This is a genomic window from Pontibacter virosus (assembly GCF_003096355.1).
In the GTDB taxonomy this organism is placed as follows: Bacteria; Bacteroidota; Bacteroidia; order Cytophagales; family Hymenobacteraceae; genus Pontibacter; species Pontibacter virosus.
On record NZ_QEKI01000003.1, the window covers coordinates 57,672 to 114,757 of the forward strand.

A 57,086-nucleotide genomic window follows, 5' to 3' on the forward strand; every position below is an offset into this window, starting at 1 on the left:
TCTGCAGGATCTGAAAGTAAGAGGAGCTGACGTTATACATCACCTCTTCTTCGGTCATGGTCTTGCGCAGGCGGTAAAGGTCTTCGCTGCTCTTGGCTGCTTTCAGGCCTACAAAGTAAGACTGGTTGAACAGCAGCTGCGACAGCTGTATGCCGCCGTTTGCATTGTATTTGGTACCAAACTGCACCGGGATCATCTCGTCTGGCTTGCCCTCGAACACGTTCGGGATCACCTGCACCGGGATGGCCGGATACATATTGAAGTTACCGAAGGCATTCACCTGCGGCAAACCACTGCTTTTCGCCTCTTTCACCATGTATTTGGCGCTCAGTTGGTCATACGAAGCCTTTTGCATGTCCTCATTATGCTCCAGCGCATAGGTAATGGCCTCCTGCAGACTCAGCGTCCGCACGTCAGGCTTTTCCTGCGCCACAACCGGCTTCACGAAAAGCATGGCCAATCCGACTACTAAATATTTGATTTTCACGTTATTGGTTTATTATGTTTAGATATAAGTAGTTAGTTCTGAAAAATATGAACCTGTTGAATAAAAAAATTATGTTTTACTTTTCTCCCACTCGTCAATCAGAGAAGGCATTCTGTTTTTCACGAAATCAAGAAAGCTGATGAAATCGTTCAATTTAGCGTCATAAACAGGATTCTCGCGCTTTCTTACTTCCAGCACACGTTTCAGCAATCCGTTAAGGTGGCTGAGGTCTTCCATTTTCTTGCCAAACAGATCGCGCCAGTTAGAGGACTTGATGCGGAAATAACGCTTACGGTCGCCTGGGAAAGTGGTATACTCGATGTGACCTGTGTTAAGCAGCATATTCAGCGCATTGCTGGTAGCACTTTTGCTGATGTTGAGCGTTTCACTGATCTCATCGAAGGTGAGTTCCGCACGGTCAGAAACCAGCAGCAGCCCCATCACCCGCGCCACAGCAGGCTGAAAGCCGTTGTTCTCCTGATAAATGCCAAATTCCTCGATCAGGCTGAGTTGTTGTTCGCTAAGAGTCATAGTATACCTCCCTTTTAGATCATTAACGTCACAAAGGTAATAGTTGGTTTCATTAGTTCATAATTTACAGAACTAAAATTTTACTATTATCGCCAAATTCGTCTTTAGCGGTTATTGTAGCATGCGCCGCAGGTAATTAATCTGTCCGAGGTGGTAGTTTTAAATGGACGTAGAGATGTATTAGTATTTCCACTAATCAGCCAACGAATGTACTTATTGTCATCCTGTAAGGATCTTGTTAGCTAGCCTTAGAAGCTGTAATTCAAGGATCTGCCTTCAGAAATCGCAGGTATGGATTCTCACTTTTAATCAACTCCATTTTCTTATCGCGGCTCCAGCTCTTTAGCACCTTTTCTCTGTCTATGGCATGCTGTACATAGGTATAGCGCTCATAGTAGAGAAGTTTATAACAGAAGTAGCGACCTGCAAACGTTTCAGGCTTGCCCCTGTTTGCTTTATGCTGTTCGAGCCGATACACCAAGTCATTTGTCATCCCCACATATAGCACCGTCTTGTTTGGGTTCGTAGTGATGTAGACAAAGTAGTTATGGCTTTTCATAGCTGGGGCTTAACCTCCCGGGGGTAGGGGCCCTCTATAGCTACTAAGTTTCTTTCAGAATGACAAAAAGGAGTCATAATTCTATAATACAATAAAATAACTTAAAGTGGAATAGGGATGACTTGAATTCTTATTTAGAAAATGCAAAAATTACAACATATTCAAGAGCCATTTTCCTCACAGCTCCATCCTTCCCTCATAAACCAGCACACTTAACGGAGGCAGTTGCAACGGAGCAGTTGCCTTCGCTTTGTCAGGTATAGACTCAGTGATGTTCTTTTTCCTGACCTGCCACTCGTTTGCTGAAGAATCAAGGACGACTTGCCATGTTTTTGACCAGTCTGGTAGTGAACAGGGTAGGAGATTTTCCGAAAAATTGAACAGGCAGACAAGATGCAGCAGTCCATCCTGGGTTTGACGGTGCAGTAGCAGTCCTTGCGAACCGATCACATGTGCTCTTACGCAGCTTTTGCTGAATTCCTGCAGTACCGGATGGGTGCGGCGCATGCTGATCAGGGTGCGGTGCCATTCCAGCAGCAGGCGGTGCTTGCCTTCCCGCCGCTTTTCCCAGTTAAGCTTCGATTGGGCAAACGTTTCCTCCGCCTGCGGGTCAGGTGGTTCTGCTTCCCACTTGTAATTAGAGAATTCTCTTTTCCGGCCCTCACGCACGGCTTGTATGAGGTCTTTGTCTGAGTGGCTCACGAAATAAAAGAAAGGGCCTTCCTCCCCATATTCCTCCCCCATAAAGAGCAGGGGCACATAAGGCGAAAGCATCAGGGCGGCTGCCGCCAGTTTCAGCCTGTCTGTATTTACCAGCACCGAAAGCCGTTCGCCTTTGGCCCGATTTCCTGCCTGGTCGTGATTGAGGTTAAAGGCAATGAACTGGTCGCCGGGTATACCTGCAGAGGAGGCGCCGTGGCGTCTTTTCCGGAAACTGACATACTCACCGCTGTGCACGAAACCATCATTATAGGCCTTTGCCAATTGTTCCATCTTGCCGAAATCAACGTAGCGCACCTGTCCTTTTTTGTCGAGCAGCACATATAGGGCGTGGTGGAAATCATCGAGCCATTGGGCGTCGAAACCGTAGCCGCCCATTTCCGGACTCTTGACCACACGGGGACTGTTGTAATCGCTCTCCGCCGTCAGGTATAGCCGGCGGCCCAGGCGCTGCTCCAGCTTCTTTACTTTCTGGTGGATTAGCTCCCAGATGTGCACCGCGCCATTGTCGATCACAGCATGGATGGCGTCAAAACGCAGTCCATCCAGGTGATAGTGCTCAAACCAATAGAGCGGATTTTCTGAAATATAATCCCGCACCCCATCGGACCAGGCACCGTCAAAATTAATGGCATCGCCCCAGGGCGACTTGTACTGGTCCGTGAAATAAGGCCCGAACTGTGACAGGTAATTTCCCTCCGGCCCGAGGTGATTGTACACGACATCCAGGAAAACAGCTATACCTCTGGCGTGGCAGGCGTCGACCAACAACTTCAGGCCCTCTGGTCCGCCATAGGAATTTTGCACGGCGTAAGGGTATACGCCGTCATAACCCCAGTTTCGGGTACCGGGAAATTGCGCCACCGGCATCAACTCGATGGCATTTATACCTGTCTCCACCAGTTCCTCCAGACGCGGGATGATGGCTGCGAAAGTGCCCTCGGAGGTAAAGGTGCCAACATGCAGCTCGTAAAGCACGAGCTCCTGAAAGGGGAGGCCGCGCCAGTTGCTGTCCTGCCAGGTATAGGCGGTGTGGTCGATGACCGCCGAGGCTTCGTGCACACCGTCTGGCTGGTGAAACGAGGCCGGGTCGGAGTAGTCCTGTTCGTCGTCCGGCATGAAGAAGTAGCGGGTACCGGGGTATACGGCCTCTACTTCCAGGGTATAGTAACCTTCGCGATCCGGCAGCATATCGAGTTTTCGCTCCTCGGGCTGCACCAGGTGCAGCACCATGCGCTCCTTTTCAGGGGCCCACACCGTAAACCGACACCTGCCTTGGCCCAGATAATAGGCACCCGCTTTTTTCATAGCTCTGTTTATAGGTATAAGATTTCATTGCAAGGCATCTTGCTGTGTGATTTGGTAGGGTGCTATACCTTGTTTAGGATTGCTTCAGGCGGATGATCATCCCTTCATCCCCACTCAGACTAACGTGCTTGCTAACCGTTCCACCTTCACGCTCCGGGAGTGTATCTATCACGATGGTGCCTTCGAAATTGAAGTGCTCCGGCGCAAAATGACAGGGCTTGTGGCTCAGGTTGAGCAAAATCAGGAAGCGTTCATCCGGGGTATAGCGTAGGTAGGCCAGGAGCGGACCGCTGGCTACCACCGGCCGGTAATCCCCGACGTGCAGGGCAGGCTCATCCTGACGCAGTTTGATCAGCCTTTTGTAAAGCGCGTAGATCGAGAATTCATCTTCCAACTGTGCCTTTACATTCACGCGGCGGTAGTCTTCTGGCAGTCGCAGCCAGGGTTTGCTTTTGCTGAAACCGGCGTTCTCGCTGTTGTCCCACTGCATCGGGGTGCGCTGCGGGTCGCGGCTCAGGTTGAGCCCGGGCATGTTGAGCCCCTGCGGATCCTGCACCTCGTCTGGCGGAATGGGCACGTCGCGCATTCCGATCTCATCACCATAATAGATGGTAGGCGTTCCGCGCAGCGTGAGCAAAAGCATGGCCGCCACCCGGGCCTGCGCCTTGCCCACCCGGCTCGTGATGCGGGGCTGATCGTGGTTGCCCAGCACCCAGTTTGGCCAGCCCCCGTCGGGCAAGGCACCTTCGTATTGGTTGATGTTAGAGGAGATTTCCGTGGCATCCCAGTCGATGGAGAGCAGCAGGAAATTGAAAGGCAGGTGCGCCCCGTTCTTATCGGTGCCGTAATAGGTCATCAGTTTATGGATAGGCAGGTAGATCTCACCGATCATCATGCGCTCATCGTAACCATCTAGCACCTTACGCATCTTGTGCACAATGTCGTGCACTTCGGGCTGGTCGGTGGAATAGGCTGGAATCAGTTTTTCGTAGGTGGCCTGGTGCGCCTTGTAGTTCGGATTCACGGGATTATCGCGCAGCTGATCATCCTTGATCATATGCCACATCACATCCACCCGGAAGCCGTCCACGCCCTTGTCGAGCCAGAAGCGCATCACATCCATCATGGCCTCCTGCACCTCGGGGTTACGCCAGTTCAGGTCGGGCTGCTCTTTCAGAAAAGCGTGGTAATAGTATTGCCCGGTGTGCTCGTCCCATTCCCAGGCGCTGCCGCCGAACACGCTGAGCCAGTTGTTCGGTTCGGAGCCGTCTTCGTTGGCATCTTTCCAGATATACCAGTCGCGCTTCGGGTTGTCCTTGGAAGAGCGCGATTCTTTGAACCAGGGGTGTTCGTCGGAGGTATGGTTGGGCACCAGGTCGAGGATCAGCTTCATGCCCCGGTCATGGACGGCCTGCAGAAGTTCATCAAAGTCGTCCATGGTGCCGAACAGCGGGTGAATGCCACAGTAGTCAGAAATATCGTAGCCAAAATCGGCCATGGGAGAGGAGAAGATAGGGGAGATCCAGATGGCTTTGATACCCAGTGACTGGATGTGGTCGAGCCGGTGGATGATGCCCTGCAGGTCGCCTACGCCATCTCCATCACTGTCTTGATAGGAGCGTGGGTAGATCTGGTAAATGACTCCTTCCTGCCACCACAGGTGTTTTTGCTGCGTGTCTTTCATAGTATTTGGTTTGCGAATTGGCCTCAGGCCGGTGCTACATGAAATTAATGTCTCATGTACGGGAAACGCAATGGAAGGTATGGTGAGTTGGGTAACTGATGAGTGATATGATCCTATCCCGATGCGCAAGAATCGCGCAGGTTTTACCTTCGCTGGGAGCGTTGTTGGCCCTGCTCAAGGCATGGCCGGTGGGCCAACTTATCTGCCTGGTGCTACGGTGCAGTGAGCTGATAATTAGTTATAGCTTATCCTTTTAATTAATCTTTTTTAATTCATAAATTTAAATATTTAATATGTATAATTGTTCTAAGTTATTCAACTTAAAAGAGTATACCCATTACTGTTCATGACATAATGAAATAAAATTATTCGTATTAGGAGCCATCCTTTGCTTTTTTGTCAGTAGGGACAAAAAGGTGATGGCGCAACGTATGCAACCTGAAAGGAGAAAAGCTAATGCTGAGCGTTTATTTAAACGTTATGATAAGTTTTCGTTGCTTGCAGTGACTTGATCGTGATGAACAGTGCTTTCATTTAATTGGACATTAAATAGATTTTACCAATTTATCCCAAAACCTGCATGAAGATTACCATTATTGCTGGAGCCCGGCCTAACTTTATGAAGATTGCACCAATAATTGAGGCTATTGAAGTAGCGTCAGCAAAAGGAGCAGCTATATCTTATCGGCTTGTGCATACAGGTCAGCATTATGATAAAAAGATGAGTCATGATTTTTTCATGCAGCTAGGTATACCTGAACCTCACGCCAACCTGGAGGCAGGTGGCGGCACGCAAGCAGAACAGACTGCTGTTATAATGGTCCGCTTTGAAAAGGAGTTGTTGGAAAATCCAGCTGATCTGGTTTTAGTAGTAGGTGACGTTACCTCTACAATGGCTTGTGCTATAGTTGCTAAGAAATTACATACCAAAGTAGCTCATGTTGAGGCGGGCATACGCTCTGGTGATCTTACTATGCCGGAAGAAATCAACAGGCTTGTAACAGACTCGATTACAGATTACTTCTTTACAACTTCTGATATAGCAAACAAAAATCTACTGGATAGTGGGGTTACTGATGATCGAATATTTTTTGTTGGCAACACGATGATAGATACGCTGCTGAAACAAATGCCTCGTTTCCAAAAGCCTGAAATTTGGAACGATGCTAATCTGGTACCACAACAGTATTTCGTTTTAACATTGCACCGACCAGCTAATGTAGATCAAGAGCAAGGTTTGCAAGCGTTGCTTGATAAGATAATAACTTTAAGTCAGAGTCTGCCAATCGTTTTTCCAGTGCATCCAAGAACAGCCAAAATGCTCCAGAAAATTGGAAGCAATGCACCGAATCTGCACTTAATAGATCCGCTTAGTTATTTAGAGTTTAACTTTCTAGTTAAAAATGCCAAAGCAGTAATTACTGATTCAGGTGGTATCACAGAAGAAACAACTGTGATGGGAGTACCATGTATGACTTTAAGAGATAGCACAGAAAGGCCGGAAACCTGTACAATTGGTACAAACGAATTGCTTGGAACTGACCCTAAAGCTTTAGAGCCGGCAATGCAGAAGTTATTTAATGGTGAATGGAAAAAGGGTGGGGTGCCTCCACTATGGGATGGTAAGACCGCCACACGTATAGTCGAGAGCCTTATCGATCTCTCTATTTAATATTTATTCAAATCAGTATTACTTTGAAAATCTTTCAAAAGGGTTTTCCAGATTGTGAGTGTGGTAGTATTTTAACTCCATCTATGCTTCTGCGTTATAAATAGTTACAACTATCATAATGGAGCAGAGCTACACATCCTACTTCACAGGCCTGGGCCTGATCGGCATCCTGACAGGTATGGTGCTGTTGGTTTTTGTCGTGTGGAGTGTGATATGGTCCTACCGAGATGCCCGGCGTCGAGGCAAGTCCCCTTGGTTGGTGGCCCTGATGGTCTTGCTTATGGTGTGGCCGGTTGGCCTGATCATCTGGTTAATGCTCCGGCCCCAAAAAACAGAGCAGCAGGTATAAGCTACTCCCAACGCACGATGTCGTCGTACTCTTTGTGGCGCTTAACATAGGTCTCCACGACAGGGCAGGAAGGCACGATCTGGCATTTGCAGGCCCGGGCATGATCCAGCCCTTCTTTCACCAGTCTGTCTGCTATACCCTGTCCCCGGTGTTGCTCGGGCACATAGGTATGGTCGAAGTCCATATGACCGTTGTTGGTAATGGAATAAGTAAGCTCCGCCTCACCCCCTTCGAGCCTGATATAAAAGCGGGTGTCCTCTTCGTCGTGAATGATTTCCATGGGATTGTAATAAGTGTTTGCAAGAGGTATACGACTGGGAGAGGGATGGTGTTAGTTGAACCCGTTCGGTATCCAGAGATTTTTAATGTAATTTGCAGGCAGATATTTATAACCTGTGACGGTCTGACAGAGTACAATCAGCGGTCCCTCACATTTCACCATCTAAAAAATATGCACCAAAACGCTAACCTGATCGGTCGCATCTCACAGCGGCTTTCTCTTTTCCTGTTCCTGTTCCTGATCACCGTGCTGGTGCAGGCGCAGACCATTACCTCTCCGGACAAAAACCTGTCGATGACCTTTGAGCTGGCCGCCAACGGCGTGCCTACTTACCAGCTGACTTACAAAAAGAAGCCGGTGATCAAGCAAAGCAAGATGGGCTTTGAGATGAAGGACGTGCCTTCAATGATGAACGGTTTTGCAATAGCCAAGACCGAGCAGAACAGTGTGAATGATACCTGGGAGCCGGTTTGGGGTGAGCAGAAAACCATCCGCAACCACTACAACGAGTTGCTGGTGACGCTCAACCAAAAAGAGCACAAGGACCGCCACATCCAGATCCGCTTCCGTCTGTTCAACGATGGCTTGGGCTTCCGCTACGAATTCCCGCAGCAGAATGAGCTGAAGTACTTCATCATCAAAGAAGAGCACACCGAATTCAACCTGACCGGCGACCACAAAATCTTCTGGATTCCTGGCGATTACGACACCAACGAGTATGCCTACACTACCTCGCAGATTTCGCAGATCCCGGGCCTGATGGAGAAGGCGACGATCGATGTGCATGCCCAGTTTCCGATCAAAACGCTGGCGGTGCAAACGCCTTCCATGATGAAATCATCGGACGGACTTTACATCAACATTCACGAAGCGGCCCTGCTCAACTACCCGGCCATGCAACTGAACGTGGATCCGAAAACCTACAAATTCAGTTCGCACCTGGTGCCTGACGCTGTGGGCAACAAGGGCTATATGCAAACGGAAACCCATACGCCCTGGAGAACCATTGTGGTGAGCGACAAAGCCACCGACATCCTGGCCTCTAAACTGATCCTAAACCTGAACGAACCGACCGAATACGAAGACGTGTCCTGGATCAAGCCGGTGAAATACATCGGCATCTGGTGGGAGTACTTCGTGGCAGGCAAGAGCTCATGGGCTTATGGCACCGAAACAAACGTGAAGCTGACCGACGACTTCACGAAACTGACCCCGAACGGCCGCCACGGCGCTACGACGGAGAACGCGAAGAAGCACATCGATTTTGCCGCCGAGCATGGCTTTGATGCGGTGCTGATCGAGGGCTGGAACATTGGCTGGGAAGACTGGTTCGGCAACTGGAAAGAAGAGGTATTCGATTTCGTGACCGCTTATCCTGACTTTGATGTGAAAGAGGTGCAGAAATACGCGGAGTCGAAGGGTGTACGCGTGATGATGCACCATGAAACATCTGCCTCCGCCACGAACTACGAGCGTCGACTGCAGGATGCTTTCCAGTTCATGAAAGACCATGGTTACAACTCAGTGAAAACCGGCTATGTGGGCAAGATCATCCCGCGCGGTGAGCACCACGACGGACAGTGGATGGTGAATCACTACAACCATGTAGCCCGCACGGCGGCCAAGTACAAGATCATGATCAACAGCCACGAGGCGGTGCGACCGACCGGCTTGCACCGTACCTTCCCGAACTGGCTGGCGCAGGAGTCTGCCCGCGGCACTGAGTTTGAAGCGATGGGCGGCCTGGCCCCGGACCACGCCACCATCCTGCCGTTTACCCGCCTGATGGGTGGGCCGATGGATTACACACCGGGTATTTTCCAGACTGACCTGTCGTACTACCACGGCGGTGAGCAGCGCGTGAACACCACCTTGGTGAAGCAGCTGGCCTACTACGTGACCATGTACAGCCCGCTGCAAATGGCCGCAGATATTCCCGACAACTATACCCGCTTCCCGGATGCCTTCCAGTTCATCAAAGACGTAGCGCTTGATTGGGATGACACCTGGGTGCTGGAAGCCGAGCCGGGTGATTATGTAACGATTGCCCGCAAAGCGAAAGGCAAAAACGAGTGGTACATCGGTGGCATCACCGACGAGAACACCCGCACGGCCAACGTGCGTTTCGACTACCTGCCAAAAGGCAAAACCTACATCGCGACCATCTATGCCGATGCGAAAGATGCCAGCTGGAACAAGAATCCGCAGAAGTATCAGATCCGCAAGGTGCTGGTAAATTCGAAGAGCGTACTGAAGCAGCACTTAGCCTCTGGCGGTGGTGTAGCGGTAAGCGTGAAGGAGGGAAGCAAGCAGGAGCAGAAGGGGTTAAAGAAACTATAGAAGCTATACCCAGGCAAAATAAAAAAGCGCCGTGCAGAAATGCACGGCGCTTTTTTTTGCTGCAAACGAATTATTTTAAGGTATTGTTTGTATCTTATTGATATGTAAACTTTTAGCCTTTTACCTATGAACCCAGACGAATTTGAAGAAAATTATACTCAAATCCTTCACACGCTTCTGAAAGCTTTTGCCAATAGCTCCCAAGTCGAACCCGAAAAGTTTTTCAACCTGGCCAGCGTCATAGAAAATCTGCGTGATGCCAGCCCTGCACTTTACGACGTTATCAAATCTTTTGAAGACGAACAACGCGAAGCCGCTTAGTTTTTAAAACAAGCTGATAGTGCTGTATTAAGCTTGTATAAACAAAGCTTCTACAGTACCGTCAGCTTTTTGGTGACCAAACCGCGTTCCGTCTGGATTTGCAGAAAGTATAGACCAGCTTTGGCGGTTGGCAGACTGATCTCCACCGTTTCCGGCCTTGGTCCGGTGATGTGTGTCTGATGTAGCCGCTTACCCAGCGCATCGTATACCTCGATTAACTGCACATCAAAGTCGCCATAGCGCAGGCTTACGGTGAACTGACCATTGTTCGGATTGGGATAAACGCTGATCGCCTCTGTTGGCGCCAGCTCCTCCACCACAAAGTCGGAGCTGCTGCGGGCGATGCCGCCGTAGCCCGTGATAGTCACTTTGCCGGTAGAAGCGCCTCTTGGTACGCGCACCGTATACCTGTTTCCTTCGCTCTCCAGCACCAGCGCTTCCTGCCCGTTAAAATCAATTATGTCCAGCTGTGCCATGATGCCGAAGTGCTCGCCGGTGATCTCCACCACCGTGCCCACCGCGCCCCTGGCCGGCTGCATGGCTGTGAACTTCGGCCCCGGGATCACTTCGAAGGAGGTAGAAGCCGTTGCTTTCCCACCCGGTGTCTCCACAGATATAAAGCCTGTCTCTGCACCTTCCGGCACGCGCACGGTCAGTTGCTTTGCACTGGCTTCCAGCACCTCAGCCGCTGTCTTTCCGAAGCGCACGATGTTGCGCGCTTTGTCCGTGGCGAAGTTCTCACCGGTGATCGTAATGTTTGCGCCCACAATGTCGGTTTCTTTGCTTATGCCTGTAAGAGCAGGGGCATACCACACGGTATAGGTCTTGTTGCTCACCGCCTCGCCGCCTTTGGTGCTGACCTGGAAGGCGTCTGTTGTAGCATCAGTCGGCACCCGCACCGTAATGGTACCTGCTGTGTTGCTTAAGATCTCACAGGCCAACTCACCCAACGTAATGCTTTCGATCAGCTCGGATTGCAGATGTTCGCCTGTAAGCGTCACCGTCTGGCCCACCATGCCCTCCGCAGGACTGAAGGAGCTGATCACTGGCGGCTGGTATACCTGAAACTTATCAGAGGAGGTTATGCCCCCGTCCGGCGTGATGACCTTGAGGTTACCCGTAGTAGTACCTGTCGGCACGAGCACCTTCAGCTCCGTGGCGGTGGCGCTCACGACAGTGGCCACTTTTCCATTCAGGTATACCTTGTTGTCGGCAGCCACTGTAGAAAAGCGCTGTCCGGTGATGGTGACCTCTGTACCGAATCTGCCTGCGGCAGGGGAGAAGCCCGTTATGCCCGGCGTGGCCAGCACGTCCTCCAGGTTCACCCGCACACTCTCGTTGATCACTGGCGGCATGTCGTATATGCGGTTTTGCGTCACGTTGGTGCGAATCGGGGAGTTGAAGTCGAAGAAGATGTCGGCGAAGTTCTCCACGAGGGTCTTCTCCGGCAGGTCTGCCTTGGGCTTGATGCTGAAGAGGATGTAGCCATGGCTGCCGGGTTCGTCTGTGGTAGAGTCGGGTAGCATGATGTTGTCGAAGGTCCAGGTCAGTACGGGTTGCCCCTTGCCCGAAACCGCCACACGGCTTGGGTGGGAGGAGACTCCCAGCTGCAAAGTGCTCAGGTCCAGGTGCTCGGAGAGGGTGTCCACGACCACCACGCGGTAGGCTACGTCGGTGCCCGTGTTCTGGAAGCGGATCTTATAAGTAAGGGCCACGCCTGTTGGCGTGTAGAATTCCTCGGTGCGGCCCACAGGGGTCACGAGCTTGTCGTTCGGGTCGTAGGAGTCGGTGATCATCATGCATTCCACGGATTTCTCGGCCTCCTCGTCATCGGCGGGCAGCAGGTTAACCATTCCCGTGCTCACCGAGCTGACCTCTCCACCCGGGCAACCCTCGATCGTGACGCTGGCCGCGGTGTTGTCGCCGTTGCCGGCAGGCTGGTCGGCCTCCAATCGCCAGGTATAGCCCATAGCCGGCACCCAGAGCACGAGGCTGTCGCCGGCCGCCAGGCGGAACTGCTCCTGCGAGGCCAGCTGTCCGTCAGCGTACTTGCGGAATAAGCCCGGATCGGTCATATCGGCCGTGCCGGTGTTGCGCACCACAAAGCGGATCATCCCCGTCTCGGCGTTGCAGCGGCCGGTGATGGAAACGGTCGGGGTCGGCTCAGCCTGCTTGTTGTTGGAGGGCGTGATCCAGGCGCGTGTGCAGACGGTAAGGCCCCGCACTGACTCGTCGCCGCAGGTCACAATGTCTTCAATGGTGATGGTGCCGCTCTGGCCGGCGGCCAGGTCGCCCACCCTAAACTCGTAGGAGCCGTCCGAGAGGCGGGTATAGGTCTTGTCGGCTGAGAGCAGTTCCACTTCTGTGGGCAGCTGTAGGTATACCTTAGCATCCGGGGCGGTGGCGAAGCCGGAGTTTACGTAACGGACGGTCGTTGTGCTCTCGAAGCAGCGGCGTCTTCGGGTAGAGGAAACGCTCACAGAGAGATAAGGGGAAAGGGAGACGCGGTTGCCGAAGTTGATGGCATCGACGATTTCGCCTGCTCTGGTGATAGATACATTTTTAAGTTGTCCAGGCTGAGGACAAGTAGCGCTTATTTTTCTGCCAATCTGGTATGGTAGGATCGTCTGAAGTGAATAATCACCCGGATCAACTTTAAGTTGGTAGCTTCCATCCGAACCCGTTACCGCATAAACCGGACCTGGCATGGCCTGCACCACGATACCAGCAAGCGTCTGTTCAGACGTATCCAGGGTACAATTGCTGTTTGCGTCATGATACACAAATCCTGTGATAAGGCTTTTAGGTTCCTGATAATCAGAAGATTGATAGATAGTAAAAGTATTGGCATAACGACCTCCCAAAATCAGCCGGGAACCACTTCTGTTAGCCGAAACATAATCCAAGCTTCTTTTCTCCTCATGCTGAAGCTCCCCTTTAGCATTATAAATTTGAAAAAGCCCTGCAATGTTCGAGGCTACGTAGATGTTGCCTTTGCCATCCAGTGCAAGATCACTGTCCACGTCCCATGATATATAGCTGGAACTGTACTTGCCAAACTCACGGATGAATTTACCAGTGGCATCAAATTGCTGAATGCGTGTTCCCTTGTAATCAAGTACATGAATAATTCCAAGCAGGTCGACAGCGACAGCCTGGGGCACCCAAAGTTGGCCTGGACCTGGACCCCTACTGCCAATTTTTGCGATGAATTTTCCCTGGGGGCTTATTTTGCGGACTACTCCGCTGTAATAGTCCGTCACATACATATTCCCTGCAGCGTCATGTGCAAGGTCAGTAAAATAGTTTTCCGAATTTGCATCACCAAAATCAGTGAAGCGCTGCTGAAATTGTCCTTTGCTGTTAAACTTGAAGATGGCATTGCCAGCGTTCCCGTGTTTGTAACTATTGAGGACGTAGATATTTCCAAAGATGTCAACGGAAATGGCACTGGGAGCTGACATGCTCCAACCCGAACCTGCGGATCCAAATTCCATGACAACCTCACCCTCATGATCGAACTTCGTTACCTTACCGGTAGAGTTTATAATGTAAATGTTGTCATCTTCATCCAGTGTAATTTCTCTTGGTGACCATTCTCTTCCCCACGAGTCCAGGTATTGCCCTTTTTTATTATAAAGAAATATTTGACTGTTGCCGATTTGATGGCTTTGATCAACTATCAGGATATTGCCTTCGTGATTAATGGCTATCAAATGACTTGATCCCATTAAGCGTCCGGGCCCAGAGTCCAGAATAGATTTACTTTCAAAGTTTCCGTTCGCGTCAAACACAAGGAAGCCTTTGTAACCATAACCATTTATTAAGTTGTCAAACACATACACTTGCCCCGTTTTCTTGTCTACATCAAGCTGAACCGGACCATTCAGCCTGGTGCCGACATCCTCGTTGTTGCCAAATACCAGTAACTGCTCACCCTGGGGAGAGTACTTGATGATTCTTTTATTTGGAACGTCAAGCGCGAATAAATTGTCGTGTGCATCCAGGCTAATGCTGCCGGTAAGAAGCGGAATTTCCTGCAGGAAATTTCCCTCCTTGTCAAACTTTTGAATTCGGCCATTTCCGCTGTCCGCTACAAAAATTTCTTCCTTGGAATTTACTTTAACATTATTCGGATAGCTGAACTGACCCGGACCTTTCCCCCTTGTTCCGATCTCATAAAGCAGCTTCCCTTCTTTGTTGTATTTAGAAAGTTTTGAGACGGAATAGCTGAGTGCATATAGATTGCCTTTTTCGTCGAAAGCTATTCTATAGCCATTATAACCCCTGAAATCTATGTCGCATAAGGGATCCTTATGAATAACCTTGCCTTCAGGAGTAAACTTTTGCAACTTTTGGTGAGGCAGGTATATGTTTCCCTCGGAGTCAACTGCAATGTCCTCCTCCAGGCCTACCGTTATCCCTACTTTTTGATAGAGATCAAAGTTGGCAATCTGGGCTCGGGAATAGGTAGTGGCGGCAAGTAAAATGACTATCAATAGTAAAGTTGTTCTCATAGGCGCTCGATAACAATTTTTAAATTGGGGTATAAGTCTGTAAGACTAGCATTTAGAATATAAACATAGCGTTATATTGGCTTATTTACCAAAGTAAGTCTTAAAAAAACAACCTGTGTTATACCTGCAAAGATTAACTTTACCATTATAACATCATGCTCACCATTACTCATTAACTATGCCTCATACCTATACCAATAAAGTGATGTGGTCGCACCTGGATGCGAACATGCACATGCGCCACTCCGCCTATGCCGACTTTGCGGCGCAGGCCCGTATCGAAGCCCTTGAAGAATTGGGAATGGATTTGAAAACCTTTCAGCGCCTGCACATCGGGCCGATCCTGTTCAGGGAAGAAACCACTTACCTGCGGGAAGTAGGAATTAACGAGGAGATCACCATCCAGACAGAACTGACGGCCAGTCGCAAAGACGGCTCCCGCTGGGCGCTGCGCCACGAACTTTATAAGGAAAACGGCGTGAAAGCAGCCGTGATCAAAGTGGAAGGTGCCTGGATGGATGTGCTGAAGCGCAAATTAACCCTACTGCCGGAAGAGCTGGCGCAGCATTTTATGGAACTGCCCCATAGCGTCGACTTTGTAGAACTTGAAGGGTAAAGCTATACCTATACCGTGATCTCATAAATGACAAAGGGGTTTTCTGCTCGCGAAGCAGAAAACCCCTTTGTCATTTATCAATAAGTTCAACAATCTTATTTTTCCAGTTCACTCAGCAAATCCTGCAGGTCGAGCGGCTGCGTATACATGGTGATCTTGCCTTCTTCATCGCGGGGCCAGTGCTCCTGTGGTCTGTCCCAGTAGAGTTCCACACCGTTGCCGTCGGGGTCCGACAGGTATAGCGCTTCCGAAACACCATGATCAGAGGCACCGTCGAGGCGGTAGCCGGCATCTCGGATGCGCTTGAGGATGGCGGCCAGGTCTTTGCGGGTAGGGTAGAGGATGGCGGTATGGAAGAGGCCGGTGCTACTTGGTGGGGGCGGCGTGCCTCCCTTGCTGTACCAGGTGTTCAGCCCGATGTGATGGTGGTAGCCTCCTGCCGAAATAAAGGCCGCATCCGGTCCGTACATCATCATGAGTTCAAAGCCCAGCAAATCGCGGTAAAAAGCCAGTGCACGATCCAGGTCGGCTACTTTGAGGTGCACATGCCCGATGCGGGTCTGAGCAGGGACAGTATACTTATCTTTTGCCATGGTGTCTTAACTTTTGCAATCCTACTCATAGCCCATACGCGAGCTGCATCTTTTTGTGTTAAACCAAAGCAAAACCCTTACGCTACAAATCGCTTTGCGCCAGTTCGAGCAGCACATCGTAGTAGGGGCGTCGGAGCATTTTGGCTTTGAGCCAGGCATAGAAACTCATGGCCTGTATGTCGGTCTTCTCAAAGGACTCAAACTCCAGACTCTGCTCCACCTGCTGAAAAAACGCTTCGCTGGCCACAAGCTCCGGTTGGTCTACCATGTGCTTGATCAGTTGCAGGTATTGCATCACGTTGTAGTAAGCCGGCTGCTGCAACAGGTCTTTGAAAGTGCGCTCAAATGCCCGGATCTTGTTCAGCACCAGGTCTTCGTTGCCCAGTTCATACTGCAGAATCAGTTCCCCCATTTTCTTCTTCAGCACCCACTCGCGCCCCATGGTCTGTTCCAGCCATTTGTCTGATCGCTTAATGCCCAGCAACACGCGGTTTGCCTTGCCAAAGGCCCCCTGCGCAAAATAGTTGAAGCTCAAACCCAGCAAGGCAGTCAGCTGGTCGCGCTGACTCAATTGCACCTTGCTTTTGTAGAGCAGTTTCTCCATCAGCCCGATGGCCTCTGCGTTGTTGCGCAGAAAGACCAGGTTGGCCACCATCAGAAAAATGTAGCGCGGATAAAAAGTCGCGTAGTGGTTTTTGCCGTCGCCACTCATACTGCTGTGCAAGGCTGCCAGGTAGTGGATCGACTCTACGAACTTCTTGTTCCGGTAGAGCACGTGCGCGATCATATACAGGAGGCTGAGCTTGTAAAACTGGTGCGCCTTGATGAAGCCGTATTTCTGTTCCGTTTCCTGGTACTGGCTGATGATAAAGGGTTCAAAGGTCAGAAATTCTTTGCGGGCGAGCACGGCGCTACGGGCGATGGACATCAGTTTATAAAGCAACTGGGGGCGCTTGCTCACGGCCTCGGTCAGGTTGTAGCTGCTGAGCACCTCCTGTATGATCCGGTCGAAGTGCAGGTCGCTGCCCTGTCGCCGGACAGCCTGCAGGCGTTGGCTAATGATGCTGCTGGCGATGTTGGCACGCTCCACTTCGTCGGCGGCCAGTTTGTTCAGACTGCGCTTCTCGATGATCCGGTCCAGGTCTCCGGCAAACGCACTGTCTGCCCGCTCGATCTGCAGGTTGTAGATGGTGTTGAGCAGGTCGTACTGTTCGTTGGCTGCAGCGAGCTTTTCGGCCTTGAGCAGGTAGTGCCAGGCCAGTCGCTCTACCTGCGCGTCGAAGAGGTAACGGGAGAGCGAGAGCAAACCCATGATCGTGGAAGCAGAGGTGCTATCCTGCTCCATCCGTTTGAGCATGATGAAGTCGGTGAGGTGGCGGGTCAGCCGCTTACGGAGCGCGTAGTAGGCGACCGGATTCGGGTCCTCAGGGTATAGACGGGCGATCAGTTGTTCCGGCGTATAGTGCTTGTCTTGCAGTAAGAGTTTATACAACGCAAGGTCCTTTCGGCTCTTCTTCTTTTTCTGTCGCTGAATGAAAATGCCAAGCTCGCGACGGTCTTCCTCACCGAGCGTTTCCAGCGTTATCTTGAGATCGTCCATCGTAGTGTAAGGTCGTCTTTTTCTACTCTATTTGTCATCCTGAAAGGATCCTGGTAATGAGAGGTATACACCCCGTTAGTAGTTTTTGCTTAAGCTACTGTTATAAGAGCGTTCTTCTCAGAACATAATTTCGAACAGACTGAGAGCCTGGTCTTATCTTATATAGCTAAAAAACATCTGGCTCAGCATCTTGCTGGTCATAAGCTGAATCAAGGTATAGCGTTTCTGCAACATGACCCCGAGCCAAAAACCAGACTATTGGGTAAAAATATGAGTGTAAAAACAACAGATTTTAAAATTTATAAAGTCTGATAGTGTGAATATAAATGATTGTATGCTAATAATATACGAGCCTATAAATTAAATTTTAAAAGTCCTTGAAATCGATTTGCTGGCTTTCTATACCTGCTGGTGTGTTGTAGGTTTGATCTATTAAAACAGAGAAAAAAAATCATACACCTAAACACACATCGATCATGAAAAATCTATTGCTCACATTTATTGCCTGCCTCCTTTACTTTGCCGGCCAGGCGCAGGACGTCCTCATCAAACGCAACGGCGACGAACTGGAAGTCAAAGTGCTGGAGATCAATCTGGAGGAGGTCAAGTACAAGCGCTTCGACAACCTGGAAGGACCCGTTATTTCTATTGCCAAAAGTGATGTATTTATGATCAAGTATGAGAACGGGACCAAGGTGACCATGAACGAGATGCGCCCTGCCGTGCAACAGCCGGTGTACGCACAACGCACGGGGTATCCGCGGGAGAACCTGAAGCTTGGCGGACCGCGACTGGGTTTCACTGTCCTCAGCCAGAAGTACATCGATCACATCAGCAGTGACTATGATACCAATGTAAATGCCTTTATGACCCAGTTTGGCTGGCAGTTTGAAACGCGGGTGTTTACGCTCGAAAACGGCACCTCCGGGCTGTTTGAATTTGTGCCGCTGATCGGGGGGCTGGAGCAGGGCAAGTTTCTGCCGAGCCTGAGTGCGCTGGTAGGTATAAGAGGGGCAAAGGGGCTCGAGTTTGGACTCGGTCCGAATGTGTCGCTGGGTGGAGCAGGAATCGTGCTGGCCGTTGGTACCAATTTCCAGAGTCAGGGAGTTAATTTTCCGGTCAATTTTGCTGTGGCACCTTCTAAGGACGGTGCTCGCTTCAGTCTGCTCTTTGGCTTTAACTCACGCAAATACTAAGCTGTCATGTCATGAAAAAGTTTCTACTGCTTATCGTGTTCTTGGGAATGCAGCAGGTGCTGCTGGCACAGGATATCATCGTGAAAGTTTCGGGAGAGGAGCTAGCTGCCCGTGTATTGGAAATAACCCTGCACGAGGTCCTTTACCAACACCCGGACTCGCTGTCAGGTATAACGCGGCGGATGCCAAAAGCCGAAGTGTTTATGGTGAAGTTTGAGAACGGAACGAAAGAGGTTTTTGAGCAGCATGTAGCAGATACCCTCGGCGTGTTGACAGAAGGTATGACGCCCGAGCAACTGCATGCGCTGGGTGTAGCGGATGCAAAGCAGTACTACAAAGGCAATGGCGCCATGTGGGGATCAGCTGCCAGTTCGATGGTGATGTTCCCGATCGGCTTAGCCGGCAGTCTGGTCATTGGAGCCACTCCACCCAAAGTAAAGGCAGACCGCGTGTCTGATATCCGTATGCTGGAAGACCAGGCCTACCTGAACGGGTATAAAGAGCAGGCCGCCCGCAAGAAGAGGGGAAAGGCCCTGGCGGGAGTGGGCATCGGCGCCGGCATACAACTAGGCCTGATCATCCTGATCATGTCCACGCTGTCAGCCGCCCCCTGACGGATGCCCTGCTAAAACCAGACGGGAGTAGCCAGCTGCATAGGTTGGCTACTCCCGTCTGGTTTTTATAGTCATAGGTGCCTAGCAGCAACCGCTACCCGGTGCACAGGCCAGGTTTTCGATCGGCTTGCTGCCGTATACCGTGATGCTGTAGATGCCGGTGCTGCTCTCTCTGAAAGCCTTTATACCTGCGGCATCGAGGTAGTCCTGCAGGATCTCGTCCGGCACATGGATCGCTTTCTCTTTCTGCACGGTGATGTTCTCAAAACCCACTTCCCGGATGATCTGCAGGTATTCGTCTTTCTGAATCGCACCTGATACGCAGCCGGCGTACATCTCGCTGGCCTGCACGATGCCCTCCGGCAGATCACCCACCAGCACCACATCCGAAATGCTGAAGTGACCGCCTGGCTTCAGTACGCGGAAAGTCTCGGCAAAGGCCTTGCGCTTGTCCGGCACCAGGTTGAGCACGCAGTTGCTGATCACCACATCGGCACGGTTCGCCGCAATCGGCAGCGCTTCGATCTCGCCCTGTCTAAACTCCACGTTGTTGAATCCCAGCTTGTCGGCATTTTCACGGGCCTTGGCGATCATGGCCTCGGTCATATCCACGCCAATCACCTTCCCGCCTTCGCCTACCAGGGCGCGGGACACAAAGCAGTCGTTGCCGGCGCCTGAGCCCAGGTCAACGACCGTATCACCTTTCCTGATCTGCGCAAACTCGGTAGGTACGCCGCAGCCAAGGCCGAGGTCCGCATCCGGATTGTAGCCTTCCAACTCGGTATAATTATCAGCAAAAATAGCGTAGTCCACGGTGCCGCAGCCAGTGGCCCCGCAGCAGGAGGCTTCGTTCTGCTCTTTGCTTTGCAGCGCGATCTCGCTGTACTTGTCGCGCACTATTTTTTTTAGTTCTTCTGCCTTGTTCATAGTTTTTAACTTTTATTTATCGGTAAATTACGATCAATTAAATTAAATTTTTTTAGCAGCAACTGGTGTCGCTAGCCGTGTAGCTTTGGAACAAAATACCCAGTGTCTCCTGGGCCTGCTTCCATACCTGCTCGTTGATGCAGTAGCATACCTTTTTGCCGTCAATGTCTCCCTGAATCAGACCCGCTTCCTTCAGCTCTTTCAAATGCTGCGATACAGTGGACTGCGATAGCGGCAGTTCATCCACGATGTCGCCACAGATGCAAGCCTTGCGCTCGAGCAGCACACGCAAAATGGCAATACGAGCCGGATGGCCCAATGCTTTGGCAAAGCGGGCGATCAGAATCTCTTCGTCTGTAAATTGTTCTGTCTTGGAAAGTCCCATGTGTTCGTTTTATAATCGTAAAATTACGATTAATGTAAGTCAATTCAAAAAAAAATGACAAATTTTTTTGATGCCATACCTATACCGGATCAGCACGGTAGATGTCTTTCCAGCTCCAGCCATCCTGGTACAGCAAATAGGTGAGGGTCTCGCGCCGTTCCTTGAAGGTTTCTGCCGAGTGGAAGGCACCCAGGCGTTCTGTTTTCAGAGGAATTCCCGCTTCGATCAGGGCATCCCAGTTCATTTCCGGAAAAGTATAGGGCTCCTGCTCTTCGTTTTTGTGGTGTCGCTCCAGTATGTGCAGGTAGAAATCCTGCGCCCCCCTGATGGTCAGCAATTCAGCATCAGAAGGTCTGGCCTCGTCCTGCACCCCAAACTTAAGAAAGTTAATGGCTTCGTCGAATATAGCGAGGTTGAGGATGACGGACTGCCGCTGCTCGATGCTGTGAAAGTAGTGGATGATGGGGTAGGCCTTGTGGTTCTGGCTGTGTTGTGTGATCATGTCTGCCAGGTCGGCATCGTGCCTGAGCAGCCGGTCAAAGTTTTTCCCGTTCCAACTGTTCAGCAGCATCTGCTGGGGCGAGTTGCCCAGGCTGTTGAGGAACACACTCAGTTTCACCTGCAGGATAACCGCTGACAGCACCGGCATGATGTAGGTGATGGAAACCGTGATGAAGGCAAGTCCGCTAAAGGCCAGCAAGTTGGCCACAATGTCCCACAGCGTGCTGCCCGGCTTGTAGTCGCCATTGCCCATGGTGGACAGGGTATAGCCGGCAAAGTAGAGCTTCTCGGAGGCTGTGGTAATCGCATCGGTCGTACTGTTCAGGACCGAGCCCGGGTCGGAGAGGAGCAGCAGAAAAGATCCCAGCCACATACCGGCCACCCACGACGTAATGATGAGGATCAGCAGCATGTGGCCCACCCGCTCCAGCATTTTCTTTTTGCCGTCGTTTCCAGCCAGTTTCAGGCACAGACGCCAGGTGTTTTCCGCAATAAAATTCGTCAAATGCCCGCCTCCCTGAAACGAGAGGGTAGTCGTGATCAGGTCTTTGAACACAAAAAAGATGAGGGCTATACCTGCAATCGCATAGAGTATCTGCATAAACAGTGAGTGGGGGTGCGCAATCAGTACCTGTTTTACTTTTTAAGACAACACGGGGTTCTGAAAAATGTTGTCGTGGCAGGCAGGCGCTAACGGTTCATCCCCCGGCGCATCCGGTTCATGTGGGTGCTATCGATCATACCCTGCTGCTGCATGCGCTGCATCATACTGCCCATCATACCCTGGTGCTGGAGCATCAGGCGGGCCATCTCGTTGCAGGCAACCGTGTCGGAGTCACACAGGGTCATCATCTGTTTCATGTGCTGCTGCACTTGCTGGCGGTGCAGGTTAACCATACCGGTCGTGTCGCCTATCATACCTCCCTGCATCATACCGCCGCGCATCATACCCGCCCCCATGTTCTGGTCCCGCATTTGCGCCATCAGTTCGTTTCGCATCTGCTCATCTCCCAGTATGGTGGTGTATACCTGTTGGCGTTCCTCTTCGTCGCGCAGCATGTCCTGCACATTGTCTGACTGTTGGCAGCCACTCATGCAGAGCAGCACAAGCGATAGGAGGGGGAGTAAGGTTTTCTTCATGGTTTTATTTCCTTTGTTTAAAATAAGCACGTCAACTTCTGCTACTTGATCTGCCGTCGCAGCAATTGTGCGTTGATGGCCACGATCACCGTGCTCAGACTCATCAGCGCCGCACCTACGGCAGGCGACACCATGATGCCCTGGTTGTAGAGTACACCGGCGGCCAGTGGCAGTGCGATGACGTTATACCCGGTTGCCCAGATCAGGTTCTGAATCATTTTGCGGTAGGTGGCCTTCCCGAAGAGGATGAGCGAGGCAATGTCCTGCGGATTGCTGTTGACCAGGATGATGTCTGCGGTTTCGGCGGCTACGTCTGTTCCGGAGCCAACGGCTATCCCTACATCGGCCTGCGCCAGGGCAGGGGCATCGTTCACACCGTCACCCGTCATGGCCACAAACTCGCCTTTGGCCTGCAGCTCTTTCACTTTCTCCTGCTTCTGGTGCGGGAGCACGTTGGCCAGGAAGCCGTCCATCTGCAATTTGTCGCTCACGCTTTTAGCTACCCGCTCATTGTCGCCGGTCAGCAGCAGGTTCTTAATGCCGTTCGCTTTCAGCACCCGGATGGCCTCGGCCGATTCCTCCCGTATCTGGTCGCGCATCGTAATGTAACCAACAGGCTTTGCGTCTACAAGCGTGTAAACTACCGTCTCAACGCCTTCTTCGGCCTCACTGGCCGGCACCTGCATGTTAAACTCTTTAAGATAGTTGGGGCCTACCACCTTGACATCCTTGCCCTCTACTATACCTTCCAGCCCTTTGCCGGGCAGGTAGTTGAAGGACTGCGCAGGCGGCACGGCTATACCTTCGTCTTTCATTTTCCGGAGGATGCTCTGGGCAATAAAGTGCTCGGAGTTCTGCTCTACACCGGCTGCCAGTCGCAGCATTTCCCGCTCGTCAACGGCTTTGTCAAATGTCACGACGGCGGCGATTTCATGCGAGCCCTGGGTGAGGGTGCCGGTCTTGTCGAAGATGACGGTGGTGATGAGGCGGGCGTTTTCGAAAGCGGTGCGGTTGCGTATGAGCAGGCCATTGTTGGCAGACACCGCGGTGGAGATGGCCACTACCAGCGGCACGGCCAGCCCCAGCGCATGCGGACAGGAAATTACCATGACCGTCACCATACGCTCCAGTGCAAAAGCCAGGTCCTGCCCAAGTAGAAGCCACACGGCAAAGGTGCCGAAGCCGGCGGTCAGGGCCACGTAGGTCAGCCATTTGGCGGCGCGGTCTGCCAGGCGCTGCGTATCAGATTTCGTTTTCTGTGCATCCTGCACCAGCTTGATCACTTTGTTGAGATAGCTCTCCTTGCCGGTAAACTCCACACGTACCCGAAGGGCGCCGTTGCCGTTAATGGAGCCGCCGATCACCTTGTCGTCTTTCGCCTTTTTAACCGGTTTGCTCTCTCCCGTGAGCATGCTCTCATTCAGGTGACTTTCACCCTCTTCCACCACACCATCGGCCGGTACTTTCTCACCGGGCTTTATTAGAATCAGGTCTCCCTTCTGCAGCTCTTCGATGCGCACCCGCACCGTCTCTCCATCCCGGATCAGCATGGCCTCGGCCGGCATCATGCTCACCAGCAGCTCCAATGCTTTGGAGGCGCCCAGCACGGAGCGCATTTCGATCCAGTGCCCGAGCAGCATGATCACGATCAGCGTGGCCAGCTCCCAGAAGAAGTCCATGCCCTCCAGCCCGAACACAATAGCGGAACTGTAAAGGTACGCCACCGTAATAGCCACCCCGATCAGCGTCATCATGCCCGGTACGCCCTTTTTTACCTCCTCTACTAGACCCGTCAGGAATGGCCAGCCACCATAGAAATAGATGATGGAGGAGAGCACGAAAGCGATGTACATCCCGAAGGGCACGTCCAGTGTAAAACCCAGGATGTGCTGCACCATCGGACTCAGGAGGATGACGGGTATAGAAAGTGCAAGTGAAATCCAGAAGCGCTTTTTAAAGTCCTCTATCATCATGCGGTGATGGTCGTGGCCGTGCGCCCCGTGTGGCGGGTGCCCGCTGGTGTCTTCGTGCATGGCTTGTTCGTGCCCGTGCAGCGTCTTTTCCGCCAGCCTTTCCGTTACCTTGTCCTTCTGCTGCTGTGCGTGCGGATGCTGGTTGTTCGCATGGTGCTGATGGTGGTCGTGGTTCACGTTTTCTAGAGTTTTATGCCCGCAACTTCTTTGCCATTTCAGGGGTGATCGCTTCAGCATAAGCGCCATAGGCATCTACCAGTACGCCTTTCACTCCATGTGAGGTAGAGATGGCGTAGATCACCGAGTTGTCATCCGGATTGCTCATGCCCTCGAAGCGGTGTACTTCATCAATATAAAATTCCTCAGGTTTCAGCTCCAGCGATCTGGTGGAGCAGACGATGCAGTTTTCTTTCAGGTTGAAATCTTCGGTATACCCTTTTTGCTTGAGCTCATTCAATGCGCCGGAAAGGGTGGGATAGTTGTTATAGTTCATATTGTGTATGGATGTTATACAGTGATCATATTTTTATTCTGATTCTGACAAAGTCTCTTTCAAATCCTGGATAGCACAGATCGGTTGCCGGTGGTAAAGTTGCTGGTTGCGGTACTTCAGTGGGTTTAAGCCTGTTACTTCTTTGAATTGGGAAGAGAAATGCTGCACACTTTTATACCCCAATAGGCTGGAAATCTCGCTTACATTTTGCTCATTGTACTCAAGTAATTCTTTAGCGCGCTCCACTTTCTGCAAAATGATATAACGGCTGAGCGGTATCTTTTCCATGGCTTTGAACGTGGTGCTGATGTAAGTATAGTCTCTCTTTAAAACACCAGATAGGTATTGTGAAATAGAGCTCATGTTTTGCTCAGGATTGTCCTTATAGAACAGGTTTATAATAATAATCTTTGTTTGTTCTACTAGTTTTGACTGGTCATCCTGAATCAAGTCGAATCCATTTCTGACCAGGACTTTGTGAATATCTTCTACCGAAACATTTTCAGGTCTGAAAATAATAGCCCGACCTAAAACAACTTCTTTTACTGTCAGACTAATTGCCTGTAATTCGTCCCTAACTACTTTGATGCACCGGGGGCACACCATGTTTTTTATATAGAGCGTCATCAACTGCTCACAGTCAGTGTCTACCATCTATTATGTCTGTTTTGGACTTAGTACTGACACTCTTTTATGCCAGTCATGATTTGTACGGCTTTAAAAATGTAAAGGATAGGAATATCAACAAGAGTGGCTTACTACAGCTTAAATTACCATAGCCTTACTTTTTTATTTGCACGCGATTTCTTGGGGTTTTAGAAGAAGCTGCAGATGTTATCTATAAAAATTAGTTAAAAATCTGTAAAACTGATCTGTAAAGTATCAGGTATAAGAGAAAACTTATAACCAAACAACACTTACTATGAACGCAACTATGAATAGAGAACTTATAAGCGCGCTGGCAGAATGTGCCGCTACTTGTAACTACTGTGCCGTTTCTTGCCTGCAGGAAGATGATGTGAAAATGATGGAGCGTTGCATCCGACTCGATATGGACTGCGCCGCTATTTGTAAAATGGCGCTGGATTATGTATCACGTGACTCTACTTTGAAGCGAGAAGTGCTGGACCTGTGCGCCCGAGTGTGTCGCGAGTGTGGCGAAGAGTGTGCCAAGCACAAGCACGACCATTGCCAGATGTGCGCCGAGGCTTGCCGCCGTTGCGAGCAGGCATGCCAGCAGGCATAATTACCTTGCATGCTGACGAAAAGCATAAACTAAGCATCACCCTGATTGCTCTATAATTTATAGTAGCGGTCAGGGTGATTTTTTATGCTGACCTCTACTATAAAAGGCGCTATGAATAGCCCTCTTCATACATAAATGAAAGACAAAAATGTATCAGCTTTTGATCATACTGCTTCTGCTCGGTACCGTTCCCTTTACTTACGCGCAGCATGAGCTCCACAAACCAATCCAGCAACAGCAGACGGAAATCTATACCTGCCCCATGCATCCCGAAGTGCAAAGCACAAAGCCGGGCAAATGTCCCAAGTGCGGCATGACGCTGGTAAAGCAAAAACCAAAAGCCCCCGCAAAGCAAGAACAGGCTACGCCCAAAAAAGCTATGAAAGCCAAACCTGCCACACCGGCTAAAAAACCGGTGCAGCAACAAAATGCAAAACCTGTTCAGCATCAGGCGAAGCCGACAAAGAAAGACCCTGTCACACCTGTTCAGAACCCTGAGGAAATAGAGAAACCTGTCCATAAAGCGGGGCATGAGCCGGAGAGCCCGGGTCAAAGGCATGTGCCGCGGACGGTGCGCTACTATTTGTATGTGCGGGATACCTTGGTCAACTTCACCGGAAAAACCAGAAGAGCCGTGGCCATTAACGGCAGCATTCCGGCACCAGCCTTAACCTTTACACAGGGCGATACAGCCGAAATTTACGTGCACAATGAGATGGACGTGGAAACTTCCATACACTGGCATGGCGTGTTTCTGCCCAACCGTTTCGACGGGGTTCCCTGGCTTACCCAAAAACCCATCAAGCCTCACTCTACTTACCTCTACAAATTCCCGATCATCCAAAATGGTACATATTGGTATCACAGCCATAGCGCCTTTCAGGAACAGAGCGGAATGTACGGTGCCCTGATCTTTAACAAAGTAAATGAACCGGATATGCCGGCTATACCTATCGTACTCAGCGACTGGACCGATATGAACCCGAAGGAAGTGTACCGCTCGTTACGCAGCGCCAACGATTGGTTCTCTATCCAGAAAGGTGCGACGCAGGGCTATGCGGAGGCAATCAGTAAAGGCTACTTTGGCACCAAACTCAAAAATGAGTGGAAGCGGATGGAAGCGATGGATGTGAGCGACGTGGCGTATGAGAAGTTCCTGACCAATGGGCAGGGTATTGCCGAGCAAACGCATTTTACGGCTGGGGATGTGGTGAAGCTCCGGGTCGTGAATGGCGGCGCTTCCACTTACTTCTGGCTGACCTACTCGGGTGGCAAAATAACGGTGGTGGGCAACGATGGCAACGATGTGTCGCCTGTGGAGGTGGACCGCCTGATTATTGCGCCTGCTGAAACCTACGACTTGCTGGTGACCATACCTGAGAACATGCAATATGAGTTTCTGGCAACAGCCGAAGACCGTTCCAATACCACTTCGCTGTGGCTGGGCAGGGGCATGAAAATGAAGGCGCAGCGCTTGGGCAAACTGAACTACTTTGAGGGCATGAAGATGATGAACGACATGATGAAGCTGAACGGGGACATGGAGCCGATGGGCATGGAAATGAGCAACCAGCAAATGGACATGAACAGCGTGATGTACCCGGAAGTTTCTGGGCAGGACCACAGCATGCACGTAAGCGACGAGTTGAAAACCGCAACCGATAGCAGCATGCAAGTGAAGCAGCAGGTCGACACCACCGCACACCAGGGCCATGACATGAAAAGGCACGATATGCAAAACATGAGCGGTAGCAACTCCGAAATCCTAACCCTGAACTATGGCATGCTGCGCGCTCCTGAGAAAACAACGCTCAGACCCGGACCCATAAAAGAATTGCGTTTTGAACTCACCGGTAACATGAACCGCTATGTATGGACCATGGACAACAAGACGGTGTCAGAGTCTGACAGGATACTGATAAAAAAGGGGGAGAACGTAAGAATCATCATGTTCAACAACTCCATGATGCGCCATCCCATGCACCTGCACGGCCACGATTTCCGGGTATTGAACAAGCAGGGCGAATATGCTCCCCTGAAAAATGTGCTGGACATTTTGCCGATGGAGACGGACACGATTGAGTTTGCCGCCTCAGAGAGCGGTGACTGGTTTTTCCACTGCCACATACTCTACCACATGATGGCCGGTATGGGTCGCGTGTTCACCTACCAGAACTCACCACCAAATCCGGAACTTCCAAATCCTAAGCTAGCCCAGAAAATGTTCAACCGGGAAGACAAGATTTTCCTGCCTTCTGCGGAAGTAGGGTTGGAAAGCAATGGCAGCGACGGAGAGTTTATACTGGGTAGCTCTCGTTACCAGCTTTCCACTGAGTGGCGAATCGGTTTTAAGAAAGAGTATGGTATAGAAAGCGAAACATACTTTGGACGTTATATTGGCAAAATGCAGTGGCTGTTCCCCTTCGTAGGCTTCGATTATCACTACAACAGCGTAGAGAATGAGCCTGAGAAAAACATGTTTGGCCAACTGAGCAACCAGGATAACCGAAAAGTGGCCGTAGCGGGGGTGCAGTATACCTTGCCCATGCTGATCGTGTCGGAAGCGAGAATTGACACGAAGGGGAAATTGCGTTTCCAGTTGCGACGCGATGATGTGCCGCTTACCAGCCGCCTGCGCCTGAACCTGATGGGGAACACCGATAAAGAGTACATGGCCGGTTTGCGCTACATTGTAACCAAGTATGTGTCGTTATCCACTCACTACGACAGCGACATGAAGTATGGAGCCGGCCTCACTTTTATATACTAGCAAGTTTGAGGGATAGGGTAGAATCAATTTATAAATTTACAAAGCAAAGCGTATATATTAATTGTATGCTTTATGGCACGTAGCCGGTGCTATTAAGGCATCACGAACCAAGAGAAAAAATGAATCAAATAGAAAAGGGAAACTATATGAAATTCTTCCTCATGCTGGGAGTCTCTTTCGTAATCATGTACGGGGTGATGTTTCTGAATGCAGACAAATTCGATCATGTATACCTCAACATGAACCGTCTTTATATGGCACTGCTCATGGTCGCACCCATGGCGCTAGTCATGTTGGGATTTATGACCTCGATGTATAAAAATAAAAAGCTGAACACGATCATAGTTGGAGTGAGCCTGGTTGTATTGGTAGGAGCTTTTTTACTGCTCAGAAACCAAACTTTGGTTGATGATAAGCAGTTTCTGAGGTCCATGATCCCACACCACTCGTCTGCAATTCTAGTGAGCCAGGAGGCAAATATTTCTGACCCTGAAGTAAAGAAACTAACGGAACAAATTATTGAATCGCAGGAAAAGGAAATAGCTGAGATGAAGGCTATTTTAGAAAGAATGAAATAGCGTAGCTTTGGAGCGGCGTTTTCAGCCTGATTCAGGAATAAAAACCAGCTGCTATACCTAAGGGTATTTAAAGTTTGTAGTTTTGGGCACGATAAACCTATCGAATTGCGCCTGTTAAGAACAATAATCACCTTAAATTCTAATTATGATAAACTCTACAGTCTCTAGAAGCCTATTGGCCCTTTTTCTAAGCGCCACGCTAACCTATTGCAATCAGCCAGAACAGGAGCAGGAACAAGAACAGGAAACCCCTGCAGCACAGGAAAACCACGTCGGGCATAACATGCAACCAAGCGAAGGCGCCAACATCATCGGCGTGCAGGCAGAGCCGGATACCCTGAAAGGCAGTCTGAAGGCGGAGGCCCACGGCATGATCGGCGATGCGCATCTGACCATCGCTTATTACTCACCGGCGGTGCGCGGACGCCAGATCTGGGGCGGACTGGTGGCTTACAACCAGGTATGGGTGACGGGCGCCCACGCGGCCACCAGCATCATGACCGACAAGGACATCACGATAGGCGGGAAAGAGTTGCCTGCCGGTAAGTACGCTTTGTTCACCATACCCGGTGAGCAGGAGTGGACGATCATCATCAACAAAAACTGGGAGCAGCACCTGGCTGACGACTACACCGACACAGAGGATGTGCTCCGCTTTACGGTGAAGCCGGAGGTAGCACCAACCAAGCAGGAAAGACTACGCTACGAAATCATATCGGGAGATGGCGGCGAAGGCAGTATCCAGATCACCTGGGATATGCTGCGGGTGACGCTTCCGGTGTCGCAGCGGTAAGCAGCCGGATCAATATTAAATAGAAAAAGGACAGGCGTATACCTGTCCTTTTTCGTTGCTGCATTTTAGCGGAGTTTACTGTTTGGGCGTAATCTTCCAGAGTTCACCGTTTTCTTTGTCGGTAACAACGTATAGCGCTCCGTCCGGGCCTTGGCGTACGTCACGTACCCGCTGGTCGCGGTCTTTGAGGAGGTGCTCCTCGCCGGTCACGCGGTTGTTCTCGATGCGCAGGCGCACCAGCGCTTGCGCACGAAGGCCGCCTACAAACAGGTTCCCCTTCCACTCCGGAAAAGCACTGCCCGTATAGAACTGCGCTCCAGACGGGGCAATAACAGGGTCCCAGTAATAAACCGGATCTACAAAACCCTCTTTAGTGGTAACGGCATTCGGTACGGGTGCACCGGAGTATTCCTCCCCGAAAGTTACCGTAGGCCAGCCGTAGTTTTTGCCTTTCTCCACTTTGTTCACTTCATCGCCACCCTGCGGTCCATGGTCCACGATCCAAAACTCACCTGCATCGTTGAAGGTGGCGGCCTGCACGTTGCGGTGTCCGACAGACCAGATCTCCGGCAGGTGGTTTTCCTTGTTCACGAAGGGGTTGTCGTTCGGTACTTTGCCATCCGGTGCAATGCGGATGGTCTTGCCCATGTGGCTGTTCATTTGCTGCGCCTGCGGACGAATCTCGATATCAGAGCGCTCGCCCAGTGTGATGTACAGCATGCCGTCTGGGCCGAAGTTGAGGCGGGAGCCATAGTGCATCGTGCCGTCGTAAGTGGGTTGCGCCTGGAAGATCACCTGCACATTCTCCACACGCGAACGGTCCTCTGAGAGTACCCCGCGGGCTACGCTGGTGGCGTTGCCTCCCTGGCGGGGCTCGGTGTAACTCCAGTAGATCATGCGGTCGGAGTCAAATTTGGGGCCGAGGGCCACGTCCAGCAGGCCGCCCTGTCCGCGGGCGTCCACCTTCGGTATACCTGCAATGGGGTTGCCGATCTGTCCGGTGGCCGATACAATGCGCATGCGGCCTGGCTTTTCGGTCACCAGCAGGTTGCCGTCTGGCAGGGGCTCAATGGCCCAGGGTTTTTCGAGGTTCTTGGTGAGCACCTGCACGTCAAAAGCTGTTTCAGATTTGATCGCACAGGCGCGGGTCTGGCCCTCGAAGGTCGGCTTCTGGTCCGGTGCATTCGCGGTGCCCATGTCGATCGGCTGGCAGTCCTCCGGCGTGGTGGCTACGGGTTCCTGCTGGTCGTTGTCCTGTTGGGTAGCGGCCTCCTCGCTGCAGGAAGCGCCCATCGTGGCCATGCCGAAAACAGACAGGAGGATGAGTCGGGATAGTTTCATAGTGTTTTATTTTTTTTGATTGGTATACAGTGTATCATTCGTTTTACTCCATTGTGTTTGATTTGTTCGCAAGTGCCTGTAAACCACAAAGCCGCACAGTTGGCAGGTGCGGCTTTGCAGGTATAGCATGTGTCTAAAAGAGGCCTAAGAATCGAGCGCTCTTTTCTTGAGAAGGATGAATTCTTCCTCTGTAATAGAGCCGCGCTCACGCAGGTTCTCCAGTCGCTCAATGGTGGTGATGGAGTCTTCTACGGGCTTGCTGCGGTAGTCCCTGCTTTCAACGCGATCGGTTACGTGCCCGCGGTCACGGTTAAGGGTGGGGTCCTGCGCTGCATAGAAACGGTCCTCGTTAAACGACTCGTCGTTGTAAAAGTCCGGGTTAATGCGGCGGGTCGTGGTGGTGTCGTGCTGCAGGGCATCGTCAAACTCAGCCTTGTACTCGGTTTTGTCGTCGAAGGCATCGCGGTGGGCGCGCCGGAAGTTGTCGCGCACGGCGTACTCATAATCCGGGGTGATCGGGCCGCCCGGGTAAGCCGGGTATTGCGCAACGCTCTTTGCGTCAACAGAGGCCACGAAGATGTTCTTTCCTTTGCGGTCGAGGGCGGCTGCCCCGATCGGAATGAGCAGGAAGGTGTCGCGGTCGCGGTCGAAAAAGCGGTGGTCGCCCAGCACCGAAAGGTAGCGCACTTTCATGGCATCCATGTCCACGACCAAGTCTTTCACGTCGCCCAGCTTTTCGCCGTCGGCGCCTACCACGCGCCAGCCTGTCACGTTGGTATTGTTTTTGGCTACCTCGTAGTCTTTCAGTTCGCTTAGAGGCACCAGTCTTTCATTTCTCAATTCGTTGTCGTTCATAACTTCAGTTTAAGTGCGTATCACATCAGGCGTCAGGTCTGGGCTGGGTGCAGGCACCAGCATGCTGACAGTGGCAAGCGCCTGGGCATGTCTGTCTTTCAGCACCAATTCATACACAGCCCAGCCTAGCAGGAGTAGTATCACCACCAGCAGGATCCAGGGCCACACGGGCTTCTTCTTTCTTTCAATGTTTATCTCGGCCATTTTCGTTTTTATTTTTCCATAGTTTTATCTGAGCACCTCTACCTGCCACCAGGGTGGGAGGAGCGGTTTTTGCTTAATACGCTGTTGCACAGATGATAGTTGAAAGGCTGCACGCACAGAGCTGGTGGTGGGGATTTTTCAGTGCAGGTTCTGTTTGTTTAGCCACTCCACGGCATCCATCGTGTGTGTGAAAAATCTTACCTCAGGAGAGTCTTCGCTGTGCGCTATCGACGGTGGGATCGGAGCATCGGGGGGCAGCACGTGCGCAATACAGCGCACCTCTGATGAGTCCTTTACCATCTTGTCCCACTCGCTCCAGGTCAGGTAATCCAGGTAGGCCGCGGGAGCATGGAAAAAGTCCTGCACATCACTTAAAAGCGAACGGCAGGGAAATTCCTGAATCATTTCCAGAATGCCCTCTTCCACTTCCCGAATGCTCTCTTCGGTTGCGGTCCCTTTCCAGATCACACTGAGCATCTTACGGGCTTTGAGGTAGCGAAGGGTGCAATATCGTGTGCCTAAACTGTTCCGGTAATGTCTGTATGGTTTTTTCATAGCTACCTGTTTGTACTGTTGCCGCTGCCTTGCCAAGTTAGGGTGGTACCAAAATTAATTGGCTCCGCGGTTGAACCGGCCTTGTTTAATAGTGTTATATTGCATCGTGCATTACGCTGTTAAAAATATTCTGGTCGCCCTCTCGGTCTTTTTTGCTTTCTACGGACTGCAGACCAGGGCGGCTATGGAACTGCGGGCACAGTCGGTAGAGGTACGGACTGCGCAGGGCAAACTGACGCGTTTTGACAATGGCGAGCTGGGCCAGGCAACGGTACTGCTGCAGCCGGAAGAGCAGCTGCGCTTGTGGCAGCCAAGGCCTTCGGCACCGTTCAAGCAGGCGTCTTCGGGTTCGGCGGCACTTGTGTGGGCGCAGGAGTTCAGGCTACAGCAAGAGGTGTCCTACTACCTGCAGCGGGCCAGGCATTTCAGCCCCGGCCTCTCCATCCGCGATATCATTTTCCCCTTCCACTACTTCTGGTAATTCCTTTTCTTTTTTAGCGCACCGCAGGGTATACGCCCTGCTTGTTTTTACCATCAGGTATAGGGCGGTCTTGCACCGGCTGCTATACCTGTACCCATCATATTTAGTGACCTTTAAAAAAGAAAAGAAAATGGATACTTCCACCATCATCATGGGCATACTGGCTATGGCCCTTTTTGTAATCCCTATTTATTACATACAGCACAGACAAAAGTCGAATGTGAACAAGGCCATGCAGCCTTTCCTGGACGCGGCGAATCGCCATGGGCTGCAACTGGGGCAGCATGATTTCTGGAACGAGCAATACGGCATCGGGCTCGACGAAGCCAATAACCGCCTGTTTTACTGGCACCTCGACGGCCTGAAGCCACAAGAAGTAGTCGTAGAGCTGAGTGCTGTGAAGCAGAGCGCAGTAGACAATGTGTTCCGCGATGTGAACGGCAACCGCATCATCGACTCGATCGGCTTGCGCCTGACGCAGAGCGGCGGGAAATCGCCTAACCTATACCTGCCGTTTTACGACAAGGAGGGGAGCATGATGCTGAGCGGCGAGCTGCAGCTGGCGGAGAAATGGAATGCGATCGTGCTGAATAAAATTGCCAGCAGACAGGCTGTGCAGGTATAGGATTCAATTTTACCTTCGCTTTTCCCTTAGCAGGGGAGGGTGTTAGAAATGATGCGAGTGTTCGTGCTCGTGTCGCTGATAGAGGGGCTTCTGGCCCCTTTATCTTTTAAGTGATGTTTGGTTTTGCATTGGCCCTTGCAGGTATAGTCCCTGTATTGTTCTATAGCTTGGCCTGTCCGGCCGGGACTCACTTTTTTCCTTGATGGGGGTAGGGGCCCTCGATAAAGAAAAAAGTAAGCAAAAAAATCAAGACTATCCAAACTCGCTGAACGCTCTTGACAGGGGGACCCCTTCACCCCCAACAGTGGAGCGCCGAAAAGTGCACCTGGCTCAGGTGATCTGTTTCATAGCTGGAGGGGCAAGGATGTCTTTTGATGCGTGCCAGTGGATTGTGTGGTAATAAACAGATCCAACAGAGCTGGTCCCTTTGAGATGGCAGCGGCAGGCTCCTTCCCCTGTTTTTAGGGGAAGGCTGGGATGGGGTGAAACTCCCCTCCTTGGATAAGGAGGGGTAGGGGTGGTTGGACCCGGTATTGCAAAAGGACTGCTGCAGCTACTGCGGCTATACTTGTGAGACAGCAGTAGCAGAAATCCCCTCTCGGGAGGGGCAGGGGTGGGTTAAGTCAAAGGGAGTTCTTAAGCACAGCAGCGACCAAGCTAAACCTTTCCTTCGCGCACAGGCAGCGGATGCTGAAAAAGCGTGAGGCCGAACCAGGCGGCCAGACCGGCATACACGGCGCACAGGATCCAGAGCAAAACCGGCTGCTCCGGATGGCGGAACAGGAACTTGAGCAGGGCCATCGCACCGATGAAAAAATGAGCGAAGTTGGCGATGCAGATCGGCCTGTTGTAAATGCCGCCGATCAGACTGCCTTTGGCCATCCAATTGAGCATGGCAAAGCCCAGGTATAGCGCGCCCACCACTTGCAGCAGCACCACATCAAGCGGACCCGGCTCCGAGCCCAGGTATACCGCCAGCTCTTCGGGCAGGAAAGTGAAGGCTATACCTAGGACTGCTAGCACAGCGGCACTAAAGGTCATCATGATTTTGGTTTGCATGGGTTATGTGTCGGTTAAAGGGTATGGTCAGTTCTTGTTTAATCAAGCAATTCATGAAGTGAAAAACTGACTACCTCCCCATCCAACCACATCGTTTCACCTGGTTTTATCGCCTCTTTAGAATAGCCATGGTGGGAGTCGAATACTTCACCTATTTTCCAGTAGTTTCCGCATTTGCAGCACTTAAAGATAGTCAGTTTTGAATGCCCGCCTATCCATTTATCGGTTTTTAATACCTTCTCTTCTTGTAGCATCCAGGCTTCGCAGGTCAGGCGTCTGATGCTACCCTGGCCAGGCTCAAAATTGCAGTAGGGATTCTTAATCGGCATTGATTTATCTTATAATCTATATTTCCTCTGAGAGCACTTCAACCGTCATACCGTCCACCGTTATTGTTATTTCAGGCGCTAGCGAGAAATCCGCACGATAAAGTAAGTCGCTTATGATTAACAGACAGATTGCAAACCCGGAAAAGCGGCCGAGTCCTGGAGTCGCCATTCTTATACCTTAACTACCGCTGTACGTCTGGCTGGTTAAATCCGCTTTATAGGTTGCTACTTCAGTTGTCTGTATAAAGCCGCGGGCCCTTCGTGTGCGCTGGTACGGTAGCTGCATATTAGCGTGGTATCTTAGCAACGAAAATCACCTTATCCGAATGAAGAAATTACTTTATGTAGCGATCGCTTTAAGCGCTATATCCTGCACTTCAGACAATAACCTGGAAGACACCTTTTACAATGTAGTGGAATCCGGCACCACGATGGTCATTGACTCGCTGCACCATACGGCCAACAAGGAGCTGAAGCGGTATACCGGAATCGACTCGCTGGCTAACAAGATCGGTGCGGCCGACACCATAAACGTGGAGCGCGAAATAGAGCGCGGCGTTAAACGGAGAATCATCGAAGAACTCTCAAAATAACGGCACTGTAGGTAGCGCCTTTAACCGCCTCTTCACCGCAAGAGCAGAGAGAACCCGCCAGGGCTGCCTACTCCACTATAGTAAGCTTTACAAAGATAGGGAAATGGTCGGAGCCGAACTTCGGAAGCCGTTCCATTTCCAGCACCCGAAACTCTCCTGACACATACACATGGTCGAGCGGGTAGCGCAACAGGATGTTATGTGCGCCGAATGAGTTGTAAAGGCCCCTGCCGACCCGCACATCCCTGAGCCGGCTTTGCGTGTTGAACAGACGCGACGTGTGCGACCAGGCCACATCATTGAAATCGCCGGCCACCACGGAGGGCACACCCGTTTGGCTAACCATCTTGCCTACTTTCAACAGCTCCACTTCATCTGTACCCATATTATCCGGGTGCTTGCTGGGTTTAGGAGGCACCGGATGCATCGCGTGCAGTATGAACTCCGCTCCGCCTGGCAGCACTACTTTGGTATGGATGGAGGGCACCGTCTCGTGCTTCAGAAACAGGATGCTGGTTTCCTTCAGGGGAAGTTTGGAGTACAGTACCATGCCGTAGGTGTTGTCAAGCGGGTAGGAAACCACATGCGCATACCGATGCCGGAGCTGGCTGATTTGGTCCTCCCACCACTGGTCCGTCTCCATGGCCAGCACCAGGTCAGGGTCTGCCTCCTGCACAATCCGCAGGAACTCGTCTGCCTTCCGGTTTTTCATCCAGACGTTGGCGACCAGCAGGCTAAAGGTTCGTTCTTCCTGCACGGCCAGGGGCTCAGCGGATGCTACCGCTTTATCGGATATAGGGGTATAGGGCAGGATGAAGGTGGACTGAATCACGATAGCGCTTAGCAGCCCCACCAAAAAGGCCACGGCAGGATAACCCCATTTCTCGTTGATCGGGATGAAAAGAACCAGGCAGAGGAGCAGCCCCGTCAGTACCTGCACTCTTGGGAAGTCGAGCACTTTGATGTACCAGTAGGTTATGTTGTAGAGGAGGGATAGGAGTGTGACCAGTATAAGGACGGTGCCAAAAAACCAGCGTAAAGTAGAAAGCGATTTTTCTGGCGATTTTCATGTAGCCTTTTTTACAGCAAGATCTGGGTTTAGGTTGTTAAGTAGCCGTGTACCAGGGGCGTTTGGGGGCGGGATGCATCGGCAAGGGCAGGCTCGCTCATGCCGGAACCGCTAAAAACCCTATCAAATACCTAGTCCTGCACAGGATGCTGCATATAGCAAAACCTCGCGGCGTCTTTGGGACCTGCAGGGGCTTGCTGCCAGGGAGAGCAGCAGGATACAGGCCAGACGCTCGCAGGAGCTGCGCACGCTGCGAGGTCTTTACCGCCTGATGCTTACTTCACATACTGCTCCTGCTCGGTTTTTCGCAGTAAGCCCAGGCCATGCAACGTTTGCAGCAGGCTGTCGATTTGCTGGAGGCGCTGGCCTTGCTGTGGCTTGGCGACGGGCTTGAACTGGAAGAGCAGGTCTTCGGCCGTGGCTGGGCGCTCGTGCAGCTGCAGGGCGCGTTGCACGGCCTGCGCCTGTTCCGAAAGCGTTTTTGGCCAAGCCAGCACTTCTTTGGCAGTGGCTTTGGCGGCTTTGGTTTTAGTGCTGAGTCCGATCTCGGTTTGCTGCGTGCCCTGCGGATTCTGGTACTCGGGGCGAAGCCAGCGCACCAGACCGCGTGCCTCTTCGGCGGCGCGTTCTTTGTTGAGGGCCACGAGACGCTCGAGGATTTCCTCTTCGGGGAGGTTGGCGGGCCAGCCGTAGGCGGCGGCCACGGCGGCATCGAGCTCGGTGTGAAGTTGCAGCAAAATACTCACCAGCCCCTGCTCGTGGGTTTTCTGCTCTTTGGCCGAAAGTGCCTCGCCCGACCGCAGTTTCTCGAGCACGTTATACATGTCGGTGATGGTGAGCGTAGGGTGCTGCGCCTGCCGCTGCTTGCGGTGCGCATCCAGCTGCTCGGCTATACCTCGGATCTGCTCTTTCTGCGCTTCGGTTGGGGTAGGGAAGGGGAAGGTGTCGAAGCAAAGTGTTTTGTTATATACAGGTCTGTCTTCTAATGAGCCTCCAGCTGCAAGAGACCATATTTTATGGATATTTGAAGATAAAATACCTAAATGATGCCCTTCAGACAAAGCAATAACTACCAATCTATTATCTGGTAAAATATCAGCATCTAGGAAGGTAAATATATTGTGTTTTGCAGTTTCTAGAGTAGCAATATATCTATTTAAACCCTTCAGATATTTTCTTAGCTCTGTACGAGGTTTTCCAAAAAGCCACCACAGTTTGGCATATCCTGCACCATCTTTTGAATGTGACTTTGCATCTCTTTCTGGTTTAACTCGCTCTAGTAACCATTGATAAGCTTCTGGATATTGTTGAAGCACTTCTTGGGCTGTTAAACCATAGAAATCAATAGCCATAACTTCCCGCGGAGTACTAGTTAAATCTTTACCGTTTCTGTAGATTCTTATATGTTTCTCTAAGCCAGGGATTTTTCCTAAACCTAATGATTTTGCTTCTTCTTTCGTAACTATAAAGCCAGAACCAATGAGTTGTACACCTCGACCACCTAACAGTAAATTTGATTGTAAAGGTATAGCAGATGACACTTCAGCACCCACAATTAGGTTTGGCTGGATTTTGCCATCTTTCTCCATAAATGTGACTAAAACTTCAAGCCCATCTGTTTTATACTCGGAAGTTACTGTCAGTAGTCTGCCACTCACTTCCCCTTTCTCAGCAACAGTCATTGCAATGTCTACTGCTGCACCATCTGCGCTATCTACCCATGGATGGTCAGGTATAGCAAGAGTTATAGATAGTGGGCTTTTGGCTTGCATCTGCGCTTCTATCACTCGGCGGTTAAAAGTCTGCTTAATGCTATTTGTCGTAATGAAGCCAAAACGTTCAGCTTTATCAGCACGAACAGTTTCTGCTGCCTTGTGCCACCAGTACATCACGAAGTCAGCACTATCAGGTACAGCGCCTTTGTATACCTTGCGCAGTGCTTCAGTATAGCCATCTCCCAAAGCTTCGCGCATGCGGGCAGGTCCAATAAACGGCGGATTGCCGACTATAAAATCGGCTTCGGGCCAGGAGGCGGGTTTGGGGTCGAGGTAATCGTAGACGATGGTGCGGGCGGTCTCGTCGGGCACTTCCTGTCCGGTAACCGGGTGCTGTTTGGTGCTGTGGCCGTCCCAGCGGGTGACGGGCTGTCCGTTGCTGTCGAGGCGTGGTACTTTGTCGGTATAGCTCAGCACCGCGTCCTGCTGTTTGATGTTGCCGTACTCGCGCAAGATCGGGTTGCTGAGGCGGGTGGCCGAGCCATGCGCCCGGAAGTGCCACTGCAGGTAGCCGATCCAGAGCACCACATCGGCAATGGCCGCCGCGCGCGGGTTTACCTCCAGGCCCAGCAGCTGCGCCGGCGTCACGGTATAGCCGCCCGTCATGTCGAGGCCCAGCTGGCGCGGGAAGTGGTCGAGGTGCTCTTTTACCTCACCCTCCAGACGCTTGAGGTGCTCCAGCGTCACGTACAGGAAATTGCCGCTTCCGCAAGCCGGGTCCAGCACGCGCACCGAGCACAAACGGCGGTGGAAGGCTTCAATTTCTTTTCGGGCACCTTCCTCGTCGCCGCTGTCTTCGAGTATGGCCGAGGCTGTGCGGGCCGCTTCCCACTCTTCGCGCAGCGGCTCAATCACGGTCGGCATCACGAGGCGCTCCACGTAGGCGCGGGGCGTGTAGTGGGCACCCAGTTTGTGGCGCTCGCGCGGCTGCAACGCCCGCTCCAGCAACGTACCGAAAATGGCAGGCTCCACCTCGGCCCAGTCGGCTTCGGCGGCCAGTATGAGCAAGTCGAGTTGCGCCGCCGAAATGGGCAGCGCCTCGGGCTCTTTAAACAGATAGCCGTTGAACTGCGGAATGACCGTGCGCAGGGCCGGGTCGAATCCGCCTTTGTCCATGTTCTTCCACAGTGCCTGCAACGCATCGGGGAAGTGCTCGATGTTGTGGCGGTAGTCCTGCAGCAGTTTGGTGAACGAGTTGTCGGGCAGCAACTGCACATCCTCAGCAAACATGGTAAAGAGGCAGCGCATCAGGAAACCCGACACCTGCTCAGGCGTGTGGCCGGCCCCTTCGAGCGAGGCCGCCAGCTTCGCCAACCGCTCGGCCAGCTCTCTGGTAACACGGGCTGCACGACGACTCGGGTCCAACTCCAGCGGCTCGGTAAAGAGCAGGCGCAGGCGCTCGCGCACCTCCGTGCGGTGCAGTTCGTCGAGGGTAATTCTATAGTTTTGCGGATCGGGGAAAGGCACATAGGTCTTGCCCTGCCGCGCAAAGTCAGCATACAGATCAATGCAATAGCCCACGTCCACCACGGCCAGAAAAGGTGGCCATCCCTCGGTGGTGGGCAGGGAGCGGGCGTAGCGCAGGGCCTGTTCCTTGGCCTTTTTCATCTCGCGCTCCCAGGTACGGGTGTCGCGGGTAGCGGTGCCTGTTTTGGTTTTGATGCGCTCGCCGCCCAGCTGTTCAGCCTCCGTTATACCTGCCTTGTCAGCGCCCTGCTTGGCCTCCAGCACAAAGCAGTCCTTCTTGTAAAGGTCTATGAAGTTGGTACTCGTCTTGCCCTCGCCATCGTCAAACACCACGGGTCGCTCAAAGGTATAGGTCGCCTCGTGCACCTTGTCCGTAGCCGGCATCGGCTTCTCCACGCCCAGCAGCTCGCACAGCTCCGTCAGAAAAAGCTGGTAATTAGCACGTTCGGAAGCGCCGGAAGCTTTCCAGCGGGTGATAAAGGTATGGATGGCAGGAGTGGGGGTGTGGGGCATGGTTTGTTTCCTTTGGCTGCAACTGTAACAGTATGCAGTTTAGGAAAATTTGGGGAGAAAGTATAGGGGATTTGCTATTTAATGTGAGCAGCTTACGTATACCCTACGCTGGTTTGAAATCCGCAGAATGGGTAGGAACAAAAAAAGCCTGGCGCACCAGGGGCCAAGCTTTTCTTCTCTGGGAAATTACATGTATTACGACAAGCCTATAGGTAACGTTCAGTTGCAGCTGCTTATTCGTTCCTGTCCCTTGCGGTAGTCGTGATGTTATTGTTGGCATCAATGGCAATATCAAAAGGGATTCACACAACGAGCATTTGTTGTTATTCTGGTGCGTTTGCCTGAGCAGAAGAAACCAGCTTTTGGAGTTTGCTTATCCCATTGGTATCAATTTCTTCGCCCTCGCCTGAGACAGAGCGTAGTTGCGTGATGATGCTTTGGTCAGTGATAAACATTCGATCTTTGTACAGACCGTCTTTAAAAAAACGGCAATAGAGACGCTCATCACCTATATAAGTAAGAACTATTAGATTGCATTCGCAGGATTCGAGTTTTTGTAAAAACTCAGTTAATTCACTCATGCTTTCGGGACGGTAAAAAGGTAGTTACGTGTTAAACGGATTTTAAAGCAAAAGAAATAATACATTAAAAGCTTAAACTATAACCTTTCGAATTAAAAAGAATGACAAATATAGGACAAAACAAATTATAGTAAAGAGATTAAATTGCTTTTACCTACTCCTGACTGGATCAGAAACCCAGTGTAGCCCACATAAAGCAGCCGAAAAACGATATTTTACCAACTGGCAAGCTGCAGACCGCAAACTGTGACTATGAAGATGTAGAGCCGCAATCTAGCTAAAAACTTACAAACCTCCTCCTTTGTTTTGCGTTACTAAGCTCTATATCATCAGCTTGTTACCAAACCAGCAGCCGATGAACGTACCCCAGTATGATTAAGAATGAAGTCAAAGTATTTTAGTGAAAGCATCACCTCCACTTTCATAGAGCAGGTGAAAGAATACGCCATTTTCGCGATGGACGTGAACGGTGTGATCGAGACCTGGAACGAGGGAGCGAGTCGCATGAAAGGATATGAGGCGGAGGAGGTCGTAGGCAAGTTTTACGGCATGCTGTTTACCGACGAGGACAGGGCCAACCACAAACCCGAGGAGGAGCTGAAAGCGGCCAAAGAGCAGGAGCAGTTTAAAACCGAGGGCTGGCGGCAAAAGAAAGATGGCTCCTTGTTTTGGGCCAACATCACGCTCACCCCCATCTACAACGAAAAAGACGAGCTGATCGGCCTGACCAAAGTAACCCGCGACCTCACCGACAAACGCAAGTCCGACGAGAATTTAATGCAGAAGCACGACGAACTGGTTACCACCAACCGCGACCTGGACAATTTTATCTATACCGCCTCGCACGACCTCAAAGCGCCCATCCTGAACATCGACGGCCTGGTGCAGCGCCTGGTATACCTCTTCGAGCAGAAATCCATCAAAGACCCTGAGTTGGAGGAGCTGGCCGGTCACATTCAGTCATCCGTCTGCCGTTTCAAAGCCACCATAGAGGACCTGACCACCATCAGCCGCCTGCAACGCAGCATTGAGGTGGAGAGTAACCAGGAGCAGGTGTTGGTGGAGCCTGTGTTTGACGACATCATGTCCGATGTAGAGTTCCTGTTCGAGCAGTTTGACTTCGCTTGCCAGATGCAGCGCGACTTCAACGTGAAATCGATCAAGTTCTCGCGCAAGAATTTCCGCAGCATTCTCTACAACCTCATCAGCAACGCGATCAAGTACCGCTCTCCCGAAAACGCATGCACCATTAAAGTGAGAACGTATCAGGAGGAGGACTGGACCGTGCTGTCAGTAAAGGACAACGGATTGGGGATGTCACCTGAGAACCAGAAAAACCTGTTCACCATGTTCAAGCGCTTCCACGACCATGTGGAGGGTTCCGGTATCGGGCTTTACATCATCAAGCGCATCGTGGACAATGCCGGAGGCAAGATCGAAGTAAAATCCCATGTAGGGGATGGAACGGAGTTTAAGGTATACTTCAAAAATTAGGCGCTATACCTGTCAGGCTAGTCGGTCAGTAAATTTACCAGCGTTTGCTTTGTAAGGGGTTTCGATTGGTAGTTCACAAAGTCAATGACATCCAGCTGGTCCAGGTCCCTTGGGCTGCTCGAAGTTGTCAGCACCGTTATGCGGCTTGGGTATAGCTTCGGGTAATTGTTGCGCTCGTACTGCTCCAGAAAGCGAAAACCATCCATTACGGGCATGTTCAGGTCTACCAGAATCGCATAAGGAACGGCATTCGCGGCCAGGGCCTTCTCCAGAAAAGTCAAAGCCACTTTCCCGTTCTCGCACGTCACCACCTCAAACCCTTTGTTCAGGTCCTTGATCAGTGACTTGTGCAGATAGTTGGTTACCACATCGTCATCGATCAGCAAAATGTACTTTCCTTTCGGTATAGTTTTCATCGTTGTTCTTCTTCAACTCAAAATAAAATTCATCTTCCGGAGAAGGCAAAAACAATTACTCCTGGCTGATCAGCAGTCCAATATAGCCTACATACAGCAGCAGGAATACGATACCTTCCCAGCGGGTAAGCTGGCGACCCCTGCCTGTGAAAATGAAGATGAATAACAACAGTCCGGCGGCAATGTTCATGAAAATATCGGTAAAGGCAGCAGGAGCCACCTGTAGCGGCGTCACAACGGTAGATACGCCCAGGATCAGGAAAATGTTGAAGATGTTTGAGCCCACCACGTTGCCGATCGCGATGTCTACGTTCTTCTTGCGCACCGCCACCACCGAAGTGGCCAGTTCGGGCAGCGATGTACCCACCGACACGATCGTCAGGCCGATGATCCGCTCTGAAAGGCCAAAGGCCTGCGCAATGGCCACAGCGCTGTCTACGATCAGTTTTCCGCCCAGCACCAAACCACCCAGACCCAGCACAATAAAGAGGATGGACTTGAGGTAGGTATAGTCTTTGGCTTCGGTTTCTTCGTCGTCGTTGCCGCTTTTCGCGATCATCAGGTTGTACACCAGGAAAATGCAGAAGAACAGGAGCAGGAGCAGACCATCGGACCTGGAGATAAGGTTGGAACCTGCGCCATCCAGCAACATATCGCTGGCCACGAAGTAGACCGCCACGGCAGCCAGCAGACTGAGCGGAATTTCAAGCCAGGTAGTGTTTCGTTTCACTGCAAGCGGGTAGATGACGGCACAAACACCCAGGATGCCCAGCACGTTGAAAATATTGCTGCCCATGATATTGCCCAGCACAATGTCGGTGTTGTTGTTGACGGCAGCGAACACGTTCACGACCAACTCTGGCGCCGAAGTGCCGAAAGCCACAATGGTGAGGCCGATCACGATGTTGGGTATACCCAGTTTTTTGGCCAGGGAAGAGGCCGCGTCCACCAGTTTGTCGGCGCCGAAAATAAGGGCGACGAAGCCGACCAGGAGAAGAAGAATGTTTAGCATGTCAGATGAATTATGGCTAAGCCACCAAGCAAGAATTGTTTTTTCGCTATGAAGGTAACGTAATTTTACGGAAAGGTTTTCAATCCCATGTTGCCCAGGTACGAACCGGCCGCCATGATGAGGCACGAGATGAGCACCCCGATGCTCACGGCCATGAAGGCCTTGTAGCGTTCGATCTTCAGAAAATAAGCCGCCAACGTACCCATGTAGGCACCTGTTCCGGGCAGCGGGATCATCACAAAGACCATCAGTCCCCAGAAACCATACTTTTGGATGTCGGCTCCTACGCCTTTCTTGGCTCTGCGGCCCAGTTTAATCACGCCTTTCTTGTAAGTTCGGTTAGGCCAGAGCTTTCTGCTGAACGATTCGATGAGCCAGGCCAGGAGCGGAAAAATGAGCAGGTTGCCGACAAGCCCGATCACGAACGCCCAGATGACGGGCATGTCGTTGAGCACGGCGTAGGGAATGCCCGCCCGCGCCTCCCCAAAAGGGGAGATGCTGAGCAGGAAAGTGTAAATCAGTATTTCTAACATAAAAGGGTAATCGAAAACGAACTGTTGGTCGGCTTATTTAAAGAAGAAGTCCAACAGTTCCTGCTGCATCACCGGATTGATGGCGACAGCCAGAATAACAGAAATGATCAGACCGATGGTCACCGAAAGTACGTCCTTGCCGATCAGTCGGAAGGTTTTGCCAAAGGCTGCAGAGGAGTCCTGTGCCCGGATGCGCATACCTAGTTCGCGGCCCGCCAGCAAGCCCACGAATACCCAGGTGGTGCTCATCGGCATGTTGTTCACTTCCTTGAAATAGTAGAGGATCAGGGCGTACACCAGGTCGATGATGGTGGCGCTGCGTACGTCCCGCACTTCAGATTTTTCGTTGATGATGTGCTGGATCTTGTCACCCTTCATGTAGAACAGGAAACCGAGCCCCAGGAAGATGAAGCCCGCAAAAGCCAGAAACTCGAAGCCGCCCAGCTGCCGCGGCAGGTATACGGCAATATTCGCCAGGTCCTGCACCAGCCAGATGTACCACAAAAAGCCGCTGATGAGCCACTGCGCCACCGTCCAGAGCACGTGCGCCTCGCCTTTGATAAAGCGCTTGATCACTTTGGAAAGCAGCAGGTAGATGACAAGAGCCGAGACAAAAGCCAGCACATACCCCGCCAGACTTTTGTTGATCATGCCCAGCACCGTCGCGCTCGTGGCCGTGAAAACGCTCAGCAGCATGAAGGTGGTTGAAACCGGGATGCGGAACCTGGTCAGCAGCAGCAGCACAATAGGAGAGGCCAGCTGCAGGTATACGAAGCTCTCCGGCGCCTTTTCGAGTCCGGGTGTTGTCAGTCGCTGGTAGGTCACGTCACCGTCGAACACGTACCAGCTGTAGGTAACAGTGCCCAGAAAGATAAGCCCCATGAACAGCCACTGCCAGTACCATTTTTTGTCTTCGTTGGACACAATGAAGGTACCGATGGTCTGGATACTGTCGTTGGCGATGGCCGAGTAGCCGGCAAAGGCAAAGCCCACCCACATGGCGATGCTCGGGTAAGGGTATACCATACCTGCCATAAAGAGCGAGAAAGCGATAAAATAGAGGAACTTCTTCTCTTTCTGGAAGATCAGGTCAAACTGGTTGTAGCGCTTCCTGAATTTATAAGGCTGAATAGGAGCCAGGTGCGGCCGTTTCTTTTTGGTCTTTGCCATTTGAAAATAAAGCTTTTACTAAAAATGGGTTTGAATTTGTGAAGGGCGCTAGGCGGGTACTTCTTCCTCTTTCCTGACTTCCAGATCCGGGTTCGTCGTCTCTACCAGCCCGGTTTCCGGCTGCGGGTCGAACTCGCCTTCCCAGCGGGCAACCACGGCGGTGGCCAGGCAGTTACCGGTCACGTTAATGGAGGTGCGGGCCATGTCCATGAGCTCGTCAATCCCCAAAATGGCAAACAGCGGCCACACCGGCAGGTTGAAGGAAGCGACCGTACCGAGCAGAATCACGAGCGAGGCACGCGGCACACCGGCCACGCCCTTGCTGGTGAGCATGAGCGTAAACACCATCAGCAACTGCTGTTCCCAGCTCAGGTCGATGCCCGCGGCCTGCGCCACAAACACGGCGGCCAGCGCCAGGTATAGCGTGGTGCCATCCAGGTTAAAGCTGTAACCGGTCGGCATCACGAAAGCCACAATGCGACGCGGTACGCCCAGTTTTTCCATCTCTTCCATGGCCCGCGGCAGCGCCGCCTCCGAACTGGTTGTGGCAAAGGCAATGGACACCGGACCGGAAATGGCTTTGAGGAAACGCACGATCGGGATGCGGGCGATGAGCGCTATCGGCAACAGCACCAGCAGCACGAAAGCCAGCAGCGCCACGTACAGCGTAGCCAGCAGTTGGAACAGGTTCACCAGGATGCCAAAGCCCATATGGCCCACCGTGTAGGCAATGGCGGCACCCACCCCGATCGGGGCGAAGTACATGATGATGTTCGTGAACTTGAACATGGTCTCAGAAAGGCTCTCGCAGAAGTCGAGCATCGGCTTGCGCTTCTTCTCCGTCACCATGGCCAGGCCAATGGCGAAGATCACGCTGAACACCACGATCTGCAGCACCTGTCCTTCGGCCACTGACTTGGCAATGTTCTCCGGAAACACGTGCAGGATGATGTCGGACCAGGTTTGTTTGACAGGCGCCTGAATCTCCTCGGTCTCGGCTATACCTGTCATGTCGATGCCCTCGCCGGCTTTGCTGATGTTAATGGCGGCCAGGCCGATGAACAGGGCAATGGTGGTCACCACTTCGAAGTACAGGAGCGCTTTCCAGCCCATGCTGCCGATCTGCTTCAGGTTGGCGTGTCCGGCTATACCTACCACCAGTGTGGCGAAGATGAGGGGCGCGATGATCGTCTTGATCAGTTTCAGGAACACCTTGCTCAGCACGTTGAGGTTTTGAGCTACCTGCGGAAAATCGTAGCCGATCTGGGCGCCGACCACCATGCTGATCAGGATCCAGGTGGTGAGGGAGCGCTTCTGCAGTCCGTAAAGCAGCAACACGCCTGTGCCGGCCCAGCGGATGGAGGTGAGCGCCCCGGCTGGCAGGGCGATGATTTCGTATTGCTGGAGCACCGTGAGGATAGCGGCAATGCTGATACAGATCAGGGTTACCAGCGGCAAATAGGCCTTCTTCATATAGCGAATTGAAAAGGGTGATTAATTGGAAGAAGAGTTTTTGGTCGGCCCCTGCTTGCCGTTTACCGACTTGTCGAGCTCGTCTTTGATCTCGTTGGTGGCGTCTTTGAACTCGCGTATGCCACGGCCCAGGCCGCGGGCCAGTTCAGGTATGCGCTTGGCGCCAAACAATAGCAGGATGGCGAATATGATGATGGTTACTTCAGCGCCCCCCAGGCTTCCTATGAAGGCGAAAATTCCGATGCTGTTCATCTATGATGTATGAATGAGTTTTGAGAAAACAAATAGGATTCAATGGCCCACTGGCAGCGAAAGGGCTGAAACAGAGAGCTTAAGCCGCCTTACAAAATGTAAAGCGCCACAACAGCCGCACCGCAAACGCTTGCAGCCGACAAAGAAGAAGGAAAGGGATCAGACAGGCTGCATGGCAGCCCTGGCTATACCTGCAGGCACCAGACGAGGCAATTATAAAATGCGCTGGGGCTGGTTTAGACTGATGGAGGGGAAAATACGGGAAACCTAGGGAGCCTGGGGCTGACTGGAAGTGTAGAAGAACTGGCAGAAGAAACTATCGCCAGGCGCCCGCGCTGCATAGGGGGGGATTGCCTGATTGCCTGAAAAGCGGATGACGTGTGTTCGGGGAGCAGTGGCTGCAGGCTGCAAACTGAAGGTTAGCGTCGCGGCTGTTCCTTCCTCGGCCAGGTACAGCATACCCGACTTCAGCCCGGTCACATTATTATCGGTGCTCACTGCCTCCTCCTGAACTATACCTGCCTGGTTGTGCTGAGCTGCTGCTGTTGCATCGTAGGCATACGTTGCCGTGCCAGGGAGCAGAACAGCCCAGAGCAGAGCAAGCGACATGATGAAATGTCTCAGAAAGCGGTATCCAGGCAGATTAAGAGCCATAAGCAACCGCAAATATACTACTAATTACAAGGATGCCAGTGATGTGGAAATTTAAATTTAGGGATTGAGGCAGGTGTGCACATTTTGTTTGGATCGATCTTAAAAACCAAAAAGCCTGCTCCAGTAGAGCAGGCCTTTCTATGGAAATACACGATTACTTTTTTCGGGCTGCTAAGATGGGTTTGTAAGGTCCATACTTGTGCTGGTTTTCGCTGAACCCATCGGTGTAGGGGCCAAAGGGGTGGTCAACTGGTTTCCTGGAGATATCCGGCCAGTCTTTGCTGATGTCTTTTTTCGGGCGGGGCATGGAGTTGATGTAAGCGGCCAGGTCCCAGGCCTCTTCGTTTGTCAGTATTGGATTGTCGTGCGTAGCGCCGAGGGGCATGTTGGCTTTCACGTAGCGGGCGAAGGTGGACACGCGGTACAGACCAGCGCCGTCGTTGTAGCTGTCCTCTCCCCACAGCGGTGGGTAGGTGTATTCGGAATTGCCAGCTGCTTTCAAGCCCTGTCCGTTGTCCCCGTGGCATACCTGGCACTGCTGCACATACACGGCTTTGCCTAGTTCCGGACTAGCCGCCCGATCCAGGTACTCCAGGTCAATTAACCCGGTACCCTTTGGTGTATCGCCTTTTGGCACGTCTTTTCCCACCCATTTGATGTAAACTACCATGGCCTGCATTTCAGCTGATTCCGGTTTGGGAGCTTCGCCGTTGAGGCTCCGCTCGAAGCAGTCGGAGACACGCTTTACCACGTCCTCTTCTGTGCCGGAGCGTGCCCGGAGCTTGGGGTAGGTGGAGGCCACAAGCGAGTAGTTGTTGCCAAAAGGTTTGGTGCCGGCGTCGAGGTGACAGTTCTGACAGTTCAAACCATTGGCGATCTGCAGCACGCTACCTTCCGGACCCAGGTACTCTGCGGTATGCGCCACGAGTTCGCGGCCGTACCGGATCTGATCGCCTTCGGGTGTGGCAGGTAGTGCTGCAAGGTCAGGAGCGCGCCACATTTCCTCTTCTGGCGGCGTGGTTACTGTAGGAGCCGAAGCCGGTGGCGCGGATTCGGTGAGGGCAGGAAAATTGATCTTGGTGCCGGTGAGTTCCAGGAACATGACAATGCCCAGCATCAGCATGACGGCAACAGCACTTAAACCTACGACGTTGGAAATTTTCAGCAGGAAGCTGATCACTTCACTTTCTTGATTCAGATTCATAGGAGCACAAATGTTTAAGGTGAGATGAAATCAAGTTAGCTGGTTATACCTTGTAAGTAAGTGACATAAGTCACCTGCAAAAAAAAGAGCGGAAAATTTAATTTCCCGCTCTTGCTGATTTATCTGAAGGTATAGTCTACGTTTGGCAGCTGCGACAGCACCGGATCTTCGAGGTCGAGGGCCTTGGCGCGGCCATCGATCTTCGGTGCTACCGTGCCATGGTGCTTCAGGTATTCGGCTATTACATCATGCACTGTGTAGTCGAGCACTTTCGGGTCTTTGGCGTTGGGCAGGCGGCAGAGCATGTGGTCCGGTTCGCCTCTGCGCAAACAGGCGGCCAGGGTATACTCTTTGTTCAGGTCCAGCGGCTTGCCACCTACCGTGATCGATTGCACCCGTTGTCCTTTTGGCGCATTGGCCTTGAAGGTCATTTCCATACCGGAGAAGCGCACCACCCAGCCACCGAAACGCTCCAGCGGCTTCTCGGCAAATACATTGTGCAACTCTTTTTCCATCCAGTCCTGTATCTGCTGACCGGTCGCTTTGCCTACTTTGGCATTTTCGTTCACGGGCAGCATGTTCCATACATCGCTCACGGTAATCGGCGCTTTACCGTCGGCGCCAGGCACGATCGGCGTGCTGAAACGGAAGCCGTTAGAGAAAGCGATATCAGCACCGGTCTTCCAGCGCAGGGCGTCGGTGATCATGTTATCCATGGCATTTTCTACGACCAGGTAACGGTAAAGCGGTTCGGAGGTATAGCCCAGCACCTGGTCCATCTCCTGTTTGTAAGGAGCCATCTGCTCTTCCACCACACGCTGCACTATTGGGTCAGCCGGGTATACGGCCGGGTCCACGTCAATCAGTTCGTAGCGCTGGCCTACAATTTTTCCGTCCTTCACGTCCAGGTCGAGGCGGCCCACAAAAGAGGCGAAGGCACCCGGCTCTACTACCTGCGCATACTTGCCCTGCAAAGGCTTGCGGATGCGCTCATGGGTGTCGTTGCCCAGGATGAAGTCAACGCCTTTGATCTGCTCCTGGTCGGCCAGGTATAGCTGCTTGGAGATGCCGAGGTGGGTCACCAGGAACAGGATATCCACGCCCTGCTCTTCTTTCAACTCTTTGATAAGGGGCTCGATGTTGTCTTCCAGTTGTTTGAAGATCAGTCCTTTGCTGAAAGAAGGGTTCTGGCGAATGGGTACTTCAGGGTCGTTGTAAGAAATAAAGCCGAGTTTTACGCCTTTTAATTCTTTTACGATGTAGGGAGGGTAGAGCATATCGGAGTTAGCCTCGTTGTAGATGTTGGCGCAGACTACCGGCTTGCCATAAGAAGCCAGCACGTCCTGCATTTTCTGGCTACCGAAGATCACCTCCCAGTTGCCCGGAATCAGGAAATCGTAATCCATGGCACTGATCACGGGGCCAAACACGGCTCCTTCTGACAGTGCGGCTACAGCACTGCCCTGTATCAGATCGCCGCCGTCCACGATCACGGTACCGCCCGGGTTCCCGGCTTTCACCTGCTTGAAAATGGTTTGGATATTGGCCACTCCGCCGCGCTCTTTGAACACGAACTCCCCGTTTTCGACAAACATTTCCTGGTGCGGCAACAGCTGTCCGTGAATGTCGGCTGTTTGCAGGATGGTGATGGTTTCAATGCCGTCTTCTTCCGTAGTTCGTGCCTCCTCGGTATTGCTGGACTGGCAGGAGGATGCAAAGGTAAGACCCAGGATGGGTATGGCGGATAGTATTAATCGTTTGAAATTGGTTTTCATGGTGCGGTAATAATTTTTTGAGTGGATTCAGAAGGGTATAAGCATTTGATTAGACCCTTTCGTGAAACAGCTGTTAATCACAAGTTGAATTGGATGCGCTCCCGGATACGCTTGTTCCCAGACAGTCTGTTTAGAACATCGGCACTTTCTTCTCCCACTGCCTTTAGCAGTTAGTCAGGGAAAGTTTAAATCCGGAAGAGTGAATTAGGTTTATGATCCGAAGGAAATTATCCGAATCATTTTTATCAGGTTTAGTGCGCGTTATTGGCTCTATATAAGCTCAGTAATCAGCCGAACCGGGGTGGGTCTGGTTCAGTCGGGGTGGTTTGGGAGTAGTAAGCAAAGGCCATATAGCCAGGCTCCTGGTACAGAGTACGTGGTGGGATAAAGCCAGCAGGAGTGCTGGCAGGAGTACAGAAGAGCTTCACATTGCAAAGCCGGATTTCAGCCTCTCCCTTCGGTTGTTCGGTACTATCGGCGTCGACCGCTACCGGGTGCTTGAAATCAACTGAGTTCAGTTCTGATGATGCAACCTTAGACTGGGCTTGCTGTCGAAGGCACACCTTTTTGATGGACACCCCCGCGTGAGCTCCTGGCAAAAAGCTAACGAAAGCCAGCGAGGAGAGATGTACAAATAACATCAGCAGGGACCATATTTTAAGGAGTTGCTTCAAACGGGCGTTCTGTTTATAAGGTATAAGTGTCTAATCTACAGTACTGTCATACAAATGTGGAGAAAGTAAAATAGCAATAGTGTGACAAAAGTCACAGGAAGAAAAATTTTATACCTGCTATTTGAAACTTGTGGCGGAGGAAGCCTCACAACTTGAATGTATCAACTAATTATCTATGAAAAAGAAAACAAAACTCACGCTACTACAGCTCAATGACAGTCACGCCTACCTGGAGCCGCACCAGGAAATGTTCTGGGAAAAAGGTGGCCAGGTATACCGCAGCGCAGGCGGATTTGCCCGCATAGCCGGTTACCTGCAACAACTGCGCAAAGCGCAAAACGGTGCAGTACTGGCCCTCGACTGCGGCGACACCTTTCATGGTACTTATCCGGCTGTGGACACCAAAGGCGAAGTGATGCTTCGGGTTTTGAACGCGCTGGGCCTCGCCGCCATGACGGCCCACTGGGAGTTTGCCTACGGACCAGCGCAATTCAAAAAGCTTACGTCGCAACTAAACTACCCGATGCTAGCCATCAATATTTATGACAAGCAGACCGGAGACCTCGTCTACAAGCCTTATATCGTGCAGGAGGTAAATGGACTGAAAGTAGGTATAGTAGGTATAGCCTGCAACATCGTGGACAAGACCATGCCGCCGCACTTTAGTGATGGGCTCAGGTTTACCCTCGGCAATGAAGAGCTGCCTGGTTACATTCAGAACCTGAGAGAAATAGATAAAACTGACCTGATCGTGCTGATCTCACACTTAGGCTTTCCGCAGAACATGAAGCTGCTTTCGGAAGTGGAAGGGGTAGATGTTTGCCTCAGTAGTCACACGCATTACCGCACATCCATACCAGCCAGGCAAGGCAACACCCTTGTCATAGAATCCGGCTGTCACGGCTCTTTCCTGGGCAGGCTGGACCTGACTTTAGAGAATGGAAAGATCACGCAATTTGAACATGAGTTAGTAGAGGTATCCGAACTATTGCCGGAGGACGAGCAGGTGAAGGAATTGGTGGAGGAAGCTATAGAGCCTTTCCGGGAAGAATTGAGTCAGCAGGTTGGAGCAACCAAAGTGGCCCTCGACCGCAATACCATTCTGGAATCAACGATGGACAATTTTCTGCTACAAAGCATGCTCGAGGCAACGGGTGCTGAACTGGCCTTCTCCAATGGCTGGCGCTACGGTGCTCCCATTGTGCCCGGCCCCATCACCCTGAACGACCTCTACAATATCATTCCGATGAACCCGCCTGTGCAAACGGTCAGCATTAGCGGTGAAGAATTGCTGAAGATGCTGGAAGAAAACCTGGAAAAGACCTTTGCACCGGATGCCTATAACCAGTTGGGCGGTTTTGTGAAGCGCAGTCTGGGCTTGAAAGCTTTCATTAAGATCGAGGCTCCAAAAGGCAACCGCATTCAAAAGCTTTTTATAAACGGCGAGGAACTGGACCCGCAGCGCAGGTATAAGGCTGCTTTCGTAACCGAACAGGGCGTTCCTGAAAAGTACGGAACGCAGCGTGAGACGACAGGTATAAAAGCAATTAAGGCCATGAAGCTATACCTGCAGAAACACTCCCCGGTTGATATCAGGCTGCTGGGCACTTTCAGCGCCGTGTAAATCAATGTGTTATTTCATAAAGCTAAGAGAATGCTTTTACCTAAACCTTTACCAACATGCTACTAAAAAGAAAGCACCTGATACCCGTGCTATTGACACCGTTTTTAATGGCGAGTGCCTGTACATCTTCCACAATTGAAACCACCACTGAAGCGACTGATATGGCAGAAGGAGATCATAAAACCATTACACTCCTGCATACGAACGACATGCATGGCTCTTACATGCCTTTTCGGACAACGGTTGATAACGCCACGGCGCAAACCGGTGATGCAGGCCGGGATACCTTGATCACGTTCGTTAAAGAAGCAGAGATTGGGGGCTTTGCCTATCTGTCAGCTGCTGTTAAAAAAGTGCGGCAGGAAAAGGGGGCAGAGAACGTGTTGCTGCTTGATGGCGGCGATACCTTCAGTGACGACCAGTTGGGCAGCCTGACAAGAGGGGAGGCCATGATCCGATTGATGAACTCGGTTGAGTACGACCTGATGGCACTCGGTAACCACGACTTTGACTATGGCCTGGAAAGAACCCGTGAACTGGCGGAAATAGCCAACTTCCCGATGCGGGCCGCCAACATCATAGACGAGAAAACACAACAACCGATCTTTGGTGAACCCTTTGTCCTATTTGAGAAACAAGGTGTCAAAATTGCCATCCTGACTCTCGGCTATCGTAACACACCCAAGACCGGCAACCCGGATAATGTGAAAGGGCTTCGTTTCAGTACCGGGCAGGAGGTAGCGCAACAGTATGTGCCAAAACTTCGCGAACAGGTAGATGTGGTCGTAGTCTTATCACATGAAGGTACGGCGGTGGATGAGAAGATGGCCCGCGAAGTAGATGGAATTGACTTGATCATTGGGGCACACAGCCACGACATCATCGAGCCGCGCAGGAAGATCGGGCAAACCTATGTGGTGCAGGCCATGTCAGATGCTGCTGTCTTAGGCGATACGGAACTCGTCATTTCAGGGAACAAACTGGTGGATGTGAAGGACCACTACCACTGGCTCTGGCATGATGAGTGGCAACCCGATCCGGAAGTGCAAGCCTTGGTGGATGAATTGAGAAAACCTCACCTGGCTAAATTGCAAGAGAAGGTAGTAGAGAGCCTTGATGTAATTGGCAGACAGTATAAATCGGAGAGCCCCTTTGATAAACTAGTTGGCAACCTGCTGCTGGAAGGTTATAAAGGCGATGTTGCGATCATGCCGGGTGTGGGTTACGGTATTTCGTTTAAACCCGGACCTGTCACCAGCGAAGAGGTATACAAACTGCTTCCACATCCTTCCAAAATCGTTACCCTGCAGATGACGGGCAAGCAACTCCGGCAAACCCTGGAGCAAGCCGCTAAGAACCTGAAACCAGATAATAAACTGGACGCTGTCGGAGGCCTGATTCAAACGACAGGTATAGCCTACCAGATGGACCTGACCAAGCCTGTAGGGCAGCGGATCAGCAACATGCAGATTGGCAACACGCCCGTAAGCGATGCTGCATCATTTAAAGTAGTCACGCACAACGGCTTGCTAACCGGCCTGCATAACTTCGACGAAATAGGGAAGGGCCAAAACATCAACAAAACAGAGAAGCCTCTGACGGAATTCATCATCGAAAAGCTGAAAGAAAAGAAGACGGTTACTATGCCAGAGAATATGGGTGAACTGAAGATTGTCAGAGAGTAAATAGAATCTGTTCCGATGAAAAAAGTCACACAATCTGCTTAGGTTGTGTGACTTTTCATTTCAGGTAAAGCGACTACATAAACACCTTTTCGAGCACATCACCCACAAAATAGGCCAGCATAGCGGCCATGCCGCCAAGCAGCAGTGTTTCGGCTATACCTGCCAGGATATTCCGCTCAGTCACAATGCTTTTAAGAGCACCGACAATCGTCATGGCTATACCAGTAAGCACACTCGAATAGAGGAAAAGTTCTGCGCCATCTATACCTGAATCGAGCCCGGCAAAGATGTAGGCCAGCAAGGGAATGGAGCCTACTATGATAAAGCTGATGAAAGTAACCGAAGCCGTTTTGATGGGCGTCTTGCCGTCTTTGGTCATCTCCAGTTCTTCTTTCATCATAGTATCCACCCACACGTCTTTGTCTGCGGTGATGACCTCGACTACCTGGTTCAGTAAATCGCCTTTGAAGCCTTTGGCCTCGTAAATCTCCCTGATTTCCTGTTTCTCCGTTTCACCCAGGTGCTCCACTTCCCAGTACTCGCGCGCTTTGTGCCTATCAAAATTGTCGCGCGAAGCTTTGGTGGAGAAGTAGTTGCCGACCGACATGGAGAAGCCATCGGCAATCAGGTTAGCCAGCCCGAGGATGATCACAACCGCTATCCCCAGATTGGCTCCCTCAGCGCCCGCCACTACGGCAAAGGTGGTAATAGCCCCGTCTATACCGCCATACACAAACTCCGAGATGTACTCTTTCTTGAAGAAAAGAATTTTGTCTTCCGATTGAACTTCGTGGTGTTGCATGGGGGAAGCTTAGGAGTTTGAGCGTTTGGGAGTTAACAAGTTAACAAAAATCAGCATGACTTCAAGATTTGTAGGGGTGGATTGATTTGTGAGAATTGTGTTTGTCTGAATCAGGATTTTCAGGATTAAAAGATTCACAGGATTTTAGTGCACGATTGTCATGCTCCTGGCGACTTAATTACCTCTCCCGACTCCTCCTTTTAAAGAGGGCCCCTACCCCCAAACATGAGGGGAGTTTTTGTTGCTACCGCATTCCTAACTGTCATCCTGGAAGGATCTTGGTTGAAGGGAGGACATGCAGTTGCTATAACACACCCCTGCACCTCTCTTTATCGAGGACCCCTACTCCCAGAGGAAAATTCCTGCTATTGCCACTACCGGGTTAGAAGCGTAGTAGCTGCGGCAGATCTCTCATGCTATACCGGGTCCAACCACCCCTGCCCCTCCTTATCCAAGGAGGGGAGCTTTGGCTACTACCAGTTCGGAGGTCTAGGCACTGTTGAGAACTACTGCTGGCAGGTATAGCAAGACTAACTTGCACTCTCACTACGAAGCAGAAAGCTGTGCCCGGTGCACCAGCGACGATTTTGTGTTGGGGGTAGGGGCCCTCGATTTTCATCAAGGAAAAAAGTGAGGCCCGCCCGGCTAGGGCAAGCTATAATACAATACATTTGCTAT

The 57,086-nt window shown here is 51.6% G+C and carries 54 protein-coding genes (1 of these 54 only partly in view); 18 read left to right on the forward strand and 36 right to left on the reverse strand.

All coding sequences use genetic code 11. The features are described 5' to 3' along the window. The 5 genes from C8E01_RS05490 to C8E01_RS05510 all read right to left on the reverse strand — a co-directional run. On the reverse strand, window positions 1-487 hold the 5' end (the start) of the coding sequence (locus C8E01_RS05490) for a TolC family protein (RefSeq protein WP_243409441.1). 866 nt of this gene lie to the left of the window's left edge; only the first 487 of its 1,353 coding nucleotides appear in the window; it begins with the start codon at window positions 485-487; its stop codon lies off the left edge, out of view. A 69-nt stretch (window positions 488-556) separates the two neighbouring features. Continuing rightward, on the reverse strand, window positions 557-1,018 hold the full coding sequence (locus C8E01_RS05495) for a GbsR/MarR family transcriptional regulator (protein WP_116542364.1): 462 nt from the start codon (window positions 1,016-1,018) through the stop codon (window positions 557-559). A gap of 262 nt (window positions 1,019-1,280) precedes the next feature. Beyond that, entirely contained in the window at window positions 1,281-1,577 is a 297-nt protein-coding gene (locus C8E01_RS05500) for a GIY-YIG nuclease family protein (protein WP_116542365.1), read from the reverse strand. Window positions 1,578-1,754: 177 nt separating this feature from the next. Continuing rightward, on the reverse strand, window positions 1,755-3,605 hold the full coding sequence (gene treZ, locus C8E01_RS05505) for a malto-oligosyltrehalose trehalohydrolase (protein ID WP_116542366.1): 1,851 nt from the start codon (window positions 3,603-3,605) through the stop codon (window positions 1,755-1,757). 73 nt (window positions 3,606-3,678) lie between these two features. Further along, window positions 3,679-5,289: an alpha-amylase family glycosyl hydrolase gene (locus C8E01_RS05510; protein ID WP_116542367.1), complete on the reverse strand. Its 1,611-nt coding sequence runs from the start codon at window positions 5,287-5,289 to the stop codon at window positions 3,679-3,681. A 580-nt stretch (window positions 5,290-5,869) separates the two neighbouring features. Here C8E01_RS05510 and wecB point away from each other — a divergent pair. Together wecB and C8E01_RS05520 are read left to right on the forward strand one after the other, a co-directional pair. Beyond that, on the forward strand, window positions 5,870-6,961 hold the full coding sequence (wecB, locus tag C8E01_RS05515) for a non-hydrolyzing UDP-N-acetylglucosamine 2-epimerase (protein WP_116542368.1): 1,092 nt from the start codon (window positions 5,870-5,872) through the stop codon (window positions 6,959-6,961). 118 nt (window positions 6,962-7,079) lie between these two features. Next, window positions 7,080-7,310: a hypothetical protein gene (locus tag C8E01_RS05520; RefSeq protein ID WP_116542369.1), complete on the forward strand. Its 231-nt coding sequence runs from the start codon at window positions 7,080-7,082 to the stop codon at window positions 7,308-7,310. A 1-nt stretch (window position 7,311) separates the two neighbouring features. Here C8E01_RS05520 and C8E01_RS05525 read toward each other — a convergent pair whose 3' ends face one another. Next, window positions 7,312-7,590, reverse strand: coding sequence for a GNAT family N-acetyltransferase (locus C8E01_RS05525; RefSeq protein ID WP_116542370.1), 279 nt, complete (start codon window positions 7,588-7,590; stop codon window positions 7,312-7,314). Window positions 7,591-7,761: 171 nt separating this feature from the next. On the opposite strand from C8E01_RS05525, the gene C8E01_RS05530 reads away from it, so the two are divergent. Next, window positions 7,762-9,930 (forward strand): glycoside hydrolase family 97 protein, encoded by a 2,169-nt coding sequence (locus C8E01_RS05530; protein ID WP_116542371.1) that lies wholly within the window; start codon window positions 7,762-7,764, stop codon window positions 9,928-9,930. A 126-nt stretch (window positions 9,931-10,056) separates the two neighbouring features. Further along, on the forward strand, window positions 10,057-10,251 hold the full coding sequence (locus C8E01_RS05535; protein WP_116542372.1) for a hypothetical protein: 195 nt from the start codon (window positions 10,057-10,059) through the stop codon (window positions 10,249-10,251). A 50-nt stretch (window positions 10,252-10,301) separates the two neighbouring features. Here C8E01_RS05535 and C8E01_RS05540 read toward each other — a convergent pair whose 3' ends face one another. Further along, the gene (locus C8E01_RS05540) at window positions 10,302-14,768 is read right to left on the reverse strand and encodes a DUF7619 domain-containing protein (protein WP_116542373.1); all 4,467 of its coding nucleotides are present in this window, start codon (window positions 14,766-14,768) and stop codon (window positions 10,302-10,304) included. A 178-nt stretch (window positions 14,769-14,946) separates the two neighbouring features. Between C8E01_RS05540 and C8E01_RS05545 the strand changes: the two genes are divergently transcribed. Beyond that, window positions 14,947-15,384: an acyl-CoA thioesterase gene (locus tag C8E01_RS05545; protein WP_116542374.1), complete on the forward strand. Its 438-nt coding sequence runs from the start codon at window positions 14,947-14,949 to the stop codon at window positions 15,382-15,384. 95 nt (window positions 15,385-15,479) lie between these two features. Here the strand turns inward: C8E01_RS05545 and C8E01_RS05550 are convergent, their stop codons facing one another. Continuing rightward, window positions 15,480-15,977: a VOC family protein gene (locus C8E01_RS05550; protein ID WP_116542375.1), complete on the reverse strand. Its 498-nt coding sequence runs from the start codon at window positions 15,975-15,977 to the stop codon at window positions 15,480-15,482. 82 nt (window positions 15,978-16,059) lie between these two features. Beyond that, the gene (locus tag C8E01_RS05555; RefSeq protein WP_116542376.1) at window positions 16,060-17,577 is read right to left on the reverse strand and encodes a hypothetical protein; all 1,518 of its coding nucleotides are present in this window, start codon (window positions 17,575-17,577) and stop codon (window positions 16,060-16,062) included. 476 nt (window positions 17,578-18,053) lie between these two features. Between C8E01_RS05555 and C8E01_RS05560 the strand changes: the two genes are divergently transcribed. After that, window positions 18,054-18,773 (forward strand): hypothetical protein, encoded by a 720-nt coding sequence (locus C8E01_RS05560; RefSeq protein WP_116542377.1) that lies wholly within the window; start codon window positions 18,054-18,056, stop codon window positions 18,771-18,773. A gap of 11 nt (window positions 18,774-18,784) precedes the next feature. Beyond that, on the forward strand, window positions 18,785-19,387 hold the full coding sequence (locus tag C8E01_RS05565; RefSeq protein WP_116542378.1) for a hypothetical protein: 603 nt from the start codon (window positions 18,785-18,787) through the stop codon (window positions 19,385-19,387). A gap of 81 nt (window positions 19,388-19,468) precedes the next feature. Here C8E01_RS05565 and C8E01_RS05570 read toward each other — a convergent pair whose 3' ends face one another. From C8E01_RS05570 to C8E01_RS05600, 7 genes are all read right to left on the reverse strand, one after another. Continuing rightward, entirely contained in the window at window positions 19,469-20,314 is an 846-nt protein-coding gene (locus tag C8E01_RS05570; RefSeq protein ID WP_116542379.1) for an arsenite methyltransferase, read from the reverse strand. 52 nt (window positions 20,315-20,366) lie between these two features. Continuing rightward, window positions 20,367-20,699: an ArsR/SmtB family transcription factor gene (locus C8E01_RS05575; RefSeq protein WP_116542380.1), complete on the reverse strand. Its 333-nt coding sequence runs from the start codon at window positions 20,697-20,699 to the stop codon at window positions 20,367-20,369. Window positions 20,700-20,778: 79 nt separating this feature from the next. After that, the gene (locus tag C8E01_RS05580; protein ID WP_116542381.1) at window positions 20,779-21,801 is read right to left on the reverse strand and encodes a potassium channel family protein; all 1,023 of its coding nucleotides are present in this window, start codon (window positions 21,799-21,801) and stop codon (window positions 20,779-20,781) included. Window positions 21,802-21,890: 89 nt separating this feature from the next. Further along, on the reverse strand, window positions 21,891-22,340 hold the full coding sequence (locus C8E01_RS05585) for a hypothetical protein (protein WP_116542382.1): 450 nt from the start codon (window positions 22,338-22,340) through the stop codon (window positions 21,891-21,893). A 41-nt stretch (window positions 22,341-22,381) separates the two neighbouring features. Beyond that, entirely contained in the window at window positions 22,382-24,313 is a 1,932-nt protein-coding gene (locus C8E01_RS05590; RefSeq protein WP_116542673.1) for a copper-translocating P-type ATPase, read from the reverse strand. A gap of 190 nt (window positions 24,314-24,503) precedes the next feature. After that, window positions 24,504-24,806, reverse strand: coding sequence for a phosphoribosylpyrophosphate synthetase (locus tag C8E01_RS05595; RefSeq protein ID WP_116542383.1), 303 nt, complete (start codon window positions 24,804-24,806; stop codon window positions 24,504-24,506). A 33-nt stretch (window positions 24,807-24,839) separates the two neighbouring features. After that, window positions 24,840-25,460: an AraC family transcriptional regulator gene (locus tag C8E01_RS05600; protein ID WP_116542384.1), complete on the reverse strand. Its 621-nt coding sequence runs from the start codon at window positions 25,458-25,460 to the stop codon at window positions 24,840-24,842. Between the two features lie 280 nt (window positions 25,461-25,740). Here C8E01_RS05600 and C8E01_RS05605 point away from each other — a divergent pair, with 280 nt between their 5' ends. The 4 genes from C8E01_RS05605 (at window position 25,741) to C8E01_RS05620 (ending at window position 30,193) form a co-directional block, all read left to right on the forward strand. Then, window positions 25,741-26,052 carry a four-helix bundle copper-binding protein gene (locus C8E01_RS05605; protein WP_243409442.1) on the forward strand — a complete coding sequence of 104 codons (312 nt, stop codon included), beginning with the start codon at window positions 25,741-25,743 and terminating at the stop codon, window positions 26,050-26,052. Window positions 26,053-26,212: 160 nt separating this feature from the next. Continuing rightward, window positions 26,213-28,822 (forward strand): multicopper oxidase domain-containing protein, encoded by a 2,610-nt coding sequence (locus C8E01_RS05610; protein ID WP_243409443.1) that lies wholly within the window; start codon window positions 26,213-26,215, stop codon window positions 28,820-28,822. Window positions 28,823-28,941: 119 nt separating this feature from the next. Further along, entirely contained in the window at window positions 28,942-29,400 is a 459-nt protein-coding gene (locus tag C8E01_RS05615; protein ID WP_243409444.1) for a DUF305 domain-containing protein, read from the forward strand. Between the two features lie 145 nt (window positions 29,401-29,545). Continuing rightward, window positions 29,546-30,193, forward strand: a complete 648-nt coding sequence (locus C8E01_RS05620; RefSeq protein WP_116542387.1) for a DUF2911 domain-containing protein — start codon at window positions 29,546-29,548, stop codon at window positions 30,191-30,193. 75 nt (window positions 30,194-30,268) lie between these two features. Here C8E01_RS05620 and C8E01_RS05625 read toward each other — a convergent pair whose 3' ends face one another. The 4 genes from C8E01_RS05625 to C8E01_RS05640 form a co-directional block, all read right to left on the reverse strand. Next, window positions 30,269-31,534, reverse strand: a complete 1,266-nt coding sequence (locus C8E01_RS05625; RefSeq protein WP_116542388.1) for a PQQ-dependent sugar dehydrogenase — start codon at window positions 31,532-31,534, stop codon at window positions 30,269-30,271. Between the two features lie 144 nt (window positions 31,535-31,678). Then, complete coding sequence (locus C8E01_RS05630) at window positions 31,679-32,389, reverse strand: PRC-barrel domain-containing protein (RefSeq protein ID WP_116542389.1); 711 nt, start codon at window positions 32,387-32,389, stop codon at window positions 31,679-31,681. A gap of 9 nt (window positions 32,390-32,398) precedes the next feature. Continuing rightward, entirely contained in the window at window positions 32,399-32,593 is a 195-nt protein-coding gene (locus tag C8E01_RS05635; RefSeq protein WP_116542390.1) for a hypothetical protein, read from the reverse strand. Between the two features lie 138 nt (window positions 32,594-32,731). After that, window positions 32,732-33,148: a hypothetical protein gene (locus C8E01_RS05640; protein ID WP_133242728.1), complete on the reverse strand. Its 417-nt coding sequence runs from the start codon at window positions 33,146-33,148 to the stop codon at window positions 32,732-32,734. A 106-nt stretch (window positions 33,149-33,254) separates the two neighbouring features. Here C8E01_RS05640 and C8E01_RS05645 point away from each other — a divergent pair, with 106 nt between their 5' ends. Together C8E01_RS05645 and C8E01_RS05650 are read left to right on the forward strand one after the other, a co-directional pair. Beyond that, window positions 33,255-33,629: a hypothetical protein gene (locus C8E01_RS05645; protein ID WP_116542392.1), complete on the forward strand. Its 375-nt coding sequence runs from the start codon at window positions 33,255-33,257 to the stop codon at window positions 33,627-33,629. Between the two features lie 130 nt (window positions 33,630-33,759). Further along, window positions 33,760-34,254 (forward strand): hypothetical protein, encoded by a 495-nt coding sequence (locus tag C8E01_RS05650; RefSeq protein ID WP_133242729.1) that lies wholly within the window; start codon window positions 33,760-33,762, stop codon window positions 34,252-34,254. 657 nt (window positions 34,255-34,911) lie between these two features. On the opposite strand, the gene C8E01_RS05660 is transcribed toward C8E01_RS05650, so the two are convergent. Beyond that, a complete protein-coding gene (locus C8E01_RS05660; RefSeq protein ID WP_116542395.1) occupies window positions 34,912-35,313 on the reverse strand; it encodes a hypothetical protein in 402 nt (133 codons plus the stop codon). 38 nt (window positions 35,314-35,351) lie between these two features. Beyond that, window positions 35,352-35,642 (reverse strand): hypothetical protein, encoded by a 291-nt coding sequence (locus C8E01_RS05665; RefSeq protein ID WP_116542396.1) that lies wholly within the window; start codon window positions 35,640-35,642, stop codon window positions 35,352-35,354. A 326-nt stretch (window positions 35,643-35,968) separates the two neighbouring features. On the opposite strand from C8E01_RS05665, the gene C8E01_RS05670 reads away from it, so the two are divergent. Continuing rightward, window positions 35,969-36,235: a hypothetical protein gene (locus tag C8E01_RS05670; protein ID WP_116542397.1), complete on the forward strand. Its 267-nt coding sequence runs from the start codon at window positions 35,969-35,971 to the stop codon at window positions 36,233-36,235. Window positions 36,236-36,302: 67 nt separating this feature from the next. Here the strand turns inward: C8E01_RS05670 and C8E01_RS05675 are convergent, their stop codons facing one another. The 3 genes from C8E01_RS05675 to C8E01_RS05685 form a co-directional block, all read right to left on the reverse strand. Beyond that, entirely contained in the window at window positions 36,303-37,193 is an 891-nt protein-coding gene (locus tag C8E01_RS05675) for an endonuclease/exonuclease/phosphatase family protein (protein WP_207774871.1), read from the reverse strand. Between the two features lie 386 nt (window positions 37,194-37,579). Further along, window positions 37,580-41,059 (reverse strand): class I SAM-dependent DNA methyltransferase, encoded by a 3,480-nt coding sequence (locus C8E01_RS05680; RefSeq protein ID WP_116542398.1) that lies wholly within the window; start codon window positions 41,057-41,059, stop codon window positions 37,580-37,582. A gap of 323 nt (window positions 41,060-41,382) precedes the next feature. Continuing rightward, the gene (locus C8E01_RS05685) at window positions 41,383-41,640 is read right to left on the reverse strand and encodes a hypothetical protein (protein ID WP_116542399.1); all 258 of its coding nucleotides are present in this window, start codon (window positions 41,638-41,640) and stop codon (window positions 41,383-41,385) included. 381 nt (window positions 41,641-42,021) lie between these two features. Here C8E01_RS05685 and C8E01_RS05690 point away from each other — a divergent pair, with 381 nt between their 5' ends. Then, complete coding sequence (locus tag C8E01_RS05690; protein ID WP_116542400.1) at window positions 42,022-43,134, forward strand: sensor histidine kinase; 1,113 nt, start codon at window positions 42,022-42,024, stop codon at window positions 43,132-43,134. A gap of 17 nt (window positions 43,135-43,151) precedes the next feature. Here C8E01_RS05690 and C8E01_RS05695 read toward each other — a convergent pair whose 3' ends face one another. The 6 genes from C8E01_RS05695 to C8E01_RS05720 form a co-directional block, all read right to left on the reverse strand. Next, complete coding sequence (locus tag C8E01_RS05695; protein ID WP_116542401.1) at window positions 43,152-43,550, reverse strand: response regulator; 399 nt, start codon at window positions 43,548-43,550, stop codon at window positions 43,152-43,154. Window positions 43,551-43,605: 55 nt separating this feature from the next. Then, entirely contained in the window at window positions 43,606-44,562 is a 957-nt protein-coding gene (locus tag C8E01_RS05700; protein ID WP_116542402.1) for a calcium/sodium antiporter, read from the reverse strand. A 65-nt stretch (window positions 44,563-44,627) separates the two neighbouring features. Next, window positions 44,628-45,095, reverse strand: a complete 468-nt coding sequence (locus C8E01_RS05705) for a COG2426 family protein (protein ID WP_116542403.1) — start codon at window positions 45,093-45,095, stop codon at window positions 44,628-44,630. Window positions 45,096-45,128: 33 nt separating this feature from the next. Continuing rightward, the gene (locus C8E01_RS05710; protein ID WP_165820571.1) at window positions 45,129-46,265 is read right to left on the reverse strand and encodes a hypothetical protein; all 1,137 of its coding nucleotides are present in this window, start codon (window positions 46,263-46,265) and stop codon (window positions 45,129-45,131) included. A 48-nt stretch (window positions 46,266-46,313) separates the two neighbouring features. After that, the gene (locus C8E01_RS05715; protein WP_116542404.1) at window positions 46,314-47,738 is read right to left on the reverse strand and encodes a dicarboxylate/amino acid:cation symporter; all 1,425 of its coding nucleotides are present in this window, start codon (window positions 47,736-47,738) and stop codon (window positions 46,314-46,316) included. Window positions 47,739-47,759: 21 nt separating this feature from the next. Next, window positions 47,760-47,990 (reverse strand): Sec-independent protein translocase subunit TatA/TatB, encoded by a 231-nt coding sequence (locus C8E01_RS05720; RefSeq protein ID WP_116542405.1) that lies wholly within the window; start codon window positions 47,988-47,990, stop codon window positions 47,760-47,762. Window positions 47,991-48,120: 130 nt separating this feature from the next. Here C8E01_RS05720 and C8E01_RS21600 point away from each other — a divergent pair, with 130 nt between their 5' ends. Beyond that, window positions 48,121-48,261: a hypothetical protein gene (locus C8E01_RS21600; protein WP_165820572.1), complete on the forward strand. Its 141-nt coding sequence runs from the start codon at window positions 48,121-48,123 to the stop codon at window positions 48,259-48,261. Here C8E01_RS21600 and C8E01_RS05725 read toward each other — a convergent pair. The 4 genes from C8E01_RS05725 to C8E01_RS05740 all read right to left on the reverse strand — a co-directional run bounded on the left by C8E01_RS05725 (window position 48,258) and on the right by C8E01_RS05740 (window position 52,264). Then, complete coding sequence (locus C8E01_RS05725; RefSeq protein WP_207774872.1) at window positions 48,258-48,644, reverse strand: hypothetical protein; 387 nt, start codon at window positions 48,642-48,644, stop codon at window positions 48,258-48,260. The two genes, C8E01_RS21600 and C8E01_RS05725, sit on opposite strands and share 4 nt — an antisense overlap. Window positions 48,645-48,798: 154 nt before the next feature. After that, window positions 48,799-49,848 carry a c-type cytochrome gene (locus tag C8E01_RS05730; protein ID WP_116542407.1) on the reverse strand — a complete coding sequence of 350 codons (1,050 nt, stop codon included), beginning with the start codon at window positions 49,846-49,848 and terminating at the stop codon, window positions 48,799-48,801. A gap of 119 nt (window positions 49,849-49,967) precedes the next feature. Further along, window positions 49,968-51,623 carry a bifunctional metallophosphatase/5'-nucleotidase gene (locus C8E01_RS05735; protein WP_116542408.1) on the reverse strand — a complete coding sequence of 552 codons (1,656 nt, stop codon included), beginning with the start codon at window positions 51,621-51,623 and terminating at the stop codon, window positions 49,968-49,970. Window positions 51,624-51,910: 287 nt separating this feature from the next. Continuing rightward, complete coding sequence (locus C8E01_RS05740) at window positions 51,911-52,264, reverse strand: hypothetical protein (RefSeq protein WP_133242730.1); 354 nt, start codon at window positions 52,262-52,264, stop codon at window positions 51,911-51,913. A 208-nt stretch (window positions 52,265-52,472) separates the two neighbouring features. Between C8E01_RS05740 and C8E01_RS05745 the strand changes: the two genes are divergently transcribed. Together C8E01_RS05745 and C8E01_RS05750 are read left to right on the forward strand one after the other, a co-directional pair. Continuing rightward, window positions 52,473-53,921, forward strand: a complete 1,449-nt coding sequence (locus C8E01_RS05745; protein WP_243409445.1) for a bifunctional metallophosphatase/5'-nucleotidase — start codon at window positions 52,473-52,475, stop codon at window positions 53,919-53,921. A gap of 56 nt (window positions 53,922-53,977) precedes the next feature. Continuing rightward, window positions 53,978-55,606, forward strand: a complete 1,629-nt coding sequence (locus C8E01_RS05750) for a bifunctional metallophosphatase/5'-nucleotidase (RefSeq protein WP_116542410.1) — start codon at window positions 53,978-53,980, stop codon at window positions 55,604-55,606. Window positions 55,607-55,679: 73 nt separating this feature from the next. On the opposite strand, the gene C8E01_RS05755 is transcribed toward C8E01_RS05750, so the two are convergent. After that, on the reverse strand, window positions 55,680-56,408 hold the full coding sequence (locus C8E01_RS05755) for a VIT1/CCC1 transporter family protein (protein ID WP_116542411.1): 729 nt from the start codon (window positions 56,406-56,408) through the stop codon (window positions 55,680-55,682). Window positions 56,409-57,086: the final 678 nt, after the last annotated feature.

Coding starts and splice junctions, on each gene's coding strand:
- C8E01_RS05495 (WP_116542364.1), bottom strand. CDS start 1,018: ATGACTCTTAGCGAACAACAACTCAGCCTGATCGAGGAATTTGGCATT.
- C8E01_RS05500 (WP_116542365.1), bottom strand. CDS start 1,577: ATGAAAAGCCATAACTACTTTGTCTACATCACTACGAACCCAAACAAG.
- treZ (WP_116542366.1), bottom strand. CDS start 3,605: ATGAAAAAAGCGGGTGCCTATTATCTGGGCCAAGGCAGGTGTCGGTTT.
- C8E01_RS05510 (WP_116542367.1), bottom strand. CDS start 5,289: ATGAAAGACACGCAGCAAAAACACCTGTGGTGGCAGGAAGGAGTCATT.
- wecB (WP_116542368.1), top strand. CDS start 5,870: ATGAAGATTACCATTATTGCTGGAGCCCGGCCTAACTTTATGAAGATT.
- C8E01_RS05520 (WP_116542369.1), top strand. CDS start 7,080: ATGGAGCAGAGCTACACATCCTACTTCACAGGCCTGGGCCTGATCGGC.
- C8E01_RS05525 (WP_116542370.1), bottom strand. CDS start 7,590: ATGGAAATCATTCACGACGAAGAGGACACCCGCTTTTATATCAGGCTC.
- C8E01_RS05530 (WP_116542371.1), top strand. CDS start 7,762: ATGCACCAAAACGCTAACCTGATCGGTCGCATCTCACAGCGGCTTTCT.
- C8E01_RS05535 (WP_116542372.1), top strand. CDS start 10,057: ATGAACCCAGACGAATTTGAAGAAAATTATACTCAAATCCTTCACACG.
- C8E01_RS05540 (WP_116542373.1), bottom strand. CDS start 14,768: ATGAGAACAACTTTACTATTGATAGTCATTTTACTTGCCGCCACTACC.
- C8E01_RS05545 (WP_116542374.1), top strand. CDS start 14,947: ATGCCTCATACCTATACCAATAAAGTGATGTGGTCGCACCTGGATGCG.
- C8E01_RS05550 (WP_116542375.1), bottom strand. CDS start 15,977: ATGGCAAAAGATAAGTATACTGTCCCTGCTCAGACCCGCATCGGGCAT.
- C8E01_RS05555 (WP_116542376.1), bottom strand. CDS start 17,577: ATGGACGATCTCAAGATAACGCTGGAAACGCTCGGTGAGGAAGACCGT.
- C8E01_RS05560 (WP_116542377.1), top strand. CDS start 18,054: ATGAAAAATCTATTGCTCACATTTATTGCCTGCCTCCTTTACTTTGCC.
- C8E01_RS05565 (WP_116542378.1), top strand. CDS start 18,785: ATGAAAAAGTTTCTACTGCTTATCGTGTTCTTGGGAATGCAGCAGGTG.
- C8E01_RS05570 (WP_116542379.1), bottom strand. CDS start 20,314: ATGAACAAGGCAGAAGAACTAAAAAAAATAGTGCGCGACAAGTACAGC.
- C8E01_RS05575 (WP_116542380.1), bottom strand. CDS start 20,699: ATGGGACTTTCCAAGACAGAACAATTTACAGACGAAGAGATTCTGATC.
- C8E01_RS05580 (WP_116542381.1), bottom strand. CDS start 21,801: ATGCAGATACTCTATGCGATTGCAGGTATAGCCCTCATCTTTTTTGTG.
- C8E01_RS05585 (WP_116542382.1), bottom strand. CDS start 22,340: ATGAAGAAAACCTTACTCCCCCTCCTATCGCTTGTGCTGCTCTGCATG.
- C8E01_RS05590 (WP_116542673.1), bottom strand. CDS start 24,313: ATGATGATAGAGGACTTTAAAAAGCGCTTCTGGATTTCACTTGCACTT.
- C8E01_RS05595 (WP_116542383.1), bottom strand. CDS start 24,806: ATGAACTATAACAACTATCCCACCCTTTCCGGCGCATTGAATGAGCTC.
- C8E01_RS05600 (WP_116542384.1), bottom strand. CDS start 25,460: ATGGTAGACACTGACTGTGAGCAGTTGATGACGCTCTATATAAAAAAC.
- C8E01_RS05605 (WP_243409442.1), top strand. CDS start 25,741: ATGAATAGAGAACTTATAAGCGCGCTGGCAGAATGTGCCGCTACTTGT.
- C8E01_RS05615 (WP_243409444.1), top strand. CDS start 28,942: ATGAATCAAATAGAAAAGGGAAACTATATGAAATTCTTCCTCATGCTG.
- C8E01_RS05620 (WP_116542387.1), top strand. CDS start 29,546: ATGATAAACTCTACAGTCTCTAGAAGCCTATTGGCCCTTTTTCTAAGC.
- C8E01_RS05625 (WP_116542388.1), bottom strand. CDS start 31,534: ATGAAACTATCCCGACTCATCCTCCTGTCTGTTTTCGGCATGGCCACG.
- C8E01_RS05630 (WP_116542389.1), bottom strand. CDS start 32,389: ATGAACGACAACGAATTGAGAAATGAAAGACTGGTGCCTCTAAGCGAA.
- C8E01_RS05635 (WP_116542390.1), bottom strand. CDS start 32,593: ATGGCCGAGATAAACATTGAAAGAAAGAAGAAGCCCGTGTGGCCCTGG.
- C8E01_RS05640 (WP_133242728.1), bottom strand. CDS start 33,148: ATGAAAAAACCATACAGACATTACCGGAACAGTTTAGGCACACGATAT.
- C8E01_RS05650 (WP_133242729.1), top strand. CDS start 33,760: ATGGATACTTCCACCATCATCATGGGCATACTGGCTATGGCCCTTTTT.
- C8E01_RS05660 (WP_116542395.1), bottom strand. CDS start 35,313: ATGCAAACCAAAATCATGATGACCTTTAGTGCCGCTGTGCTAGCAGTC.
- C8E01_RS05665 (WP_116542396.1), bottom strand. CDS start 35,642: ATGCCGATTAAGAATCCCTACTGCAATTTTGAGCCTGGCCAGGGTAGC.
- C8E01_RS05670 (WP_116542397.1), top strand. CDS start 35,969: ATGAAGAAATTACTTTATGTAGCGATCGCTTTAAGCGCTATATCCTGC.
- C8E01_RS05680 (WP_116542398.1), bottom strand. CDS start 41,059: ATGCCCCACACCCCCACTCCTGCCATCCATACCTTTATCACCCGCTGG.
- C8E01_RS05685 (WP_116542399.1), bottom strand. CDS start 41,640: ATGAGTGAATTAACTGAGTTTTTACAAAAACTCGAATCCTGCGAATGC.
- C8E01_RS05690 (WP_116542400.1), top strand. CDS start 42,022: ATGAAGTCAAAGTATTTTAGTGAAAGCATCACCTCCACTTTCATAGAG.
- C8E01_RS05695 (WP_116542401.1), bottom strand. CDS start 43,550: ATGAAAACTATACCGAAAGGAAAGTACATTTTGCTGATCGATGACGAT.
- C8E01_RS05700 (WP_116542402.1), bottom strand. CDS start 44,562: ATGCTAAACATTCTTCTTCTCCTGGTCGGCTTCGTCGCCCTTATTTTC.
- C8E01_RS05705 (WP_116542403.1), bottom strand. CDS start 45,095: ATGTTAGAAATACTGATTTACACTTTCCTGCTCAGCATCTCCCCTTTT.
- C8E01_RS05710 (WP_165820571.1), bottom strand. CDS start 46,265: ATGGCAAAGACCAAAAAGAAACGGCCGCACCTGGCTCCTATTCAGCCT.
- C8E01_RS05715 (WP_116542404.1), bottom strand. CDS start 47,738: ATGAAGAAGGCCTATTTGCCGCTGGTAACCCTGATCTGTATCAGCATT.
- C8E01_RS05720 (WP_116542405.1), bottom strand. CDS start 47,990: ATGAACAGCATCGGAATTTTCGCCTTCATAGGAAGCCTGGGGGGCGCT.
- C8E01_RS05725 (WP_207774872.1), bottom strand. CDS start 48,644: ATGGCTCTTAATCTGCCTGGATACCGCTTTCTGAGACATTTCATCATG.
- C8E01_RS05730 (WP_116542407.1), bottom strand. CDS start 49,848: ATGAATCTGAATCAAGAAAGTGAAGTGATCAGCTTCCTGCTGAAAATT.
- C8E01_RS05735 (WP_116542408.1), bottom strand. CDS start 51,623: ATGAAAACCAATTTCAAACGATTAATACTATCCGCCATACCCATCCTG.
- C8E01_RS05740 (WP_133242730.1), bottom strand. CDS start 52,264: ATGTTATTTGTACATCTCTCCTCGCTGGCTTTCGTTAGCTTTTTGCCA.
- C8E01_RS05745 (WP_243409445.1), top strand. CDS start 52,473: ATGAAAAAGAAAACAAAACTCACGCTACTACAGCTCAATGACAGTCAC.
- C8E01_RS05750 (WP_116542410.1), top strand. CDS start 53,978: ATGCTACTAAAAAGAAAGCACCTGATACCCGTGCTATTGACACCGTTT.
- C8E01_RS05755 (WP_116542411.1), bottom strand. CDS start 56,408: ATGCAACACCACGAAGTTCAATCGGAAGACAAAATTCTTTTCTTCAAG.